Origin of the sequence: Nocardioides oleivorans (genome assembly GCF_004137255.1) — a bacterium.
In the GTDB taxonomy this organism is placed as follows: Bacteria; Actinomycetota; Actinomycetes; order Propionibacteriales; family Nocardioidaceae; genus Nocardioides; species Nocardioides oleivorans.
This window is the reverse complement of record NZ_SDWT01000001.1, coordinates 1-56,511: the sequence shown is the minus strand read 5'-3', so window position 1 is coordinate 56,511 and position 56,511 is coordinate 1. Positions and strand designations below refer to the sequence as shown.

Genomic DNA, 56,511 nt, shown 5'->3' with positions numbered 1-56,511 from the left:
GTCCGTGGAGATCCTGCTGTGGCTCGTGCCCGCCGTCGTCGCGACGGTGCTGGCGATGCTGTGGGTCTCGTGGGTCGGTCGCGACGGGCGTGGTGAGGTCGACCGCGACGTCGCCGTCGAGCGGCTCGGCAAGGCCCTCGCGAAGGAGCTTCCTGCCGGCGCACGTCGTACGCCGTCGCGCGGCACGACCCCGGCGCACGACCGCAGCACCGGCATCGCCGTACGCCCCAGTGCCGGCACGCCTCCGGGCGACCGGGCCCGTCGCGCCTCCTGAGACTGCCCCGCCGGACGTGCCGGGGTGCCGTGCAGTTGCGGCCGTTTGAGAGAGTTGCGCCCATGAGTCAGCGGACCAGGGCGGGGCTGCTCGCGCTGTGCCTGCTGGCGGTGCTGTGGGGGACGGCTGCCTTCGTGCCGCTGCCCTACGTCACCTACTACCCCGGGCCCACCGTCGACATCCTCGCGAAGAGCGACGGCGAGGAGACCGTGCAGGTCACCGGGCACCGGGCCTACTACGACGACGGCGAGATGCGGATGACCACCGTCTACGTCAGCCAGCCCGAGCAGGACGTGACGCTCCCGATCCTGCTGAAGGCCTACTTCGACCCGGACGCCGCGGTGTGGCCGCGCTCCTCGATCTACGCGCCCGACGAGACCGACGAGTCCAGCGACCGCGAGTCGGCGGTGGCGATGGTGTCGTCGCAGGACACCGCGGTCGCGGCGGCGCTGACCCAGCTCGGCGAGGAGGTCGACCCCGTCGTCGAGGTCCAGGACGTCACGCCCGGACTGCCCGCCGAGGGCAGGCTCGAGGTCCGCGACGTGCTGCTCGAGATCGACGGCAACGACATCACCGAGGCCCAGGACGTCGTCGACGCGGTCGACCGGGCCAAGGCCGGCCAGCCGATCACCTTCGTCGTGCGCCGCGGTGGCACGGAGAAGACCGTCGAGGTAACGCCGAAGGACGTCGACGGCGACCTCCGCGTCGGCATCACCCCCGGCGTCGGCTACGACTTCCCCTTCCAGGTCAGCGTCAACATCGCCGACAACATCGGCGGACCCAGCGCCGGGCTGATGATGTCGCTCGCCATCTACGACACGCTCACCCCCGGGTCGATGACCGACGGGGCCGACATCGCCGGCACCGGCACGATCACCCCTGCCGGCGAGGTGGGCCCGATCGGGGGCATCCAGCAGAAGATCGCCGCCGCCCGCGACGCCGGCGCCGAGCTCTTCCTCGTCCCGGCCGACAACTGCGACGGCATCGGGGGAGTGGACCCCGGTGACATGCGCCTGGCCAGGGCGACCACGATGGACAGTGCCGTGCAGGCCCTGTCCGACTGGGTCGCCGACCACGACGCCGTACTCCCGAGCTGCGAGGACACCGCCTCATGACCGACCTGCCCGACCAGCCCGTGCACGAGCCCTACCCCGAGCCCTCGCTGCCCGACCAGCCGCTCCCGGAGGACCCGGCGCTGGCCGCGGCCGTCCTGGAGATCGAGGCCCACGTCGCGCAGGACGGCTGGGACCAGCCGGCACGGCTATACGCCCTCGTCGACACCGCGACCCTCGTGGCGCAGGAGCCGTCGCTGGCCGCCGCGATGTCGATCGACGGGCCCGGCGACGACGGATCCTTCACCCCCATCGAGCAGGACGGCCTGCCCCACGGCCAGGCGCTCGAGGAGGCGCTGCAGACCATCGCCTGGCCCGAGAGCGTCTCCGGCTGCGCGGCGGTGATCGAGCGCCTCGTCCTCCCGCCCGGCACCGACGACGACATCCCCGACGACCCCACGGCGGCCGAGCTGTTCGCGCGCGAGCACCCCGACCGGCAGGAGGTACGCATGGTGGCGGGCGTGACCCGCGCCGGGGCGTCGTACTGCGCCCTCCGGCTGCGCGCCCACGACGACGAGCAGTCGGTCGTCAACGGCACCGAGCTGGTGCCCGGTCTCCTCGACCTCCTCCACGCGACGTTGCACGACACCCCCCACGACCCCCAGACAAGCGAGCAAGGGCCGGCATGAGCACTCCATTCGACCGACCGACCGGACCGAACGGGCCCGACGGCCCCCAGCGACCGGGTGGCACCGGCGGGCAACGCCCCGCAGCCCCCTCGCGCCGACCCGGCGCGCTGGTCATCACCGCGATCATCCTGATCGTCCTCTTCATGCTGCTGAGCGGCTTCGCGTCCTTCTGGACCGACCGCCTGTGGTTCAAGTCGGTCGGCTACAGCGAGGTCTTCACGACCTTGCTGCTGACACGCATCGGCCTCTTCCTCGTCTTCGCGGGCCTGATGGCGGCGACGGTGGCGGTGACCATGTCGATGGCCTACCGGTTCCGGCCGGTCATCTTCCCGGGGATGCCGGGCATGCCCGACGACGGGATGGACCGCTACCGCGAGCTGCTCTCGCCGCGCATGGGCTGGGTCATCGCCGGCGCCGCCGGCGTGATGGGACTCTTCGCCGGCGCCTCGGCCACCGGCCAGTGGCGCAGCTACTCGCTGTGGCAACACAGCGAGAGCTTCGGCACCGACGACCCGTACTTCGGCAAGGACATCGGGTTCTACGTCTTCCAGCTGCCGTTCTGGCACTACCTCGTCGACTACGTGATGGCCCTGGCCGTCATCGGCCTGCTCGCCTCGATCCTGATGAACTACCTCTTCGGCGGGATCCGGCTCTCGGCCCGTCCGGGGGAGCGGCTCACCAGCGCCGCCCAGATCCAGGTGTCGGCGCTGCTCGCGATGTTCGTGATCGCGAAGGCGGTCGACTACTGGCTCGACCGCTTCGACCTGGTCACCAGCTCCGGCTCGATCTTCACCGGCATGGGCTACACCGACGACAAGGCCGTGCTGCCCGCCAAGGAGATCCTCGCCGGCATCGCGATCGTCTGCGCCGCCCTCTTCCTGGCCAACATCTGGCGACGCACCTGGCTGCTCCCGTCGGTCGGCGTCGCGCTCTTCGCGCTGTCCGCGATCATCCTCGGACTCGTCGTGCCCACCCTGGTGCAGGCACTGCAGGTCAACCCGAACGTGCCCGACCGCGAGGGCCCCTACCTCGAGAAGAACATCGAGGCGACCCGTCAGGCGTTCATGCTCGACCAGATCGAGGAGGAGCAGTTCGCCGGCTCCCCGATCCCCGCCGACGGCCGGCTCCAGGCGCTCGACGGCATCACCTCGTCCGTCCCGCTGGTCGACCCGAAGGTCGCCAGCGAGACCTTCCAGCGCCAGCAGCAGGTGCGGCCCTACTACGCGGTCAACAACGTCCTCGACGTCGACCGCTACGAGCTCGACGGCAACGACCGGGCCATCGTGCTCGGCGTGCGCGAGCTCGACCAGAGCAACATCGCCGAGGACAACCAGACGTGGGCCAACCTCCACACCGTCTACACGCACGGCAACGGCGTGATCGCGGCCTACGCCAACCAGCGCCCCGAGGACGACGAGCGCCAGTCGAGCACCATCCAGTGGGCCGAGGGCCAGGCCGCCAACCAGAACGCGCTCGCGACGATGGACCCCGAGGGCTACGAGTCGCGCGTCTACTACGGCGAGATGAGCCCGACCTACAGCGTCGTGGGCACCCGGCCCAACGGCAACTCGATCGAGCTCGACCTGACGACCGACTCCAGCACCGACGCGGCGGAGGAGCAGGACCGCCTCACCACCTACACCGGCAACGGCGGCGTGCCGATCGGCAACGTCTTCACCAAGCTGCTCTACGCCATCAAGTACTCCGAGCCCAACCTGGTCCTCTCCGGCCGCGTCGACTCGGACTCCAAGATCCTCTACGACCGCAACCCGCGCGAGATGGTCGAGAAGGTCGCCCCGTGGCTCACGGTGGACTCCGACCCCTACCCGGCCGTGATCGACGGGAAGATCCAGTGGATCCTCGACGGCTACACGACCACGGACAAGTACCCCGGGTCGCAGAAGGCGTCGTTCGACTCGATGACCCAGGACGCGCTCCAGGACGACAACGCGTACGCCACGCTGCCGACCGACGAGGTCAACTACCTGCGCAACTCGGTCAAGGCGACGGTCGACGCCTACGACGGCACGGTCACCCTCTACCAGTGGGACCAGGACGACCCGATCCTCAAGGCGTGGTCGGCGGTCTTCCCCGGCACGGTCAAGGGCTACGACGAGATCCCCGACGCGCTCATGGACCACCTGCGCTACCCCGAGGACCTCTTCAAGGCCCAGCGCTACCAGTACCAGCGCTACCACGTCACCGACCCGCAGTCGTGGCTCGAGGGCTCCGAGCGCTGGGAGGCGCCGAAGGACCCGCAGGCGACCGACAAGGTGCAGCCGCCGTACCGCCTCTTCACCGACCAGGACGGCAGCCAGGTCTGGTCGCTGACCTCGACCTACGTCTGGCCCAAGCGCGACAAGCTGGCCGCCTTCATGGAGGTCGACAGCGACGCCACCTCGGACAGCTACGGGAAGATCTCGGTCAAGGAGCTGCCCGACGAGGGCACCGACGGACCACGCCTGATCGCCAACCAGCTCAGCACCAACGACGCGGTGCGCGACCAGCTGCTGCCCTACACCCAGGGCGACGCCGACATCATCTACGGCAACCTGCTGACGCTGCCGGTCGGCGAGGACTTCATGTACGTCCAGCCGCTCTACACCCGGCGCAACAACGAGTCGGCGTTCCCCGTGCTCACGTTCGTGCTCGTGTCCTACAAGGGCAACGTGGGGATCGGTACGACGCTCACCTCGGCGATCGAGGACGCCCTCGACGGTGACTCCGGCTCGACCGGCGGCACCGATGGCGGGTCCACCCCGACCGAGACGCCCAGCGAGACGCCGACCACCTCGCCGTCCGAGTCGCCCACCGAGGAGCCGACGACGCCCCCGTCCGGTGGCGGCACGCAGGCCCAGGTCCGCGACCTGCTCCAGCAGGCCGAGACCAAGTTCGCCCAGGCCGACGAGGCCCAGCGCAACGGCAACACGGTCAAGTGGGCCCGGCTGATGGAAGAGGCTCGCGCGCTCATCGAGCAGGCGGTGAACCTCGCCGGCTGACCCCGATTTGGGAGTGCCGGACCACCCCTGTAATGTTCTGTTCACCGACGCGGGGTGGAGCAGCTCGGTAGCTCGCTGGGCTCATAACCCAGAGGTCGCAGGTTCAAATCCTGCCCCCGCTACACAGTGACGAAGGCCCGGACCACCAGGTCCGGGCCTTCGTCGTTCCTGCTCCTTGTGGCGTGTGCGCCCTACCGAGATTGAGCGATGTCGGTGGGCTGGGGCACCCGACGGCGGGCGACCTGTCGCGATACTCCTGCGCGTGATCTCCCGAGCCTCGTTGTCCCGCGCCGTGTGCGCCGCCATGCTCCTCGCGCTGGTCGCTCCTGCCTCCGCGGAAGCCGATCAGCTGACCGTGCGCGGGGCGCAGGTGTTCACCTACGTCGCGCCCGACAGCCCCACCCAGTTCGGCAACGAGCTAGCGGTGTTCCAGGGCTTCCTCTACTTCGTCGCCGACGACGGGGTCCACGGCCGCGAGCTCTGGCGCACGGACGGGACCGACGCCGGCACCGCGCTGGTCGGCGACCTGTACCCGGGCCTGCCGGGCACGAACGCCGACCCCCACCGCCTGACGGTGGTCGGCGACCGGCTGTTCTTCAACGCGCGCAGCTCCGGGGCCGCCAGCAGCGAGACGGTGTTCTACATCGAGGCGTCGACGCCGACGACGATCAGGCAGATCAACGCCCTCCGCGCGACCGACAACGCACCCGTCCCAGCGGTGGGGTCCATCTTCGGTGCGCCCAACGGCCGGGTCGTCATCAGCCGCCTGCTCGGTGAGTCGAGCAACTGCTGCTACGCGGTCTACGCGCTGCCTCCGGGCGGCACCGCATTCGCGAAGATCTCCGTCGGAGCCGAGGACATCAACGCGAACAACGTGTTCTCACCCTCGGCGACCGCGGGCGGGTGGACCTACTACAGCCGCTCCAACACGAACGTCTCCCCGGGCCAGGGCTCGGAGCTGTGGCGCACCAACGGCGCCACGACCGAGGCGGTGGCCGACATCCGCCCCGGCACCGCGGGCAGCGCGCCGAGCGCGTTCGTCGCGACCGGCAACCGGGTCTACTTCACCGCCGACGACGGCACCCGTGGTCGCGAGCTGTGGGTCACCAACCCGGCCGACAAGTCCGACACGCACCTTGTCCACGAGCACGTCCCCGGTGCGGCGTCGACGAGCATCAACGACCCGGGACAGGTCGCCAACGGCAACGTCCTCTACTACGTCCCGGCCAACGACCCGGTCACCGGACCCGAGCTGTGGCGCACGGACGGGACCGAGGCCGGCACGCGCGTCGTGAAGGACCTGACGCCGGGCACCGGCGGGTACTCGGTCTCCACCCCGTTCGCGTTCAGGGGTGGCGTCGGCCTCCTGCGCGGGTCGGACGTCTTCGTCTCCTCGGACGGCACCGACGCCGGCACGGCCCTGCTGGGCTCCGTCGACCTCGACGGCGTCGGACCGAACACCCCCGTCGTGCTCGGCGACCGGGCCTACTTCGTCGCGGGCGCGACGCCGTTCGGCCAGGCGGTCTGGCGCACGGACGGGACCGAGGCAGGGACGTTCCCCCTGACCGCCGGTGGCTTCGACGGGACCGGTGCCGCCAGCGGGAGCCCCTCGGCCCAGACCCTCGCCGTGCTCGGGTCCAGGCTGATCTTCTTCGGTCGCGACCCCGGCACGAACGCCAGCGGGGCGGTGAAGATGTACGTGCTCGACACGACGCTGCCGGACGAGCAGCGGGTGGCCACCGTGGCTCCCGCCGTGACCGGGACCCCCGCCGTCGGCAGCAGGCTGGACGTGTCCCGTGGGACGTGGTCGGGGCGCCCGACGACGTTCACCTACCAGTGGCTGCGCAACGGGCAGCCGATCGCCAACGCCACCAGTCCCTCCTACGGCGTCGTCGCCGCGGACGCCGGTCAGCGGATCAGTGCCCGGGTCACGACCACGGGGATCGGCGCGCCCCGTACGGCGTCTGCCGACAGCGGTGCGGTGACGATCGGGGGGAGTGCGGGCCCGACGCCGACGCCGACGCCGACGCCGACGTCGCTGACCGTGACCCGGAAGCCCTCCCTCAAGGGCAGGGCCGAGGTCGGGTCCAGGCTCAAGGTCACCCTGCCCAGGGTCGCGCAGTCGGGCGTGAAGATGACCGTCAGGTGGTTCGCCAACGGCAAGGCGATCAAGAAGCAGACGAAGACGAAGCTGAAGCTCACGCGCAAGCAGGTGGGCAAGCGCGTCACCGCGACGATCACCCTCGAGAAGTCCGGCTTCAGGACCTTGCGGCTGAAGGTGGGACCGAGCAGGAAGGTCACCGACTGACGCTGCCGGAGATCTCCTGCCTCTCCGGCCCCGTGCGGTCGGTGCGGGTCAGGCGACGTCGCGGATCGTGCCGAGCCAGGGCTCGAGCCCGTCCTCGAGGACGTGCCAGGCGCGCGGTTCGCGTGCGGCCTCGGCAGGGGTGAGGAGGATGTCCTCGAACGCCGCGACGAGCTCGGCGGGTGGTGCCCCCAGCCCGGTGAACAACAGCCGCGTCGACGGCGTACGACGTCCCCACGGGCTGTGTGCGCCGATGCTCAGCTGGCCGCCGGCACCCGACCACTCCAGCTGGTCGCCCGGACGGGTCGGCAGCCAGAAGGTGCCGCGTGCGCGGAAGGCGCCGCTGCCGAGGCGCTCGATCTGGTCGAGCAGCCGCTCGGGGTGGAACGGACGCGGGGAGGCGAGCCGCAGCCGCCAGGCCCGGCTGTCCCCGAGGGGCGGCAGCTCGGTGTCGAGCTCCGGCGAGCACCAGCCGTGCGCGAGCTGGTGGTGGTGCCGCCCGGTCGCCACCTCGGCGGCGTCCACCTGGTCGACCCCGACGACGAGCGGCACGCCGGGGCGCGCGAGCGCGCGCAGCAGGTCGGTCGCCTCCACGCCGGGATCGGCGTCGAGCACGACGTGGTCGGCCAGCTCGAGCTGCGCGCACGCCACCTCGCCGACGCCGCGGTCGTCACCGGGGTTGCAGTGGGCGTCGCGCTCGCGCAGCAGGTCGTTGCTGAGCAGGTCGCGCACCAGCTCGCCGGACGCGAGCGTGGCCACGACGCTGCTGAGCCTGATGTGGCGCGCGAGCCGGGTGTCGCGGGCGAGCACGGTGGCGAGCCGACCGGCCTCGGTGCCGACGGGCAGGCCGGCCACGATCGTCCCCCAGCGCGGGTCGCGGGCCAGTCGCTCCAGCGTCGGCAGGATGTCCTCGCGCAGCGCGCAGTGCACGCATGCGTGCTCGAGCTGGGTGTGCACCTGCTCCAGGACGCCGCTGACGTCGCTCACGACCCGGGTGAGCACCTGCGAGTGGGGGTCGATGCGGTGGCGCACCGACACGGTGCGCGGCAGGTCCCACGCGAGCGTCATCAGCGTCGAGTCCATCGCCACCGGGTCGACGCCGGCGACCACGACGAGCGGCGTCCTCATGCGCCCGCCCCGTAGCGCCGCCTGAACTTCTCGACGCGGCCCTCGCTGTCGAGCGTGCGGGCGGTCCCGGTCCAGAACGGGTGGCTGTCGCTGGTCACGTCGACGTCGATGACGGGGTACGACGTCCCGTCGACGTCGACCCGTGCGTCAGCCCCGTCGCCCCGGGGACGCCCGGCGAGCGTCGACCGGGTGACGAAGAGACGGCCGGTGGCACGGTCGCGGAAGGCCACGGGTCCGTAGGTGGGGTGGATGTCCTGCTTCACGAAGTCCTCCTGAGAACGAGAATCGTTCTCAAGTATGGCACACTCGTGGAGCCGGGCAAGGGGTCCGGCACGACACGACGCAAGGAGCACCACATGAACCGCAAGGACCTCGTCGAGGCCGTGGCCGCCGCCACCGGCCGGACCCAGGCCGAGGCCGACGCCTCGCTCGCCGCCGTGCTGGACGCGATCACCGGTGCGGTCGCCGGCGGCGACCGCGTGACGCTGCCGGGCTTCGGGACGTTCGAGCGTCGCGACCGCGCGGCCCGCACCGGGCGCAACCCGCAGACCGGCGAGGCGATGGAGATCGCGGCCGGCGTCTCTCCGGCGTTCAAGCCGGCGGCGGGCTTCAAGCAGGCCGTCTCGGCGGGCTGATCGCGGCGCCGAGGGCCTACGGCTGGACTTCCACCCGAGTGCGTGGAAGTCCATCCGCGGGATCCTCGGCGCGCGCCCCGCTGCGCTCGGCGCCGATGCCGGCCGTGACGACCAGCGCGATCCCGGCGACCGCGAGCCCGTTGGGGACCTGGCTGAGGGCGAGGAACCCGATGACGAGGGCGAAGGCCGGCTCGAGCGCCATCAGGGTGCCGAAGGCACCGGTCGTGAGTCGGCGCAGGGCCAGCAGCTCGAGCGTGAACGGCACCACCGGCAGCAGGATCGCCAGCCCGAGGCCGTAGGCGAGCAGCTCCGGCGTGAGGTGGTCGACCACCCCGGGGCCGGCGACCAGAGTCGCCACGAGCCCGGCGACCGGCATCGAGATCGCCAGGCCGCCGAGGCCGCTGACCGCGTCGCCGACGCGCTGGGTCAGCAGGATGTACGCCGCCCAGCACACGGCCGCGCCGAGCGCGCAGGCCACGCCGGCAGGGTCCGCGTGCCCGGACCACGGCTGGGTCAGGCACACGACCCCGGCTGCGGCGAGTCCCGCCCACGCCCGGCCGGAGCCCCGGCTGCGCACGACCGCGACGGTCAGCGGGCCGAGGAACTCCAGGGCGCTGGCGGTGCCGAGCGGCAGCCGGGCGACGGCCTCCATGAAGAGGAGGGTGACGCCGGCGGTGACCACGCCCAGCGCCGTACCGGCCAGCAGGGCCTCGCGGGTGTAGAGCGCGAGCCGCGGCCGCACGATGACGAGCAGCAGGATCCCGGCCCAGAACAGGCGCAGCCACGCGGCGCCGGACGAGCCGATGTCGTCGATGAGGCCGACCGAGACGGCGAGCCCGAGCTGGACGCAGAGCATCGAGGCGACGGCCATCGCGGCGCCGGTGCGGGCCGGGGAGAGGGAGGTGGGGCCGGTCATGGCTCCAGTGAAGGGCAGCGCCATCGTTCGCGTCCACGTGACTTTGCTGTACAGATCGTTCGGCGGATCGACACAATGACGGAATGGACGTCCGCCGGCTGACGATGCTCCTCGAGCTGTCGCGCCTCGGCTCGATGCACGAGGTCGCCGACGCGCTGGGAACCACCACGTCGAGCGTCTCCCAGGGGATCGCGGCCCTGGCTCGTGACGTGGGCACGCCGCTCCTCGAGCCCGACGGGCGCCGGGTCCGGCTCACCCCGGCCGGTCGCCGGCTCGCCGACCATGCCGTCACGATCCTCGCCGCCGTCGAGTCGGCGCGGCTCGACCTGGACCCCGCGGCCGAGCCCGCGGGCGTGCTGCGGGTGGCCGGTTTCGCCTCGGCGATCCGTCGGTCGCTGTCGCCGGCGATCGACGACCTGCGGCGCACGCACCCACGCATCGACGTGCGGATCCTGGAGCACGAGCCGCTGGAGTCCTTCGACCTGCTGGCGCGCGACGAGGTCGACCTGGCGCTGGTCTACGACTACGACCTCGCCCCGGCAGAGTGGCGCGACGACCACGACGTGACGCCGCTGTGGCAGATGGAGTGGGGCGTCGGCGTGCCGACGAGGGACCGTCGCCTGTCGCTGGCCGACCTGGCGGACCGCGACTGGATCGTGAACTCGCGCAACACCGCCGACGAGGACGCCCTGCGCACCCTGGCCTCGCGCGCCGGGTTCGTGCCGCGGATCGTGCACCGCATCGACTCCCTCGAGCTGGTCGACGACCTGATCCTCGACGGCAGGGGAGTGGCGCTGCTGCCGCGCGGTCGTACGACGCGGCGCGGGGTGAGCGTCGTACGCCTGCGCGACCCGGTCACGATGCTGCGCGCGTACGCCGTGGTGCGGCGCGGTCGCGACACGTGGCCGCCGCTGCGGGCGGTGATGGAGCGGCTGGTGAAGGGTTGAGGGCGGCGACCCTCAGCGGACCATGCTGTTGCCGTGCACGGCGGCGAGGCGCGCCTTGACGCTCAGCAGCGTCTCGATGATGAGGTCCTCGCGGCCGTTGTCGAGGCGGCTGATCGGCACCGCGACGCTCAGCGCGTCGACGGCCGAGTGGCTGAAGGGCAGCGCCACGCCGAAGCAGCGCACGCCCATGCACGACTCCTCGCTCTCGGTGGCGTAGCCCTGGACGACGGCGCGGTCGATGATCTCGAGGACCGCTTCCTTGCGCGTCGTCGTGTTGGGCGTGATCGCGCTGATGTGCTCGGGCACCATGCCCACGCGCTGCTCCACGGGGAGCTCGGCGAGGAGGGCGCGCCCCAGCGAGGTGGCGTAGGCCGGGAGCCGGCGGCCGACAGCGGAGTGCATGCGCAGGGGGTGCATCGACTCACGCTTGGCCGTGTAGATGACGTCGTCGCCGTCGAGGCGACCGAGGTGCACGGTCTCCTCCGTGGCGGCGGCCACCTCGTCGAGCACCGACTGGGCCCGGGCGAGGACGGGGTCGCCGTCGAGGTAGGCCGACGAGACGACGAGGGAGTGGATGCCGAGCTGGTAGACGCTGCCGGTCTGGTCGGTCTGGAGCCAGCCGCGGTCGGTCATCGTGCGCAGCAGCGCGTGCAGGCTGCTCTTGGGGATGCTCAGCCGCGTCGACAGCTGGAGCTGGGTGCCGGGGCCGTTGGCGGCGATCTCGTCGAGGAGGTCCAGGGCTCGCGCCGCTGACTTGACCGGTCCCGCGGCCGCGCCGCTGGTCTCCCTCTGAAGCTGCTGGGTGGACATCGAACTCCTCGTGGTGTCAGGGGCCCCCTGCCCCACTTCTCCTGACTGTAGCGCGAGTTCGCATACATGGACAGTATTCAGGTGCTTGACCAGTGGCGGCCGTCACATGTAGCGTCCTCCGCAGTTCACATAGACGAACGCAGTTCATAAACCAAGGAGCTTCCGCGTGATCCAGGTCCGATACTCGACTTCTCCCACCAGTGCGGAGACGTCCACCACCGCGGAGCTCCGTGACAACTTCCTGGTCCAGGACCTGTTCGTCAATGGCGAGGTGAACGCGACCTACACCCACGAGGACCGCATGGTGATCGGCGGCGCCGTCCCCGGCTCCGGCCAGCTCGAGCTCCCGGCCTACGCCGAGGTGCTCGGGACCGAGACGCACCTCGAGGGTCGCGAGCTCGGCATCATCAACGTCGGCGGCGCGGGCCACGTCCTCGTCGACGGCGAGAAGTTCGAGCTCGAGCACCTCGACGGCCTCTACGTCGGCCGGGGGAGCGAGGTCACCTTCGCCGGTGCCGAGGCCGCCTACTACTTCGTGTCCGCCTCCGCCCACGCGACGTACCCCGCCTCCCACCTGAGCCACTCCGAGGTCGAGCCCGTCGCGCTCGGGTCGTCCGACTCGGCCAACGAGCGCAGCCTGTTCCGCTACGTCTGGGGCCAGGACGTCGCGACGTCCGTCCTCCAGTTCGGCGTCACCGTCATCTCCAACGGCTCGGTGTGGAACACCTTCCCGCCGCACCTGCACGCGCGTCGCACCGAGGTCTACTGCTACGTCGACCTGGCCGAGGAGGACCGCGTCTTCCACTTCATGGGCCAGCCCGGCGCCACCCGCCACATCGTCATGAAGAACCGTGAGGCCGTCATCGCGCCGCCGTGGTCGATCCACGCGGGCGCCGGCACCGGCTCGTACGCCTTCATCTGGGCGATGGCCGGCGAGAACAACTGCTACACCGACCTCGCCCCCGTGGCCGTGGAGGACCTGTGACCCACCCGTCCCAGGCGGTCTCCCCCTTCGACCTGACCGGCCGCTGCGCCGTCGTCACCGGCGCGAGCCGGGGCATCGGCCGGGCGATCGCGCTCGGGATGACCCGCGCGGGCGCCGAGGTCGTGCTCGTCGGTCGTCCGGGCAGCAACGACGCGACCCGCGAGGCCGTGGTCGAGCTCGGTGGCAAGGTCGACGTGGTCGACCTCGACATGGGTGACCTCGACGCCGTCGAGCGCACCGGTGCCGAGCTCGCCGCGTCGCGGCAGGTCGACATCGTGGTCAACAATGCCGGCATCATCGACCGCCAGGACACCGTCGACGTCTCCCGCGAGGACTGGGAGCGCGTGCTCGACATCAACCTCAACGGCGTGTTCCTGCTCGCGCAGGCGCTCGGCCGCCCGATGGTCGAGCGTGGCCACGGCAAGATCGTGAGCATCGCGAGCCTGCTGACCTTCCAGGGCGGCATCCGCGTGGCGTCGTACGCCGCCAGCAAGCACGCCGTCGCGGGCGTGACCAAGGCACTGGCCAACGAGTGGGGCCCGCACGGCGTGCAGGTCAACGCCATCGCGCCCGGCTACATCTCCACCGACAACACCACCGCCCTGCGCGAGGACCCGGACCGCTCCCGCTCCATCCTCGAGCGGATCCCGGCCGGACGCTGGGGCTCCGCCGACGACATCGCGGGCGCCGCGGTGTTCCTCAGCTCCTCCGCCGCCGACTACGTCAACGGCCACGTGCTGGTCGTCGACGGCGGCTGGATGGCCCGCTAGACCTGCACGACCTGCTTCATCCGGCACCACCCAGCACCACCCGGCACCACCCAGCAAGGAATCCACCACCTCGGGGCAGTACCTGACCCAGTCAGTCCCACCGCCGGGGCAACCGGCACCGAAAGAGAATGAGGATCGACCATGAAGTTCACCTCTCGACCGACCGCAGTCGTGCTCGGCCTGACCCTGGCTGCTGCCGCCCTCGCCGGCTGCAGTGAAGAGGCCAGCGGCGGCGGCGGCACCGACGGCGGCTCCGAGGCCTCCGCCTGCGCGCCCGAGGACGTCACCCTGGTGGGTCAGGTGCGCAACGAGTCCAACCCCTACGAGGCCTCGTGGCTCGACGGCGGCGACGCGTTCGCCGAGCAGATGGGCCTCGAGCAGCAGCGCCTGACCTACGACGGCGACTCGACCAAGCAGCAGGAGCAGATCACCCAGCTCCTCGCCGGCAACACCGACTGCCTCGTCATGAACATCCTGCCCAACGGCGACTCGGACACCCTTCCGATCGTCGAGGGTGCGCAGGAGGCCGGCGCCTTCCTCGTGACCCAGTGGAACAAGCCCTCCGACGTCAACGTCGAGGACTACTCGCAGTGGCTGAGCCACATCACCTACGACGGTGTCGACTCCGGCCAGCAGATCGGCGACGCGCTCGCCGAGGCCATCGGCGGCTCGGGCGGCATCATCGCCCTCCAGGGCATCCTCGACACCGGTGCCGCCAAGGACCGCTTCGCCGGTCTCGAGGCGTCGCTTGAGGCCAACCCCGAGGTCGAGCTCCTCGACCAGCAGACCGCCAACTTCTCGCGCGACGAGGCGCTGGCCGTCACCAAGACCCTGCTCACCAAGCACGGTGACAAGGTCAAGGGCATCTGGGCCGCCAACGACGACATGGCCCTCGGTGCGCTCGCCGCGCTCGAGCAGGCCGGTCGCACGGACGTGGCCGTGGTCGGCATCGACGCCGTCCCGGACGCGCTGACCGCCATCGAGGACGGCACCATGACCGCGACCGTCTCCTCCGACGGCCCGTGGCAGGGTGGCATCGGCCTGGCGATCGGCTACTGCGTGGCCACCGGTGAGCTCTCGGTCGACGACATCGCCGCCGAGGACCGCGCCTGGTTCGCCGAGCAGTTCCTCATCACCGCCGACAACGTCGCCGACTTCTCCGCGCCCGCCGTGGACGAGGCCGACTTCGCCTGCGACAACGTCTTCAGCCGCTCGCAGGGCGCGATTTCGTGACCATGACATCCCCCGCCAAGGCTGACGACGAGGTCGCAGTCGGGCCGCGCCCCCAGCCTCGGCGGGGGGTGTCGCTCCGGGACGCAGGTCCCCCGATCGCACTGGTGGTCATCTTCGGCATCTTCGCGGTGCTGAGCCCTGACTTCCGCACGGTCGGCAACGTGCAGAACATCATGGACGCGGCGGCGGTCCTCGCCGTCGTGACCTGCGGCATCACCTTCGTGCTGATGATGGGGTCGATCGACCTCTCCGCCCCGGGCGTCATGGGGGCCTCCGCGATCGCGGTGGCCCTCCTGGTCGCCAACAACCGCAACGGCAACGACCTGGGACTCCTCGGGGTCCTGGTCGCGATCGGCCTCGGTGCGGCCCTCGGCTGCCTGAGCGGGGTCGCGCTGGTCGGCCTGAAGGTGCCGTCGTTCATGACCACGCTCGGCGTCTCCGCCGTCGGGCTCGGCATCGCGACGCTGATGTTCTCGGGCGTGCAGCCCAACATCTCCGACGAGATGCTGCACGGCTGGGCCGTCAACCGCTTCCTGGGCCTGGCCTACCTGACCTGGATCGCGATGGGCTGCGTGCTCGTCGGCTGGCTGATCCAGCGCTACTCGCGCTTGGGCCGCTACGCGTACGCCATCGGCGGCGCCGAGGAGGTGCTCGCGCTCTCGGGCGTGCGGGTCGCCCCGTTCAAGGTCGCCGTCTTCACCCTCGCCGGCTCGTTCTACGGGCTGGCGGGCGTGATGGTGACCAGCCAGCTCAGCGCCGGCCTCGTCCAGGCCGGCAAGGGCTACGACTTCGCGGCGATCACCGCGGCCGTCGTCGGCGGCACCCTGCTCACCGGCGGGCGCGGGGGAGTGCTCCACTCCGCCGTGGGCGTGCTGCTCGTCATCGTCCTCACCAACGGCCTCGTCCAGATCGGCGTCAGCCCCTACTGGCAGGGCGGTGTCCAGGGACTCATCGTCGTCGCGGCCGTCTCGGCCGCGGTCATCCCCCAGCGTCGTAGGAACCAGGTGACGAAGTGACCACCCACGTGCAGGCCCACCCCGAGACGGAGGCGCCGGCCCCGGTCCACGCCCTCGAGGTGCGCGGCCTGGTCAAGCACTACCCGGGCGTCAAGGCGCTCGACGGCGTCGACCTGGTCGTGCGCCAGAACGAGGTGCTCGGCCTCGCCGGCGAGAACGGAGCCGGCAAGTCCACCCTGCTCAAGGCGCTGGTCGGCCTGGTCCGGCCCGACGCCGGCGAGATCTGGGTGCGCGGCGAGAAGGTGAGGCTGCGCAGCGTCGTCGAGGCGGCAGACCACGGCATCGGCATGGTGTTCCAGGAGCAGTCGCTGGTCCCCAACCTCACCGCCGCCGAGAACATCGTCCTCGGCAGCGAGGGCGCGGGCGTCCGGCGCGGCATCTACCGCTGGGACACGCTGCGCAAGATGGCGCAGGAGCAGCTCGACAAGATCGGCTCCCACATCGACCCCCTTGCGCGCACCGACACCCTCACCTTCGCCGAGCGCCAGATGGTGGAGATCGCCAAGGTGCTCCGCATCGAGGAGCGCACCTCCAACCCGCCCGTGATCATCCTCGACGAGCCCACCTCGGTGCTGGAGTCGAAGGAGATCGAGACCCTCTTCACGCAGGTGCGCCGGCTCCGCGAGTTCGCGTCGGTCGTCTTCGTCTCGCACCGCCTCGACGAGGTCCTCGACGTGTGCGACCGCGTCGCCGTGCTGCGCGGTGGTCAGTCCGTGGGCGAGATGCCCACCGCTGACGCCGCGCCGACCGACCTGCACCGCCTGATGATCGGCTCCACCGGGTCCGACGACCACTACCACGAGGGCATGTCCGAGCGGTCCGCCGCGGAGGCCGAGCCCCGGCTGGTCGTCAAGGGCATGTCCGGCAAGACCTTCCGCGACGTCGACCTCGAGGTGAAGGCCGGCGAGATCGTCGGCATCGTCGGCGTGCACGGCTCCGGTCGCGAGGACGTGTGCCGCGCGCTCTTCGGCGCCGAGCCCACCCTGGCCGGCGAGGTCACCCTCGACGGCGCGAAGCTCGACCTGTCCGGCACCCGTGCCGCGGTCGCGTCCGGTGTCGGGTACGTCCCGGCCGAGCGCAAGATCGAGGGCATGGTCGGGCCGATGTCGGTCGCCGACAACATGACCCTCACCAAGCAGAAGTCCCGCTGCGCCGGCCCGATGGTCATACCGCAGAAGCAGGCGACCCTGGTGGACAAGTGGATCGAGCGCCTCTCGATCCGCACCCCGCACCGCGGCACCCAGATCGGTCGGCTCTCCGGGGGCAACCAGCAGAAGGTCGTCCTGGCCCGCTGGCTCGTCGCCGGTGACATCCGGCTGCTGCTGCTCGACCACCCGACGCGGGGGCTCGACATCGGCGCGCGCTCGGAGGTCTACCGCCTGATGCGCGAGCTCGCCAACAGCGGCGTGGCCACCGTCCTGCTCGCCGACAGCCTCGAGGAGGCCATCGGCATGTCCGACCGGATCATCGTGATGAACGACGGCCGGGCGACCAAGGAGGTCGCGTGCCCCTCCGGTGGCAAGCCGACCCCGCTCGACCTCGTCAAGGAGATGGTCTGATGGCCACCCCAGTCCTGGCTCCCGAGTCCGGCCAGACCCCGTCGGCCGAGGCCGCCGTCGTCAAGGGCGGTCCGACCCTCGCCCAGCGCGTCACGTCGTTCATGCCGGTCATCGCCCTCGTCGCGCTGCTCGCGGCACTGACGATCGCCGACCCGGACTTCCTGACCCAGCGCAGCCTCACCGCGGCCGTCCGCACCTCGGCACCGCTCGTGGTGCTCGCGGCCGGCGCCACGCTCGTGGTGCTGTGCGGCGGCATCGACCTGTCGATCGCGGCACTCTGCTCGCTCTCGACGGTCTTCTTCGCGATGTGGCTGCCCGACCTGGGCGGCCTCACCATCCTCGTCGTGATCGCCGCCGCCGGTGCGATCGGCGCGATCCAGGGCCTGGCCCACGTGCTGCTCCGGATCCCGTCCTTCGTGGTGACGCTCGGAGGCATGAGCATCTTCTCCGCCGTCGCGCTCGTCATCTCCGACGCCGGCCCGATCCGCGTCATCGACCGCGACGCGACGAAGTGGCTCAACCTCTACGTCGCGGGCTACGTCCCGATGTCGTTCTTCGTCGCGGTGCTGGTCGTCGCGGTCGTCTCGCTCGTCCTCAAGCTCACCCCGCTCGAGAGCTTCGTCAAGGCCATCGGCTACTCCGAGTCCGCCGCCCGCCTGGCCGGGACGCCCGTCGACATCGTCAAGGTCGCGGCGTTCACGATCTCCGGCGCCTGCGCCGGTCTCGCCGCCGTCATGCTCGCCTCCCGCAACTTCAGCGGCAGCCCGACCATGGCCGACAACCTGCTCCTGCCCGCCGTCGCGGCCATCGTCGTCGGTGGTACGGCGATCACGGGCGGCCACGGCTCGCTCTGGCGCAGCCTCGCGGGAGCGCTCGTGGTGACCCTCCTGCGGGTCGGCCTGCCCATCGTCGGCGTGCCGTCGGCCTGGGAGCAGATCCTCTACGGCGCGATCATCGTCGCCGCCGTCGCGCTGACCCTCGACCGTTCGAAGGTGGCGATCATCAAGTAGTCGCAGCACCCGCCCGAGCACCCGCTCCTCCAGACCGCCCCATCCAGCACCCCCGCACGTTGATCCCGCACCCGGAAGGCTTCTCATGTCCGAGAACTCCCAGCTGAACTCCCAGCTCCTGCCCGCCGTCTCCTCGTTCCTCTCCTCGCCGCGCCAGCTCCTCATCGACGGCGAGTGGGTCGACGCGAAGGACGGCAAGACCTTCGACACCATCAACCCCGCGACCGAGCAGGTCCTCGCGACGGTCGCCCAGGCGTCCGCGGTCGACGCCGACCGCGCCGTGGTGGCTGCCCGCAACGCCTTCGAGTCCGGCTCGTCGTGGTCGAAGATGACTCCCCGCGACCGCTCGCACCTGCTGTGGCGCATCGGCGACATGATCGACGACCGGATCGAGGAGTTCGCCCAGCTCGAGTCGCTCGACAACGGCAAGAGCCTCGCCTCCGCCCGCGGCGACGCCGGCGTGGCCGCCGAGCTCTTCCGCTACTTCGCCGGCTGGGCCACCAAGATGGAGGGCACCACCATCCCGATGTCGGTGCCGGGTCGTGAGTTCCACGCCTACACCCGCCGCGAGGCCCTCGGCGTCGTGGCCGGCATCGTGCCGTGGAACTTCCCGCTCACGATGGCTGCCTTCAAGGTGATCCCGTCGATCACCGCCGGCAACACGGTTGTCCTCAAGCCGGCCGAGCAGACCCCGCTCACCGCGCTCTACCTCGGCCAGCTGCTCCTCGAGGCCGGCGTCCCCGCCGGCGTCGTCAACGTGCTGCCCGGCTTCGGCGACGCCGGTGCCGCGCTCGTCGACCACTTCGACGTCGACAAGGTCGCCTTCACCGGCTCGACCGAGGTCGGCAAGAAGATCGCGGCCGGCGCCTCGAAGAACCTCAAGAAGGTCTCCCTCGAGCTCGGTGGCAAGGCCCCCAACATCATCTTCAACGACGCCGACCTCGAGGCGGCCATCGCGGGCGCCGCGCTCGCCGGCTACTTCAACGAGGGCCAGTGCTGCGTCAACGGCTCGCGCCTCTACGTCCAGCGCGACGTGTTCGACCAGGTCATCGAGGGCGTCGCGGCCGCGGCCAAGGCGATCAAGGTGGGCGACGGCTTCGACCCGAGCACCACGATGGGACCGCTGGTCTCGCAGGAGCAGCACGAGAAGGTCATGGGCTACGTCGCGGGCGCGGTCAAGGACGGCGCCAACATCGTCGCCGGCAGCCCGGACCGGGCCGCCGAGACCGGCTACTTCTTCTCGCCGACCCTCATCACCGGGGTCACCGAGGACATGGCCGTCCAGACCGACGAGATCTTCGGCCCCGTCATCACCGCCATCCCGTTCGACACCGAGGACGAGGTCGTCGCGGCCGCCAACAACACCGTCTACGGCCTCGCCGCCGGTGTCTGGTCGAAGGACCTCGGCACCGCGCACCGGGTCGGCAGCAAGCTCCGCGCCGGCACGGTGTGGCTGAACACGTGGCACGCCGACGACGTGACGCTGCCCCGCGGCGGCTTCAAGCAGTCCGGCTGGGGTCGCGAGCTCGGCTCCTTCGGCCTCGACGACTACACCGAGCTCAAGACCGTCATCGCCGAGCTCCGTTGATCGAGGGGTCGACTCCTACCGTGAACGCCACTGACGTCCTGGGCGGCCACCGCATCGTGCCGGTGGTCGTCCTGGACGACCCAGCCAAGGCCGACGCCCTCGGCGCGGCCCTCGTGCAGGGCGGGCTGCCGGTCGCCGAGGCGACGTTCCGCACGCCGGAGGCGGCCGCGGTCCTGCGCCGCCTCGCCGCCAACGACGACCTCGTCGTCGGCGCCGGCACCGTCCTCACCGACCGCCAGGTCGACCAGGCGATCGAGGCGGGGGCGAAGTTCGTCGTGTCCCCGGGCCTCAGTGCGTCCGTCGTACGACGCTGCCAGGACGCCGGCGTGCCGGTGATCCCGGGCGTGGCGACCCCGAGCGAGATCATGCTCGCCCTCGACCTGGGCCTCGACACCGTGAAGTTCTTCCCGGCCGAGGCCAACGGGGGGCTGGCCACGATCAAGGCGCTCGCCGCCGCGTTCCCGCAGGTGCGCTTCATGCCCACCGGCGGGATCACCGTCGACACCGCCCCGGACTACCTCGCCCACCCGTCCGTCGCCGCAGTCGGCGGCAGCTGGATGGTGGCCGGCGACCTGCTCAAGGCCGGTCGCTGGGACGACGTGGCCGCCAAGTGCGCCGCCTCGACCGCCCTCTACGCACCTGATCTGCACCCGATCGTCCAAGGAGTGACCGCATGACCATCGAGACCCGACCCGCCGAGGAGTGCGAGCTCGACATCGTCGCGCTCGGCGAGGTGATGCTGCGCCTGGACCCGGGGGAGGGGCGCATCCGCACCGCCCGCCGGTTCGAGGCGTGGGAGGGCGGCGGCGAGTACAACGTCGCGCGAGGCATGCGCAAGGTCTTCGGCAAGCGCGCGGGCGTCGTCACCGCACTGGCCGACAACGAGATCGGCCACCTGGTCGAGAACCTGATCATGCAGGGCGGCGTCGACACCTCGCTGATCCGCTGGGAGGACTACGACGGCATCGGGCGCACCGTGCGCAACGGCCTGAACTTCACCGAGCGGGGGTACGGCGTCCGCGGTGCGGTCGGCGTGTCCGACCGGGCCAACACCGCCATCGCCCACATGCGACCCGGCACCGTCGACTGGGACGACCTCTTCGGTCGTCGCGGGGTGCGCTGGCTCCACACCGGCGGCATCTACGCCGCGCTGTCGGAGAACGCCGCGGCGGTCGCCGAGGAGGCGATGGCGGCTGCGCAGAAGCACGGCACGATCGTCTCCTTCGACCTCAACTACCGCCCCAGCCTGTGGGCCGGGATCGGTGGCCAGGAGTTCGCCCGTGACGTCAACACCCGGCTCGCCGGGCACGTCGACGTGATGATCGGCAACGAGGAGGACTTCACCGCCGCTCTCGGCTTCGAGGTCGCCCACGTCGACGAGAACCTGAGCTCGCTGCCGATGGACAGCTTCGAGGCGATGGTCGGCACGGTCGCGGAGAAGATGCCGTGGTTCAAGGTGATCGCCACGACGCTGCGCACGGTCCACTCGGCCAGCGACAACGACTGGCAGGCCATCGCGTGGTCCCCGGAGACGGGCGTGCTCGCCTCCACCCCGCGTGACCACCTGGGCATCTTCGACCGGGTCGGCGGCGGCGACGGCTTCGCCTCCGGCCTCGTCTACGGCCTGCTCGAGGGCGAGCCCCTCCAGCAGTGCCTCGAGCTCGGCGCCGCCCACGGCGCGCTGGCGATGACCACGCCCGGCGACACGTCCATGGCGACGGCGGCGGAGGTCCGTGCGCTCGCCGGCGGCGGCAGCGCGCGCGTACGCCGGTGAGCACACCCTGACGCTGCCCCGAGCAGCACACCCCCCGGACCAGGTCTGGGTGGTCGACCCCGTGCGGGGGATCGGCCGCCCAGGCCTGTTTTCATGTATCTGAACGCAATTAGCAAAGAGTTCACAATTCTGGACAGAGTTCTTGACTCTGTGTGACGGCCGTCATACGTTCAGCCTGTCTCCACCCTCGTGACTCCGTGAGCGCTGCCCGCACCCGCCGCCCATCGAGCTCCGCCCCGCCGAGCCCTAGGGAATCGTTGATGAACCTGTTCTCCAGATCAGCCAGCCGGCGCCCGTCAGGACGCCAGACCAGAGGATCCGGTCGCGCGCTGAAGCACCTCGTGGCCATCGCGGCCGCCACCGCGGTGGCCCTGCCGCTGTCCGCGGTCACCGCCGCGCCCGTCGCCGCAGCCGCTCCCGGCGACGACGACGTGCTGCGCGTCCTGCTGTTCAGCAGCGGTGACGGCGTGCACGGCTCCGTGGCCAACACGCGCGCCGCCGTGCGCGAGATGGCCAACGCGCTGGCCTCGCAGTACGGCCTCGACAACAACGGCCAGAGCGCTGCCGTCGCCGACATCCAGGAGACGACCAGCGCCTCCGCCTTCACGCCCGAGAACCTGGCGAGCAAGGACCTCCTGGTCTTCGCCCACACCGCCGGCGTGCTGTTCAACACCGACCAGCGCACCGCGCTCGAGTCCTACATCCGCGGCGGCGGCGGCTTCGTCGGCATCCACTACACCGCGTGGTCGCCCGACCAGACCGAGCACGACGTGAACCCCTTCTACCGCCGCCTCGTCGGCGCGGCCGCCACCGGCCACCCCGAGCCGGCGGGCGGCTACCGGGGCACCATCTCGGTCTCCGACGCGGCCAGCCCGCTCACGCAGGGCCTCGAGTCACCGCTGTCCTACACCGACGAGTGGTACGAGTGGGACGTCAACCCGACCCAGAACGTCAAGACGCTGGTCACCGTCGACGAGTCGACGTACAGCGGCGGGCGCATCGGCGAGGAGGGCACCTCGCACCCCGTCACGTGGTGCCAGAAGATCGACTCCGGCCGGTCGTGGTACTCCTCGCTCGGGCACCACGCGACGACGTGGACCTCCGGTGACGACGGCAACGCCGACGACAACCGCGCCGACGACTTCGTGCGCAGCCAGCTGCGCTACGGCATGGCCTACTCGGCCGGCCTGCTCGCGGCCGACTGCTCGCCGCCGCAGAAGGACCAGCAGGGCGAGATGAGCGCGGTCACCCCGTGGCCCGTCATGCCGATCAACGCCGCCCTCACCTCCGACGGCAAGGTCCAGTCCTTCGGCTCCGTCAGCACGGGCTGCACCGACGCCAACCCCTACGACTACAGCGGCAACGACTGCGTGAGCCAGGGTGGCCAGACCCAGATCGACGTGTGGGACCCGAAGATCCCGCGGACGCTGGCCAACCTCGTCTCCGGCGTGGTGCCCAACGCGACCTACACCGACCTCTTCTGCTCGATGCAGGTGCAGATGCCGCACCGCCGCTCGACCTTCACCGTCGGTGGTGACGACAGCCTCGGCGGCAACGCCCCGAACGACGCCGCCATCGGTGTCACCAGCTACTCCTCGGGTGCGGGCCTCAAGAACGAGGCGCCGATGAACTACCCGCGCTGGTACCCCACCGGTACGACGCTGCCCAGCGGTTCCATCGTGGTCCAGGGCGGCTCGCTGCGCGGCGGCCCCGGCGGCCCCGGTGTCCAGACGCCCGAGATCTACGACCCCTCGCAGGGCAACTCGTGGAAGCTGCTCACCGGCGCCACCAGCGCCCAGGCCTACGGTGACGGCGCCAACGCGCCGCAGGACGAGAACCGCTGGTGGTACCCGCGCGCCTTCGTCGCCCCCACCAACGGCAACGTCTTCACCATCACCGGCACCCAGATGTTCGAGCTCGACCCGTCCGGCAACGGTGCGGTCACCATGCGCGGCACCCTGGGCAACGGCAGCGGCAACCAGGGCACCCTGGGCAACCCGGTCGGCGCCACGTCGACCGCGACGATGTACCGCCCGGGCAAGATCCTGCAGGTCGGTGGCGGCTGGTGGGCCAACGGCGGCGGCCCCGCCGGCGCCCGCGCCGGCTTCACCGTCGACATCTCGGGTGGCACCGCCAGCCCGGTGGTCGCCGCGACCGACCCGATGAAGTACGCCCGCCACTGGGCGTCCTCGACGGTCATGCCCGACGGCAAGGTCATCGTCACCGGTGGCTCGCGCGACAACAACGGCCAGTCCGGCTACGTCACCAACGCCGAGATCTGGAACCCGGACGCTCCCAGCGGCTCGCAGTGGACCGAGGTCAAGATCCCCTACGAGCACGCCCGGCTCTACCACTCGACCGCGCTGCTCCTGCCCGACGGCCGGATCATGATCGGTGGTGGCGGTGCTCCCGGCCCGCACAACTACACCGACGTCGAGTACTACTCCCCGGCCTACCTCTTCGACGGCAACACCCCGGCCGTGCGTCCGGTGGTCACCAACGCCCCGAAGCGGATCGCATACAACGGCTCGTTCTCGCTGACGTCCGACAAGACGGTCGACCGGGTCACCCTGGTCCGCAACGGTTCGGTCACCCACGGCTTCAACAACGACCAGAACTTCCAGGACCTGGCCTTCACGACCAGCGGCAACACCGTCAACATCACCTCCCCGACGAACGCCAACTTCGCGCCTCCCGGCGCCTACATGGTCTTCGTGTGGAGCAACGGCACGCCGTCGGTCGCCAACATCGTCCAGATCGACCCGACGGTGAAGATGAACAAGCCGGCCCCCACGGTGGTCGACCAGTTCGAGTACCCGCGGATCCCGGCGTCGTACCTGTCGGGTGGCTACTCGACCGACGACGTCGTGGTGGCTCCCGGCAACGGCCGGATGTCGCCCTGGAAGGTCGACAACGAGGTCCGGCTCACGCGCGCCAGCGGCGGCAGCATGGGCGGCCTCGGTGGCACCGGCTACCACCTCGCGGTGGGCACGGCCGGCAAGCTGACCCGCACCATCAAGGGACTGGACGTGGGCAAGGAGTACCGCGTGTCGGTGCGCTACGCCCGTGACAGCCGCACGGCCGGCACTGCGCCGGGCACGGCGACCCTGGCTGTCGCCAACCTCTCGCAGGCCCTGACGAGCACGACGGCCTCCACCGCCGCGTTCGAGACCTTCGCCGGGACCTTCGTCGCCACCAGGCGGCAGCAGGACCTGACGATCACCGGCAGCGGTGCCGCCGGCCTCGTCCTCGACGACCTCGTCGTCGTGGGCACGGGCCTCGGGGTCGCCGACGCCCAGGTGTCGTACCAGTTCGACGAGGGCACCGGCACCACCGCCGCCAACACGGGCTCCGACACCACCGTCGGTGACGCCGTGCTGACGGGCAGCACCACCTGGAGCACGAGCGGCGTCACCGGCAAGTCGGTCGACCTGCTGGGCGGCACCAACGCCAACGCCGTGGACCTTCCGGACAACCTGCTGCAGAACGAGGCGAACTTCACCACCTCGTTCTGGGCGCGCCCGGACGAGAAGGGCAACTGGATCGGCATGTTCCACATCGGCGACGGGCTCGGCGACGCCGGCAGCTTCTTCCAGATCCAGATGCAGACCCAGGCGAGCGGCAACACCGGCCTGGCTGCGACGTTCAAGAAGAAGGGCAGCAACGTCCAGGAGCGCGTCTACGCGACCCCGACCAAGGACGTCGTGGCCGGTCAGTGGAACCACGTCGTGTTCACGCGCCAGGGTGCCGTCGGATCGCTCTACCTCAACGGCGCGAAGGTCGCCACGAACAACAACCTGACGCTCACCATGACCGACATCGGTCCCACGACGAACAACTGGCTCGGCCGCAACGGCTATCCGGACCCGGCCTACAACGGCCTGATGGACGACGTGCGCCTCTACACCTCGGCCCTGTCCGACGCCGACGTCGCCGGGATGTACGCCGACGGCACGGCGCTCAACACCACCACGACGGTCAGCGTCACGCCGGCCTCCCCGTCGCCGTTCAACACCCCCATCACGGTGTCGGCGACGGTCAAGGACTCGGCCAACGCGAACCCGACCGGTGTCGCCGACCTGTGGGTCGACGGCGAGAGCGTCGGCAGCCAGGCCACGGTCACCAACGGCCAGGTCTCCTTCCCGGCCGTCACGCTGACCCCCCGTGCCCACACCATCGAGGTCCGCTTCACCGCGGCCGCCGGTTGGCGCGACTCGACCGGCACGGTCCAGCACACGGTGGCCCGTCCGCCGGTGGGTGAGGGCATCCCCGTCCACTACAAGTTCGACGAGGGAACCGGCACCACGGCGGCCAACTCGGGATCCGACCCGGCCATCGGCAACGCCACGCTCACGGGCAACGCCGCCTGGAGCACGGAGGGCAAGTACGGCAACGCCGTCAACCTCCCGGGTGGCGGTCACGTCCAGCTGCCGAACGACGTCACGTTCGGCATGGCCACGGACGCGACGATCTCCACCTGGATCCGTCCCACCGCCCTGCCCAACTGGACCACCCACGTCCAGATCGGCAAGGACACGACGGAGTTCCTGCTCCTGCAGTCCAGGACGGAGAACGGGACCCGGGGCTTCGCCGCCACGCTGCGCATGAACAACGGCGAGCAGTACCGCACCCAGCTCACGGGCAACACGGACCTGCCGCTGAACCAGTGGACGCACGTCGCGGTGACCCTGGGCAAGTCGCCCACGGGAACCGGGACGACGGTGAAGATCTACTTCAACGGTGTCCTGCAGGCCGGCGGCACCCGGGACAACATCCCGGTCACCATCGGTGACATCGCCGACGGCGGCACCACCGCCAACTTCATCGGCAACGGCAGCTGGAACGACCCGCGTCCCACCGAGCGGGTCGACGACTTCCGCATCTACGGCTACGAGCTGAGCGAGCAGGAGGTCCAGGCGATCTTCTCGGCCACGTCGAACGCCTCGCCGGTCGGTGCGCCCGACGCCTACGCCGCCACGGCGGGGGAGACCCTCACGGTTCCCGCGCCCGGCGTCCTGGCCAACGACACCGACGCCGAGGGCGCGACCCTCACGGCCGGTGACGTGGTGCAGCCCGCCAGCGGTGTGGTCGTGATGTCCGCCAACGGCTCGTTCACCTACAAGCCCGACGCGGGCTTCACGGGGACGGACACCTTCACCTACCGGGCCAACGACGGGACGTCGAAGTCGGCGGCCACGACGGTGACCATCACGGTGACGGGCCAGCCCCAGACGCCCAACCGGGCCCCGGTGGCGGTGGACGACGCGTTCAGCACCATCTCCGGTGAGCCGCTGACCCTGGCGGCGCCAGGCGTCCTCGGCAACGACACCGACGCCGACGGTGACGTGCTCACCGCCGGTGGTGCGACCCAGCCGATCAACGGCACGGTCGAGGTGCGGGCGAACGGCTCCTTCACCTACACCCCCGACGCGGGCTTCGTGGGCAAGGACACGTTCACCTACGTCGCCAACGACGGCAAGGTCGCCTCGACACCGGCGACGGTCACGATCACCGTCAAGCCCACGGGCAACGGCGGCGGCAACGGTGGCGGCAACGGTGGCGAGACCGGTCCGGTCAACTCCGCGGTGGCAGGCGCCTCGGCGTCGTACACCTACGGCCAGGCCGGCAACCTCGTGGTCAGCGTCGCCCCGGCGACGGCCACGGGCAAGGTCGAGCTGGTCAGCGGCACCGACGTGGTGGGCACCGGCACGCTCGCCTCGGGCCAGGCCAGGCTCGAGCTCGCGGCCAAGGGCCTGCTGCCCGGGACCTACGCCCTCACGCTGCGCTACCTCGGCGACGCCGGCCACAAGCCGTCGTCCTCGACGGTGTCGGTCGTGGTCGCGAAGGTCGTGCCCGAGATGACGGTCAAGGCGCCGTCGAAGGTGAAGAAGGGCAACCGCGCCACGATCAGGGTCTCCCTCGAGGCACCTGACGGCGTGGCGGTCACCGGTGACGTGGACTTCACGATCGCGGGGGGCAAGACGCTCTCCGGGACGCTGAAGGACGGTCGCGTCTTCATCCAGCTGCCGAAGGCGAAGGGCAAGCGGATCAGGCTGACCGTGACCTACGCGGGCAGCGCGGCCGCGGAGTCCACCAGCGAGCAGCTGAGGATCAAGGTCCGCAAGCGCTAGGCAACGAGAACGGGACGGGCCCCGGAGGAGAGATCCTCCGGGGCCCGTCCCGTTGCGGTGCTGCGGCGCCCGGGTCGTGCGTGGGCGCGGTGGTGCGGTCGGACTCAGTCGTCGGCGAGGGCAGCGACGACGCCGGCGCGGCTGTCGTCCTCGCTGGCCAGGACGCCACCGTTGGCCACGATGTCCGGGGTGATCTCGCTGAACACCATGCGGACGTCCTGGCGGCGGGCGCCGAGGATCTCCACGGCGCTGTCCGCGACGGCCTTGGCGAACTCGCGGCGCTGGTCGACCGAGCGCCCCTTGAGCAGCTCGACGGTGATGTTGGGCATGGGTGTTCCCTTCGGGGATTCGACGTGCTCGTTCACACGTGGGACTTCACTTCAGTGACGTGAATCACGGTAGTGGCAGTTCACATCCTTGACAACAGTTCTACGGGCTGGTTGTGTGAGCACGGTCACCCCAGCCCTCCAGGAGAACTCCATGAACCGCACCCGCGCGACGCTGCGTGCGGCCGTGTCGGGTGCCCTGGTGAGCGCGATCCTCCTGCTGGCAGGTGGGCCAGCGGCCGCGCACGTCACGATCTCCGCGTCCACCACCGCCGCCGGAGCGACCGCGCTGGTGCGCCTCGAGGTCCCGCACGGCTGCGCGGGGTCGGCGACGACGGAGCTCGCCGTGCGGATGCCGGCCGGGGTCAGCGAGCTGACCGCGTCGAGCACCGACCGCTGGGTCGCCGAGGCCGCGGGGGAGTCGATCACCTTCCGCACCGACGACCCGCTGCCCGACGCCCTGCGCGACGAGGTGGCCTTCTCGGTGCGGCTGCCCGACGAGCCGGGCGCCGAGCTGGTCTTCCCGATCGTCCAGCGGTGCGAGGAGGGCGAGTCCGCCTGGACCGAGGTCGCCGAGGACGCCGCCAGCCGCGAGCAGCTCGACATGCCGGCACCGGTGATCGTGGTGACGGGTGCCGACGGGTCCGAGGGTTCCGACGGGTCCGCCCCGACCGCCGCCGCCGGACCCGGCGACGGGCGCCTGATGGCCTACGGCGCCGTCGGTGTCCTCGCCGCCGGGTGCCTGGCCAGCGGCGCCGTCCTCGTGATGCGTCGACGCCGAGCATGACCGACGCCCACCCGCGACCGGGGCCGGGACGCCGACCGGGTCGCCGCTCGAGGAGCCGGCGCGTCGTGCCCCTGCTGCTCGTGGCGCTCCTGCTCCCGCTCACCTCGCTCCTCGTGCTCGGGTCGGCAGCGCCCGCGTCCGCCCACGCGACACTGGTGAGCACCGACCCGGCCGAGGGCGCCGTCCTCGACGCCGCCCCCGACCAGGTCACCTTCACCTTCAACGAGTCGGTGATCGGGGTGCCCGCCGGCATCCAGGTCTTCGACGCCACGGGCGCCGTGGTCGCGTCGACCGCGACCGTGCGCGAGGCCGAGCTCGTCGTGGAGCTCGAGGACGACGTCGGCGAGGGCACCCTCGTCGTCGTCTGGCGACTCGTCTCCGCCGACGGCCACCCGATCGGCGGCTCGCTGTCGTTCTCGGTCGGCGAGCCGAGCGCCGTGGTCGACGTACCCGAGACGAGCGCCGACGCCGGGACGGACGCCCCCTTCCTGCTCAGCGTGGTCCGGTGGCTGGGCTACCTCGGCCTGCTCGCCGCGGCGGGCCTCGCGGCCTTCTCCGTCCTCTTCCTGCCGCGCGAGCCGGCCGACGACGGCAGCCGCCGTCGGCTGCGCACCGCAGCCCGCATCGCCGCCGTGGTGGCAGCGGTCGCGTTCTGGCTCGCCGTGCCGATGGTGGCGCTCTACCAGCTCGGCCTGCCGGCCTCGGCGCTCGGCGAGGGGTCGACCTGGTCGGCGCTCTCGGCCTGGGAGTACGTCGTGCCCGCCGCCGTCACGGCCGGCCTCGGTCTCGCCGTGGTGGGTCTGCCGACGTCGGCTCCCGACCGGACGCGTTCCGGGCTGGTGCTCGCCGGGTGCGCCGTGGCGCTCGCCGCGCCGTCGCTCACCGGGCACACGCGCGCGACGACGCCCGAGGCGCTGGTGATCGCCGTCGACGTGCTCCACCTCGTGGCCGGCGCGCTCTGGCTGGGTGGGCTGCTGGCGATCGGGCTCGTGCTGCGCGACCTCGCGGACCGCGACGACGCGGGCGCGCGCGTGCTCGCCCGCTTCTCGACCTGGGCGTCGGCGGTCCTGGCGCTGCTGGTCGTCACGGGGACGTTCACGGCGTGGCGGGTGGCCGGGTCGTGGAGCGCGCTGCTCGAGACGGGCTACGGCAGCTTCCTCCTCGTGAAGGTGCTCATCGTGCTCGTCGCCATCGTGGTCGCCGCGTGGAACCGGTTCGCGCTCCTGCCGGGCCTGGCGTCGGCGACGGCGCGTGACGAGCGCCGGGGGGCTGCGTCGATCCTGGTGCGTACGACGCTCGCGGAGGCCGGCGTGCTGGTCGCGGTGCTCCTGGTCACCGGCTTCCTCGTCGACCGCAGCCCCGAGCCCGACGTCGCGGTCACCTCGCCCTCCGGGGAGGGGCAGAGCGCGGACCAGGTGGTCGAGCTCGACGCCATCTCCGCCGACGTCACCCTCGATCCGCTCGCGGTGGGCCCCACGACGATCACGATCACGCTGACCGACGACGACGGACGGCCCACCGAGGGCTACGAGTCGCCACGCCTGAGCCTGTCCGCGACCGACGTGGACCTCGGGGAGGTGGCCCTGACCAACCTCGGGCCGGGGATCTACGCCGGTGACCTGGTGCTGCCGACCAACGGCACCTGGGAGGTCCAGGTCTCGCTGCGCACGAGCGAGTTCGACAACCCCGTGAAGACGGTCCGCTTCGAGGTGCCCTGACCCCCTCGGGGTCGTTGCGCAATTCCGGTCGGGTGGCCGAGCCCGCCGGTGTCGCAGACTGGGCTCCATGAGCGAGCCCGGACGCGACCGCCTCCGCGAGCTGCTCGACGCCGTCCTCGACGAGGAGCACGCCACCCTGGCCGACATGGCCGGGGGCGCGTTCTCCTCGCCCCACCACTTCAACCGCCGGGTCCGGAGCGGGACCGGCGAGCCGCCGGTCGCCCTGCGCCGGCGGGTCCAGCTGGAGCGGGCCGCGTGGCGTCTCTCCGAGGGCGCGAGCGTCACCGACGCGGCGTTCGAGTCCGGCTACGAGTCGGTCGAGGGCTTCGCGCGGGCCTACGCCCGGGCGTTCGGGCACCCGCCGAGCACCCCCGCGGCCGGGCACTGGCTGCCCGCGCCCAACGGCATCCACTTCCACCCACCCATGTCGTTGTGGGTCACCTCCACGGAGCAGGCCATGAACCCGATCACCGAGCACCTCGTCCGCCACGACCTGGACGACACCCGGCACCTGATCGACCTCGCGAAGGGCGTGCCGGGGTCGGCGTACGACGCCCCGGTGGTCGAGGGCCTCGCGGTGCTCGGCTTCGACGGGCCCGACGAGTCGCTCGGCCAGCTGCTCGAGCACCTGGTGGCGTCCAAGGAGATCTGGCTCGCCGCGATCGCGGGGGAGGAGCTCCCCACCGGGGGCGGGCGCGGCGCGATCGAGCTGCTCGAGCGTCACGACGCCGTCGCACCGCGCTGGCTCGCCACCGTGCGCGACCTCGACGCCCGCGGGGCGTGGGACGACCGGCTGGTCGACGCGTTGTGCGACCCGCCCGAGAGCTTCGTGATGGGCAGCGTCTTCGCCCACGTGGTGACGTACGCCGCCGCCCGCCGGCAGGTCGCACGGCACGTCCTCCGCCGCCACGGCGTCACGGTCGACGAGGGCGACCCGATCACCTGGCTGCGCGGGCAGCGTGGCGAGGAGTGAGCGCTCAGCCGCGCAGCACCTTGACCATCGGCCGGCCCTTGGCGAGCTCGTCGACCAGCTTGTCGAGGTAGCGGATCTGCCGCATGAGCGGGTCCTCGACCTCCTGCACCTTCACCCCGCACACCGAGCCGGTGATCTGGTCGACGTGGGGATTGAGGGTCGCGTCGGCGAAGAAGTCCTGGAAGGTCGTCTCCTGCTCGAGGTGCGCCCGGAGCGTCGCGTCGTCGTAGCCGGTGAGCCACGCGATGACCTCGTCGAGCTCCGCGCGGGTGCGGCCCTTCTTCTCCACCTTGGTCACGTAGTGCGGGTAGACCGAGGCGACGCTGGTGGTGAAGATCCTGTGCACGGTCCGAGGATAGGCCGAGACCTCAGGCAGCGTCCTCGCGCAGCAGCCACCACGCGGCCAGGAACGCGGCCGCCCCGGCGACCAGCTCCGTGTGCAGCTCGACGATCGCGAGCGTCACCAGCGTGGTGAAGGCGACCGAGCTGAACGCCGACCCGAACACCGATCCGACCACCGATCCGGACGACGTGCCGGTCACGACCGGGTGAGGGTCCCGGCGACGGCGGCCCGACGGCGGGCGTCGAGCGCCGAGGACCGGCGGCTGAGGCGCTCGTCGAGGAGTGCCGCGGCCTCGGCGTTGCGCCCGGCCATGGCGAGGGCGTGGACGAGCGTGTCCTCGACGACCTCGCGCTGGGCCTTGCTGCCGCCGAGGGGAGCCATCGTGCGGACGACGTCGGTGAGGGTGGCGGAGGCGGCGTTCCAGCGCTCCTCGACGACCTGCTCGAGCCCGCGGCACAGCGGTGCCACGATGTCGCGGAAGACGGCGTCCTGGCTCTGCGCCGACTGCGCGGCGAGCGCGGTGAGCCCGGCGCCGTCGCCGTCGGCGGCGAGCAGGACGGCGCTGTGCATCGCCGCGAACGGCGTGGTCGGGGCGCTCAGCCACTCGGCGGGCGCCTGCTCGCGGACCTCGCTGACGGGAAGGTCCTCGGTCCAGGCGCCGGTGACGCGCCCGCGCCACAGGAGGGCGCCGCTGTCGACCACGACCCGGCTGCCGCTGACGACCGACGGCGCGAGCTCGCGGCGCCAGCGACGGCGTACGGCCTCCACGTCGTCCTGCATGAGCTCGTGCAGGGCGGCGTGCCACGAGAAGTGCGAGCGGTGGTTGGCCTCGGGGCCGCGGGTGCGGATCCACTCGTCCAACCAGGCCAGTCCGGCGGTGTGGTCGCCGGTCTCGTAGAAGACGTGGGCGCGGGCGTGCACGGCGTGGCCGGAGGCGGGCTCGACGGAGAGGGCGTACGACGACAGCTCCTCGGCCTCGGACCAGCGCTCCTGGTCCTGGCGGACGAACGCCAGCTGGCCGGCGTACCACCAGTCGTCGCCGTAGGAGCGGCCCAGCGACTCGACGAGCTCGCCCGTCTGCGAGCCGCTCGTGAGGCCGCCGAAGGCGACCGTGGGCACGGCGACGCTGACGGCGAGCGCGTCGCGCGGGAACAGCCGGACGTGGCGCAGCAGAGCGGCCGCACCGGTGGCCTCGTCGGAGCGCAGGCGGGTGGTCACCGCGTCGAGGAACGAGCTCTCGCGGTCGTCGAGGTGGCGCTCGGCCGCGGCCCGGTGCGCGGCTCGCAGCGAGGCCGCCCAGTGCGTGTTGGTGCCCCACTCGTGGCCCAGCAGCGCGAGTGCGGCGTGGGCCTGGACGAAGCCCTCGTCGGCGGCGACGGCCTCGGCGAGGCCCTCCTCGACCCCGCCCTGGAGGCGCAGGAGCCGGCCGAGGGCGGCGTTGTAGCGGTCGGCGGCGTCGGTGCCGGTGGAGAGCGTGAGGCCGTAGGGGTCGACCGGGCGGCGCCGGGACTCGCCATGCATCGAGCGGCTCACCACCCGCGCGACGTCGTAGGCCTGCTCGCGGATCTCGGGCATCGCCGTGGACTCCCACAGGTTGCCCTTGCGCAGCGACCCGACGGCCAGGAACGGCACGGTGTCGGGGAGCGTGCCGAGGATCCGGCCGTCGTCGGTGGTGTCGATGCCGAGCCCGGCCGGGCCGGGCCGGACCAGCCCGGTCTGCGCCAGGCGGGAGAGCAGCGGGTCGGTGGCGATCGAGCCGGACGGCCCGGTGCAGTTGACGACGGCGGCGACGCGCAGGGTGGTGCCGTCGTCGAGCGTCACCTGCAGGGCGCTGGCGTCGGCGCGCACGCCGGCGATGGTGCCGCGGTGGCGCCGCATCCGGCCGGCGTCCCCGATCGCGTCGAAGCGGCGTGCGGTGGCCGGGGCCATCCGGTGGCGGTGGACGTCCCAGCGGCGGGCGTCCTCGCCGATGAAGCGGCGCTTGTCGGCGTCGGAGAGCCCGCGCCAGACCTGCGCCGTGACCGGGCGCAGGCCGTCGATGGCCGCGCGCCAGTCGCCGGTCGTGTCGACGGTCTCCTCGACGTGGGCGTCGAGCGTGGCGCGCAGGGCGTCGAGTCCCTGCGTGCGGGTGATGCCCGGCGGCGGCGGCACCGGGGGAGTGGTGGGGAGCACGTGCGGCTGCGGCACGGCGTCGGTGCGCGAGACCACGTGGACCGTGCGGTCGGGCCGGTCGGCGCTGATCGCCAGGTCGACCATCGTCAGGCCGGAGCCGAGCATCAGCACGTCGCCCACCTCGGGGATCGGCTGGGTCCAGGGGTCGGCGATGAGCCGCGCGTCCGCGGCGAGCTCGGCGGGCGCCCACGCGGTCCCGGGACGGCTGCTGGTGGCGAGCACGACGGCGCGGGCCTCGAGCCGCTCGCCGTCGGAGAGGTCGACGACGAAGCCGCTGCCGGACCCGGCGATGTCGACCACCTCGGCGCGACGGCGTACGAGCCGGGCATTGCCGGGGAACTCCGTCGCGGTGGTCAGCAGGCTCTCGATGTAGCGACCGAAGACGGCACGCGGCGCGAAGTCGTGGGGCTGGAACTTCGGGTCGTGGTGGTTGCGCAGCCACCGCAGGAAGTGCTCCGGGTCGCGCGGGAAGGCGCTCATGCCGGAGGCCGGGACGTTGAGGAGGTGGCGCTCGTCGGTGGTGGAGTAGGCCTGGCCGCGCCCGGTGGTGGGAGCCGGGTCGACCAGCTCGACGCGGAACCGGGAGGAGAGCGCGGTCACCAGGTGCGTCGCGACCAGCGTGCCGCCGGCGCCCGCACCGACCACCACGACCCGACAGTCGCCCTCGTTCGTCCCCATCGGCGCCATGACCACTCCGTCCCATTAATGCAGTGAATTACGCGACTAAAGGTAGCAAGCGGTGCGGCGGTCGGGCGAGTCGGCGCGCTGTCCGCCGTCAGGTCTGGCCGGCTCGGGTCGGCTCGGGTCAGGCGTTGCGACGCATGATCACGCGGGGGAAGCCGGCCGAGGTCGCCTCGGTGCGCATGGCCAGCTCGAAGCCGGCGGCCTCGAAGACCTTGCGGGTGCCGACGTAGGCCATGGTCAGGTCGACCTTCTCTCCGCGGTTGTCGACCGGGTAGCCCTCGATCACCGGGGCGCCCTGCTGGACGGCGTAGGCCACGGCGCCCTCGAGCAGCACGTGCGAGATCCCGCGGCCCCGGTGCCCGGGCCGCACGCGGATGCACCAGACAGACCACGCGGCCTGGTCGTCGACGTGCGGGATCTTCGTGGAGCGGGCGAAGGGCAGGTCGGCGCGGGGAGCGACGGCCGCCCAGCCGACGACCTCGTCGCCGTCGTAGGCCAGCACGCCGGGCTTGGTGCGCCTGCGGGTGAGGGCCTCGACGAAGTCGGCGCGCTCGGTGCCGGCCAGCTCGCGGTTGAGCTTCGCCGGGATCCGGTGGCTCAGGCACCAGCACACGCTGGACGTCGGCTTCTTCGGGCCGACCATGGTGCGGACGTCGTCGAACCGGGCATGGGTGGCCGCGAACACCCGGAGCCCGTCGGTGCTCGCGAGGGCCTGGGTCGCCATGCTCGTCAGGCTAGCGCTGTTCAATGGGCGCATGCCCCACGCGATGCGCACGATCGGCCTGCTCGGCGGGATGAGCTGGGAGAGCTCGGCGCTCTACTACCAGGTCGTCAACGAGGCGGTGCGGGAGCGGCTCGGCGGCTACCACTCCGCGCGCGTGCTGATGGCGTCGGTCGACTTCGCCGAGGTCGAGGCGATGCAGGCAGCGGGGGAGTGGGACGCCGCCGGCGAGCTGCTGGCGGCCGAGGCCCGGGCGCTGGAGGCGGCCGGGGCCGAGTGCCTGGTCCTCTGCACCAACACGATGCACAAGGTCGCCGGCGCGATCGAGGCCGCGACCTCGGTGCCCCTGATCCACATCGTCGACGTGACGGCTGCGGCCGTCCGTGCGGCCGGCCTGTCCCGGGTGGCGCTGCTCGGGACCCGGTTCACGATGGAGCAGCCGTTCGTCCGCGAGCGGCTCGAGTCCCACGGCCTGTCCGTGGTGGTCCCCGCGGGCGAGGACCTCGAGCTGGTTCACCGGGTGATCTACGACGAGCTCGTCCACGGAGTCGTGCGCTCCGAATCCCGGGAGCAGTACGTCGACGTGGTGCGGCGGCTGGCCGGGCGCGGCGCCGAGGGGGTCGTCCTCGGCTGCACCGAGATCGAGCTGCTGATCGGCGCCGACGACGTCGACGTGCCGGTCTTCGCGACGACCCGGCTGCACGCGCTCGCGGCGGTGGACTTCGCCCTGGCGTGATCAGCCGACCAGCCGGTGGAGCCAGTCGTCGAGCCGCGCGAGCTGTCCGGGGCTGCCGAACAACGGCGCCCGACCGGGCGGCGGGAGGAAGCCGACGGCGTCCATCACCAGCCAGTACGGATCGACCGGCTCCGGTGCGTGGTCGGCGTACAGCTCCAGGAAGCGGGTGGCCGGCTCCGGCCCGGACGCGACGGCGAGGGTGGTCGCGGCGTGGCCGGCGTCGAGCCAGGCCGGCCCCGTCGACGTCTCGACCCAGTCGACGACCCCGGTGATCGCCTCGTCGGTCCACAGGAGGTTGCGGTGGCTGAAGTCGCGGTGGAGGAAGGTCGGCTCGTGGGCGGGCGCGGGTCCGGCGAGCAGGTCGAAGGCGCGCTGCCAGGACTTCGGGTGGCGCGTCCACGCCGGCACGACCCACTTGGCCTCCCACGCCCACGTCTCGTAGGTCCGGAACGGCTCGTATGGAGTGATCGCGTGGATGATCGCAAGCATCCTGGCCATCGCGCCGAGCCGTGAGTCTCCGAGGGACTCACGGCCGAGTCCGGGCAGGCGGGACATCAGGTGCCCCGCCACGCCCGTCGTCGTGCCGTCCGCGTCGAGGGCGATGCTGGCCGGCGCCGGCACGGATGTGTCCGCGAGCGCCCGCTGCGCGTCACGCTCGCGCGAGGTGAGCGCGGCGCCGTGGGCGCGCCACGGCTCGTGGGTCATCAGCCGCAGCACCGTCTCGGTGCCGTCCTCGTGGGTCAGCGCGAGCATCGACGAGGTCATCCCGCCCTCGAGCGGCTGCGACGAGACGACCGGGCTGTCGAGGCTCGCCCCCGCCCAGTCGAGGGCGGCCCTCCACTCGTCGGTCACGCGGGTGACGCTAGTGGAGGACTCAGCCCTGGGCGGGCCAGAGGGAGTGGTAGGCGTTGATCGCCGGCTGACCGCCGAGGTGGGCGTAGAGCACGTGCGAGTCGCGGGGGATGTCGCCGCCCGCGACGAGGTCGACGAGGCCGGCGAGCGACTTCCCCTCGTAGACCGGGTCGGTGATCATCGCCTCGAGCTGCGCGCCCAGCGCCATGGCCTCCATCGTCGAGTCGACCGGCACGCCGTAGAGATCGCCCGCCCAGCCCTCGAGCACGGTGATCTCGTCGTCGCGCAGGTCGCGGCCGAGCTCGATCAGCTCGGCGGTGCTGCGGGCGATCCGGGCGACCTGGTCGCGGGTCTTGTCCAGGGTCGCGCTGGCGTCGATGCCGATGACGCGACGGCGGACGCCGGTGAGGTCCTCGAGCGCCGCGAAGCCGGCGATCATGCCGGCGTGCGTCGATCCGGTCACGGTGCAGACCACGATCGTGTCGAAGGTGATGCCGAGCGCCTTCTCCTGCTCGGCGACCTCGAAGGCCCAGTTGGCGAAGCCGAGCCCGCCCAGCCTGTGCTCGCTGGCGCCGGCCGGGATGGCGTACGGCGTCCCGCCGGCCTCCTCGACCTCGCGGAGCGCGTCCTTCCACGAGTCGCGGATGCCGATGTCGAAGCCGGCCGGGTCGAGCCGTGAGTCGGCGCCCATCATCCGGCTGAGCAGGATGTTGCCGACCTGGGTGTTGGTCGGGTCGTCCCACGGCACCCACTTCTCCTGCACCAGGCGGCACTTGAGGCCGAGGTGCGCGGCGACCGCGGCGACCTGGCGGGTGTGGTTGGACTGGTAGCCGCCGATCGAGACGATCGTGTCGGCGCCGCTGGCGAGCACGTCGGGGACGATGTACTCAAGCTTGCGGACCTTGTTGCCGCCGTAGGCCAGTCCGCTGTTGACGTCCTCGCGCTTGGCCCAGACCTGCGCACCCCCGCCCCGGGCGGCCAGGTGTGCGGTCAGCCGCTGGAGGTGCTGGACGGGCGAGGGGCCGAAGGTGAGCGGGTAGCGCTCGAACTGCTCGAGGATCACGGGGTCTCCTGCTGCTGGGTGGTGGGTGCGTCGGTGTCGGGCTCGGTGTCGGGCTCGGTGCCGGACGGGGGCTCGGGGATCAGGGCGGCGAGGTTCTGCCAGGTCCGGAAGGCCACCTCGGCCGCCGCGTCGACGTCGCCGGCCTCGCACGCCGCGACCAGGCGGTCGTGGAGGGTGACCGACTCGGCTCCCGCGAGGGAGGCGAAGCGGCGGCGCTCGAGGCGGCGTACGACCGGGCTGAACTGGTCGAGGACGGTGGCCAGCGCGCGGTTGGCGGAGACGTCGACGGCCACGGCGTGGAAGTCGTCGTCGGCGGCCAGCGCGGCGTCGGTGTCCCGGTCGTCGATGGCCCGCGCGAAGCGGTCGTTGGCCTCGCGCATCCGACCGAGGTCGGCCGGGGTGAGCCGGGTGACGGCCTCGGCCACGGCGAGCCGGTGCATCGAGGCGACGACGGCGTGAGCGGCGCGGACCTCGCCGAGGTCGATCTCTGCGACGACCGTCGAGCGCCCGGGCGCGGCGCGGACCAGCCCGGTCTCGCCGAGCCGCAGCAGCGCCTCGCGCACCGGCGTACGACTGACGCCGAGCCAGGAGGCGAGCTCGGTGTCGCGCACCACCTCGCCCGGCGCCAGCGTGCCGTCGACGATCGCGTCGCGCAGCCGGTCGTGCACGGTGTCGCGCAGGAGGGAGGGGCGGATCGATGCTTCCGACGCGGGTACCGGCATGCAATATATTGCACACCTGACCGGAGTCAGGCGTCAAGTGGGAGGCTGGGCCCGTGCTCACCGTCGTCGTCGCCCTGGCCGCCAACACCATCCTCGCGGTCCTCAAGACGATCGTGGCCGCCGTCACCGGCTCGGCGTCGATGGTCGCGGAGGCCGCGCACTCGTGGGCCGACGCCGGCAACGAGGTCTTCCTCGTCGTCGCCGAGCGACGCTCCGAGCAGGCGGCCGACAAGCTGCACCCCCTCGGCTACGGCCGGGAGGCCTACGTCTGGTCGATGATCGCGGCCTTCGGGCTCTTCTCCGTCGGCGCCGCCGTGTCGGTGATCCACGGCGTGCAGTCCCTCGGCGCCGAGGAGGAGTCGGCCGACTACCTGTGGGCCTACGTCGTGATGGGCGCGGCGTTCCTCCTCGAGGGCACGTCCTTCCTCCAGGCACGCCGGGAGGTGCGCAAGGGCGCCCAGGAGGCCGAGATCAGCGGCGCCGCCTTCCTCGACCGCACCTCCGACCCGACCCTGCGCGCGGTCTTCTTCGAGGACGCTGCCGCACTGATCGGCATCGTCATCGCCGTCAGCGGCCTCGCGCTCCACCAGGTCACCGGCCAGCCGGTGTGGGACGCGATCGGGTCGATCCTCGTCGGCCTGCTGCTGGGAGCGATCGCGATCTACCTGCTGCGGCGCAACATGGCCTTCCTCGTCGGCCAGATCGCCGACCCGCGGGCCTACGAGGCCGTGATCGGGTGGCTCCGCGAGCGGCCCGAGGTGCAGTCGGTCAACAGCCTGCACCTGGAGTACGTCGGTCCCGAGAAGGTCTTCCTCGTCGGCTCCGTGGACCTGGTCGGCGACGACCCCGAGAGCCGGGCTGCCGAGGAGCTGCAGCTCCTCGAGGACCACCTCGAGGAGCGACCCTGGATCGCCCGGGCGGTCCTGTCCCTGGCTGCCCCGGGGCGGCCGCCGGTGGTCGGCGACGGGTTCACCGGCGACCTCGGGAACAACCAGGGTGGTTGAGCGTTGAACCAGTCATGAAGAAGATCGGGTTCCTCAACTTCGGCCACTGGACCGACTCGCCGCAGTCGGCGGTCCGCACCGCGTCCGACACCCTGCTCCAGTCGATCGACCTCGCGGTCGCGGCCGAGGAGCTCGGCGCGGACGGGGCGTACTTCCGGGTCCACCACTTCGCCCGCCAGCTCGCCTCGCCCTTCCCGCTGCTCGCCGCCGTCGGCGCGCGCACCAGCCGGATCGAGATCGGCACCGGAGTGATCGACATGCGCTACGAGAACCCGCTCTACATGGCGGAGGACGCCGGCGCCGCCGACCTCATCTCGGGCGGGCGACTCCAGCTCGGCATCAGCCGGGGATCACCGGAGCAGGTCATCGACGGGTGGCGCTACTTCGGCTACGCGCCCGCCGAGGGCGAGGACCAGGCCGACATGGCGCGTCGCCACACCGAGGTCTTCCTCCAGGTGCTCGAGGGCAAGGGCTTCGCCCAGCCGAACCCGCGCCCGATGTTCCCGAACCCGCCCGGCCTGCTGCGGCCCGAGCCGCACTCGCCCGGCCTGCGCAGCCGGATCTGGTGGGGTGCCGCGTCCGACGCGACCGCGCGCTGGACCGCGGAGCAGGGCATGCACCTGATGAGCTCGACGCTCAAGGCCGACGAGTCCGGTGAGCCGTTCCACGTCCAGCAGCGCAAGCAGATCGAGGTCTTCCGCGAGGCGTGGAAGGAGGCCGGCCACGAGGGCGAGCCCCGCGTGTCGGTCAGTCGCTCGATCATGCCGATCACCACCGACCTCGACCGGGCCTACTTCGGCCACGAGGGATCGAGCTCGGACCAGTTCGGCCAGATCGAGGCCAACCTGCGCGCCGTCTTCGGCAAGACCTACGCCGCCGAGCCGGACATCCTGGTCAAGGAGCTCGCCGACGACGAGGCCGTCGAGGCGGCCGACACCCTGCTGCTCACGGTGCCCAACCAGCTCGGCGTGGACTACAACGCCCACCTCCTCGAGTCGGTGCTCACCGACGTCGCGCCCGACCTCGGCTGGCGCTGAACCACCCACCTCCACGACGGACGACACGAAGGAAGACATCAGATGGCACGCATCACTGTTCTCGGCGGCAGCGGCTACGCAGGCGCGGCGATCGTCGCGGAGGCGATCACCCGCGGGCACGAGGTCACCTCGGTGAGCCGCAACGCCCCGACGGCGCCCGTGGACGGGGCCACTTACGTGGAGGGCTCCGTCCTCGACGCCGCCGTGCTCGACCGGGCCCTCGACGGCGCCGACGTCGTGGTGAGCGCCCTCTCGCCGCGCGGCGACATGGCCGGCGAGGTCGAGGGCGTCCTCGCCGACCTCGTCGACCGCCTCGCAGGTCAGCCGACCCGGCTGGGCTTCGTCGGCGGCGCGTCGTCGCTGCTGGTGGAGGAGGGCGGACCGCGGCTGTGGGACGTGACCGCGGAGCACATGCCCGACGAGGTGAAGCCCGAGGTGCAGACCGGTCTCGACGCCCTCGCCGCGCTGCAGGACAGCCCCGAGTCGCTCGACTGGTTCTACGTCAGCCCGCCGCAGGACTTCGGCTCGTGGCTCGGCACGGCGTCGAAGGGCACCTACACCCGCGGTGGCGACGTCCTGCTCAAGGACGCCGACGGTGCCTCGACGATCTCGGCCGACGACCTCGCCCTCGCGATCCTCGACGAGGTCGAGTCGCCCGCCGCGCGCCGCGGTCGCTTCACCGCGATCGCCTGACGGACCTCAGGGGGCGGCCGCCCGCAGCTTCTCCAGCAGCGGGCCGGCCGCCTCGGCGAGGAACCGGTCCTGGCCCTCGTCGCCGATCTGGACGAGGGCGACATCGGTGAAGCCGGCCTCCCAGTAGTCGGAGACGGCCTCGACGACCTGGTCGAGGTCCGGACCGCAGGGGATCGCGTCCGCGACGTCCTCGGGGCGGACGAACTGGGTGGCGCCCGCGAAGCCTGCCGGGGTGGGGAGGTCGGCGTTGACCGACCAGCCGCCGCCGAACCAGCGGAACTGCTCGTGCGCCCGGGCCACGGCGGCGTCCTCGTCGGGGTCCCAGCAGATCGGGATCTGTCCGACGGCGCGAGCGCCGGAGCCGATGGTGGGGGCGCCGTCGACGGCGTTCCACTGCTCGACGATCTCGGTCTTGGGCTCGACGGCGACGAGGTGGTCGGCCAGCGGTGCGAAGCGCTCGATCCCGCGCTTGCCGGCGACGGCGACACCGATGTCGACGCCCTCGTCCGGGAGGTCCCAGATGCGGGCGGAGTCGACCTGGAAGAACTCACCGCGGTGGTCGACCAGCTCGCCGGTGTGCAGGGCGCGGATGACCTCGATCGCCTCGGCGAGCATGTCCTGGCGCTCGGCGATCGCGGGCCAGCCGCCACCGACGACGTGCTCGTTGAGGTTCTCGCCGCTGCCGAGGCCCAGGGTGAAGCGGCCCTCCGCGAGCAGCTGCAGCGTCGCGGCCTTCTGCGCCACGACGGCCGGGTGGTAGCGCAGCGTCGGGCAGGTCACGTAGGTCATCAGGTCGACGCGCTCGGTCGCCTGGGCCACGGCGCCGAGCACCGTCCAGGCGTACGGCGCGTGGCCCTGCTCGGTGAGCCAGGGCGAGTAGTGGTCGCTCATCACCTCGAAGTCGAAGCCGGTCCTCTCGGCGGCGACGGCGTAGTCCACGAGCTGCCGCGGGCCGCTCTGCTCGGTCATCAGGGTGTATCCGAAGCGGGTCATGCCTCGAACGTAGCCAGCACGCGATCCGGGGGAACCGCCCGATCAGGTGGGCTGTGCGGAGCCCCCGCGTGCTTGTGTGGAGGCATGGCCACACAGGAGCACGACCCCACCGAGCACGAGCACGCCGACCACGACCACGACGACACGGCTGAGCCGGAGGGCCAGGTCTCCGAGATGGCCGTCGCCGGCGAGGAGCCGCAGGAGATCAGCGCCGGCGACTCCGTCGCCGGTCAGCCCGAGCAGGAGTCCGGCGACGTGGAGGAGGGCGCCCAGGGCCCCAACGCGATCCCCGACGACCCCACCGGCAAGCATCCCCACACGACCACGTGAGCATGCGGTAGGAACGACGCATGAACGAGCAGGTCCACGAGGACAGCAAGCCGGTGATCGTCGTCGTCGGCGCCGGTCCGGGCGTGAGCGGGTCGGTGGCCCGCCGCTTCGCGAGCGAGGGGTACGACGTCGCCCTCCTCGGCGCCGACCAGGCCGTCCTGGACGACCTGGTGCCCGGGCTGGAGGCCCTCGGTGCGGCGGTCGGCCACACGGTCGCCGACGTGACCGACGAGCGGGCCGCCCGCGACGCCGTACGACGCTTCGGCGAGCACACCGGGCGGATCGACGTCCTGCACTTCAACCCGAGCGCCTACCGCGAGAAGGACCCGCTCACGCTGACCGTGGACGAGCTGCTCACCGACGTGGCGCTCGGAGTCGGCGCGCTGCTGACGGTCGTCCAGGCGGCTCGTCCGTACCTGGTCGCAGGTTCGCGGATCTCGGTCACCGGGAGCATGGCCGCCGACGAGCCGTGGCAGGGCGCCGCCTCGCTGGGCGTGCAGAAGGCGGGCGTGCGCAACCTCGTCCACTCGCTCGACAAGTCGCTGCAGGACGACGGCATCCGCGCGGTGTCGGTGACCGTGTGCGGCGCCCTCGCGCGCGACGGTGCGTTCACACCCGACCGCGTCGCCGAGGCGATCTGGTCGGCCGTCACGACCGGCGAGGGCGACTGGCTCAGCGAGGTGCCGTACCGCGGCTGACCCGGGCCGGCTCGCGGCTGGCCCGCGGCCGGCTCAGCGCTTGCGACCCCACACCAGGTAGGCGATCGGGCCAACGGGCTGCACGGACATGGCCGGGCCCCACAGGACCTTGGGGCCGCGGACCAGCTCCGACGGCCGTGCCTTGAGGTCGCGCAGGCACCAGGTGGTGAGGGCGATCTCCGCGACGCCGGTGACCACGACGACGGTCCTCTGGGTGTTGGACATGTCCGACCACGACTTCTTCGCCACGTTGTTCACCACGTTCTTCGCCATGGCCGCACGCTAGCGGGCCGACCCTCAGGCCCCGCGGACGCCGTTGAGCAGGAACCAGAAGACGACCACCCCGACCAGGGCCGCGAGCAGTCCCCACCAGACCCCGGTCAGCGCCCGCCGGCCGGTTCCCGCGCCCTCCCGCGCGAGGCCGGGCAGCCCGACCGTGACCGCGGCGCCGAGGAGCGCCATCGCGCCGAGCTGGACCACGATGATCCAGTTCTCCGCGCCCTCGCCGTCGATGGCGTACGCCGACATCGGGAGGCTGAGCATCCCCAGCACGACGAGCACCACGATCCCGACGACGCGCTGCGCTGCCCTGCTCATGGGGCGACGCTAGTGCTCAGGCCTGCTGGTTGTCGTGCTTGGCCACCAGCGTCAGCACGTCGTAGGTCGCGACCGGCTCGTCGTCGCCGTTGACCACGAGTGCGTCCCAGCGCACCTCGCCGTAGTCGGCGGAGGACCGCGGGGTGATCTGCTTGACGGTGAGGGTCACGCGGATCGAGTCGCCGGCCTTGACGGGGGTGAGGAAGCGGAGGTGGTCGACGCCGAAGTTGGCGAGCACCGGACCGGGGGCGGGATCGACGAAGAGGCCGGCGGCCATCGAGACGATGAGGTAGCCGTGGGCGACGATGCCGCCGAAGAGCGGGTTGGCCGCGGCGGCCTCGGGGTCGGTGTGGGCGTAGAACGTGTCCCCGGTGAAGTCCGCGAAGTGGTCGATGTCCTCGAGTGAGATCACCCGCGGCTCGGAGGCGATCGTGTCGCCGATGCGCAGTGTCGCCAGGGAGTGGCGGAACGGGTGCTCGGGCGTGGCGGTGCGCTGCGACCCGCGGGTCCAGCGACCGGTGATCGCGGTGAGCATGTCGGGGGAGGCCTGGATCGCCGAGCGCTGCATGTGGTGGAGCACGCCACGCACCCCGCCGAGCTCCTCGCCGCCGCCGGCGCGACCGGGACCCCCGTGCACCAGCATCGGCAGGGGCGACCCGTGGCCGGTGGACTCGGGGGCGTCGTCGCGGTCGAGCACCAGGATCCGGCCGTGCCACGGCGCCAGGCCGAGCACGAGCCGGCGCGCGACGGCCGGGTCGTGGGTGACGACGGAGCCGACGAGGGACCCCTTGCCGCGGGCGGCCAGGGTGACGGCCTCGTCGAGGGTGTCGTACGACATCACCGTCGAGACGGGGCCGAAGGGCTCCACGTCGTGCGGCTCGACGGCGCCGGTGCGGGCGCGCAGCAGCACGGGAGACATGAAGGCACCACGCCCGGAGCCGTCGACGTCGTGCTCCTCGACCACGACGTCGCAGGACGAGCGCAGTGCCTCGACGGCCTTGCGGACCTCGTCGCGCTGGCCGAGCGAGGCGAGCGGACCCATCCGGGTCGACTCGTCGCCGGGGTGGCCGACCACGGTCGAGGCCAGTCGGGCCGCGATCGCCTCGGTGACCTCGTCGGCGAGCGCCGCCGGCACGATCACGCGGCGGATGGCGGTGCACTTCTGGCCGGCCTTGGCGGTCATCTCGGTGACGACGCCCTTGACGAACAGGTCCCACTCCGGGTCGCCGGCCGCCACGTCGGGGCCGAGCACGGAGCAGTTGAGCGAGTCGGCCTCGACCTGGAGCTGCACGCCGCCGTGGAGCACGGAGGGGTGCTGGCGCAGGATCCCGGCGGTGTGCGCGGAGCCGGTGAAGGCGACCGAGTCCTGGACGGTGAGGTGGTCGAGCAGGTCGCCCGCCGATCCGGACAGCAGCTGCAGCGAACCCTCGGGCAGGATCCCCGACTCCACGATCCGCCGCACGACGAGCTCGGTGAGGTACGCCGTCTGGCTGGCCGGCTTGACGATCGAGGGGAGCCCGGCGATGAAGGCCGGCGCGAGCTTCTCGAGCATCCCCCAGACGGGGAAGTTGAAGGCGTTGACCTGGACGGCGACGCCCGGTCGCGACGTGTAGACGTGCTGGCCGAGGAAGACGCCCGTCCGGCCGAGCTGCTCGAGGTCGCCGTCGCACACGACGGTGTCGTTGGGCAGCTCGCGGCGGCCCTTGGAGGAGTAGGAGAAGACGGTGCCGAAGCCGCCGTCGATGTCGATCGCCGAGTCGCGCCTCGTCGCACCCGTGGCCAGGGACAGCTCGTAGAGCTCGTCCTTGAGGCCGGTGAGGTGCGTGGCGAGGTCCTTGAGGAGCAGGGCGCGCTCGTGGAAGGTCAGCTCGCGGATCGCGGGGCCGCCGACGGTGCGGGCGTGGTGGACCATCTCGCCGAGGTCGAGTCCGGCGCTGGAGATGCGGGCGACCTCCTCGCCCGTCGCGGCGTCGAGCAGCGGGTGGCCCTCCGCCGAGGCGGCGTACCAGCGTCCGGCGGCGTAGCTCTCCAGCAGTCGGCTCACGGTGCTCTCCCTCGGGTCCAGGCGGCTGGTTGCGTGCCACGGTGACTGGTGACACACTAATACCAGACCGATCGGTCAGTAAATGCGCTGGAGGCATCGATGACGCTCACGGAGACCGCACCCGACGAGCTGGAGAGCCACTTCGAGGCGACGATCGCCCGCCACGACCGCATCGAGCCACGCGACTGGATGCCCGAGGGCTACCGCAGGACGCTCGTGCGCCAGATCGCGCAGCACGCGCACAGCGAGATCATCGGCATGCAGCCGGAGGGCAGCTGGATCACCCGGGCGCCGAGCCTGCGCCGCAAGGCGATCCTGCTGGCCAAGGTGCAGGACGAGGCCGGGCACGGGCTCTACCTCTACTCCGCGGCCGAGACGCTCGGCGTCTCCCGGCTCGAGCTCACCGAGCTGCTGCTCGCCGGGAAGCAGAAGTACTCCTCCATCTTCAACTACCCGACGCTGTCCTACGCCGACGTCGGCACGATCGGCTGGCTGGTCGACGGCGCCGCGATCTGCAACCAGGTCCCGCTGTGCCGGACGTCCTACGGGCCCTACGGCCGCGCGATGATCCGGGTCTGCAAGGAGGAGTCCTTCCACCAGCGCCAGGGCTACGAGCTGCTGACCACGATGGTGCGCGGCACCGACGAGCAGCGCGCGATGGTGCAGGAGTCGGTCGACCGGTTCTGGTGGCCGGCGCTGATGATGTTCGGCCCGCCCGACGCCGACTCGCCCAACACGGCGCAGTCGATGGCGTGGGGGATCAAGCGCAACACCAACGACGAGCTGCGCCAGAAGTTCGTCGACATGTCCGTGCCCCAGGCCGAGGCGCTCGGCGTCACGCTGCCCGACCCCGAGCTCGTCTGGAACGCCGAGCGCGGCCACCACGACTTCGGCCAGCCGGACTGGGAGGAGTTCATGCAGGGCGTGAAGGGCAACGGACCCTGCAACGCCCAGAGGATGGCGCACCGCCGTCGCGCCCACGAGGACGGCGCCTGGGTCCGCGAGGCCGCCACCGCCTACGCCGCGAGGCAGGCGAGCGCATGAGCGACCAGCCGACCGGCCAGGAGTTCACCGCCGAGGGCGGGCACGGGGCCGTGCCCCTCGAGGGAGTGGCCAGCGGGATCGGGGTCTCGCCGCCCGAGAAGGAGTGGCCCCTCTACGAGGTCTTCGTGCGCGGCAAGCGCGGGCTCAACCACGTGCACGTCGGCTCGCTCCACGCCGCCGACGACCGGATGGCGCTGCTGCACGCGCGCGACGTCTACACCCGCCGCAACGAGGGCGTGAGCATCTGGGTCGTCCGCGCCGACGCCGTCACCGCGTCGAGCCCGGACGAGAAGGACCCGATGTTCGCGCCGAGCGGCGACAAGGTCTACCGCCACCCGACCTTCTACGACATCCCCGACAACGTCCCCCACATGTGATGAACGAGCACATCCACACCCCGCCCGAGGACGAGCACGAGTCCGCCTACTCCGGCCTCCTCGTCAACGACGCCCACTGGGCCTTCGGCACCGACTTCGAGGACCCGCTCGCCGGCGTCGACACGACCATCCCGGAGGGCGTCGACGCGGCGACCCTGGCGGCGTACGCGCTCATGCTCGGCGACGACGCCCTCGTCATGTCGCACCGCGTGTCGGAGTGGACGAGCAACGCTCCCGACCTCGAGGACGACATCGCGTTGTCCAACATCGCGCTCGACCTGCTCGGCCAGGCCCGGCTGCTGCTCGCCCGCGCGGCCAAGGCCGACGCGTCGGTCGTGCCGGTGCTGCCGGAGGGCTCGCCGGCCCCGCCCGAGGACGCGCTGGCGTACTTCCGCGAGGCCCACGACTTCCGCAACGTCCGCCTCGCCGAGCTCGACAACGGCGACTTCGCCGAGGCGACCGTGCGGGTGCTGCTGTTCTCCGTGTGGCGGCTGGCGACCTGGGAGCGGCTGCGCGCCAGCAGCGACCACGTGCTCGCCGCCGTCGCCGTCAAGGGCGTCAAGGAGCTGGCCTACCACCGCGACTACGCCGCGCGCTGGTTCGTCACCCTCGCCCAGGGGACCCAGGAGTCTCGGGCGCGCCTCCTGGTGGCGTACGACGCCCTCTGGCCGCTGTGGCCCGAGCTTTTCGACACCCACGAGGTGGAGGCCGCCGCGGCGGAGCAGGGCTTCGGGGTCGACCCGGGAGGGGTCCGCGAGGCCGCGGAGGCCGTGCTCGACCAGGTCCTGGCCGCCGCCGACGTCCCGCGCTCGGAGGCCGCGCGCCGGGTGGGCGTGCTCGGCCGCACGGGCCGCGACGGCATGCACGGCGAGCCGCTCAGCCGGATGCTCGCCGAGATGCAGTCGGTCGCCCGGGCCCACCCGAGGGGGCAGTGGTGAGACTGATGAGCCGCACCCTCGAGAAGGCCCGGTCCGTGGCCCGGAGGGTCACCGACCCCGAGCTGCCGATGCTCACCCTCGCCGACCTCGGGGTGCTGCGCGACGTCGACGTCGTGGGCGAGGGCCATGTGGTCGTCGACATCACCCCGACCTACTCCGGCTGCCCGGCGATGGCCGCGATGCGCGACGACCTCGTGCGCGAGCTGCAGGGCGCCGGCTTCGGCCGGGTCGACGTACGGGTCAGCCTGCACCCGGCCTGGACGACCGACTGGATCACGCCGGAGGGACGGGCCGCCCTGGCCGCCGCCGGCATCTCGCCGCCCGGTCCGGCCCCGTCGACCGACGGCCCGATCCCGCTGACGCTGCTGCCCACCGCACGCCAGGTGCGGTGCCCGCAGTGCGACTCGCCCGCGACCGAGCTGGTCTCGGAGTTCGGCTCGACGGCGTGCAAGGCGCAGTACCGCTGCAGCTCCTGCCTCGAGCCCTTCGACCACCTCAAGGAGATCTGACGTGGCCACGACCTTCCACCCCCTGAAGGTCCGCGGCGTCGAGGTGCTCACCGACGACTCGGCCGCCGTGACCTTCGACGTCCCCGACGACCTGCGCGAGGTCTTCGACTTCGAGCCGGGGGAGTCGCTCACCCTGCGCCGCGTCGTCGACGGCGTCGAGCACCGCCGGACGTACTCCATCTGCGCACCTGCCGGCGCCGCCCCGCGCATCGGGGTCCGCGAGATCCCGGGCGGCCTGTTCTCCTCGTGGCTGATCCGCGACGTCGCGCCGGGGGAGACCGTCGAGGTCGCCGAGCCCTCGGGCAGCTTCCGCGCCGACCCCGCGATGGCCGGACGCCACCTGTGCATCGCGGCCGGCTCGGGGATCACGCCGATGCTCTCGATCGCCGCGTCCGTGCTGGCCAACCCCCACAGCACCGTCACCCTGCTCTACGGCAACCGCGAGACGACGTCGGTGATGTTCGCCGAGGAGCTCGGCGACCTCAAGAACCTCCACGGCCCGCGCTTCGACCTCGTCCACGTGCTCTCCCGCGAGCCGCGCGAGGTCGAGCTGTTCTCCGGCCGCCTCGACGCCGACCGGCTCCGCCGGCTGCTGCCGATCAAGGTGCCGCTCGCGGCGCTCGACCACGTCTGGCTGTGCGGCCCGCTCGGCCTGATCGAGGACTCCCGCGCCGTGCTCGAGGAGCTCGGGGTGGCGCCGGAGAAGATCCACTTCGAGCTGTTCTTCGTCGACGAGCCGCCGCCCGCCCTGCGCCACGCCGACCGGGTCGTCGAGGGCGTCACCAGCGACGTCACGGTCGTCCTCGACGGGCGCACGACGACCACGCCGGTGCCGCGCGACACGACGCTGCTCGACTCCGCCCAGGCCGTGCGCTCCGACCTCCCGTTCGCCTGCAAGGGCGGGGTCTGCGGCACCTGCCGGGCGAAGGTCACCGACGGCGAGGTGGAGATGGTGCGCAACTACGCCCTCGAGCCCGCCGAGGTCGAGCAGCAGTTCGTGCTGACCTGCCAGACGTTCCCCGTCAGCGACGCGGTCACGGTCGACTTCGATGCCTGACGCCGTCCCCGACCTGCCTGACGCCCTCGCCGACCTCGCGGGCCCCGCCGACTTCCCTGAGGCCCGCGCGATGTGGGCCGCCGACGCCGCCAGTGCGGCGCTCGGGATGCACGTCGACCACCTCGGCGCCGGCACCGCGCGGGTCTCGATGCTCGTCCGCCCCGACATGGTCAACGGCCACGAGCTCTGCCACGGCGGCCTGATCGCCAGCCTCGCCGACTCGGCGTTCGCCCTCGCATGCAACTCCCACGGACCGGTCACCGTCGCCGCCGGCTTCACCGTCGACTTCCTGCGCCCGGGCCGGCTGGGCCAGCGGCTCCACGCCGACGCGCGCGAGGTGTCGTCGCGGGGCCGGTCGGGGGTCTACGACGTCACCGTCCGCGCCGACCACCCGGTCGACGGGGAGGTCGTGGCCGAGTTCCGCGGCCGGAGCCGGACGCTCGCGGACCGCCGGGCCTAGTCGTGCCTGGTCAGGCCGTCGAAGGCGAGCGTGGTGACCGCGTCGGCGAGCCCTGCGGTCTCGCCGTCAGGGCGCAGCCACTCGGTGAGCGAGTTGACCATGCCGAAGATCAGCCGGCTGATCACGAGCGGGTCGATGTCGTCGCGGATCGCGCCGGCGTCCGCGGCCTCGCGCACCATCTCCGCGAGACGCTGGTCGATGTCGCGGCGCCGGGCGAGCGCGGCCTGCTCGGCGGGGGTGTTGCCGCGCACCCGCAGCAGCAGGGTGACGGCCGGCAGGTGCCCGGCGAGGACCACGACGCTGGCGTGCACCGCGGCGCGCAGCCGCTCCTCGGGGCCGTACGACGCATCGGCGCGGACCGCGTCGAGCGCCGAGCTGAGCTCACCGAGCGCCTCGTCGAGCGCCCGCTCGAGCAGGTGCTCCTTGCTGGGGACGTGGTGGTAGATCGCGGACTTGGTCAGGCCCAGCTCGCGAGCCAGGTCGCCGACGCTGGTGGCGTCGTAGCCCTGCTTGTTGAACAGCCCGATCGCGACCCGGAGCACCGACGCCTGGTCGTGGCCGGGACGGCCACGCCGGGGTGCACTCCCGGGGCGCGCCCCCGTCTCGTCCGACACGCCTTCCGACATGGACCCACCTTCCCACGCCCCGACGCCTGACCTGGAGGACGACACATGCACGACCTCACGCCGCGACCCGGTGACCTCGACCCGATCGAGACCGCGCCCGTCGAGGAGCTGCGGGCCCTGCAGCTCGAGCGCCTGCGGTGGTCGGTGCGCCACGCCCACGAGCACGTCGCGCACTACCGGCAGGCCTTCGACGCCGCCGGGGTCGTGCCGGACGACATCGAGACGCTGGCCGACCTCGCCCGCCTCCCGTTCACGACGAAGGCGACGCTGCGGGACAACTACCCGTTCGGCATGTTCGCCGTCCCCCGCGAGGACGTCGTACGCCTGCACGCGTCGAGCGGAACCACCGGCAAGCCGACCGTCGTGGGCTACACCCGCGACGACCTCGACATGTGGGCCGACGTGGTCGCGCGCTCGATCCGCGCCGCGGGCGGCCGCAAGGGGATGGTCCTGCACAACGCCTACGGCTACGGCCTCTTCACCGGCGGCCTCGGTGCCCATGCCGGTGCCGAGCGCCTCGGCTGCACCGTCGTACCCGTCTCCGGTGGCATGACGCAGCGCCAGGTGCAGCTGATCCTCGACTTCGAGCCCGACGTGATCATGGTGACGCCGTCCTACATGCTCTCGATCATCGACGAGCTCGAGGCGCAGGGCGTCGACCCGCGCTCCACCTCGCTCAAGGTCGGCATCTTCGGCGCCGAGCCGTGGACCAACGACATGCGCCGCGAGATGGAGGAGCGGACGGACATGCACGCGGTCGACATCTACGGCCTCTCCGAGGTGATCGGCCCCGGCGTGGCGAGCGAGTGCGTCGAGACCAAGGACGGGCTGCACGTCTGGGAGGACCACTTCTACCCGGAGGTCATCGACCCGGTGACGGGGGAGGTGCTGCCCGACGGCGAGGAGGGCGAGCTGGTCCTCACCACGCTCACCAAGCAGGCGATGCCCGTGATCCGCTACCGCACCCGCGACCTCACCCGGCTGCTGCCGGGCACCGCCCGCACCATGCGGCGGATGGAGAAGATCACCGGCCGCACCGACGACATGATCATCCTGCGCGGGGTGAACCTCTTCCCGACGCAGATCGAGGAGCTCGTGCTCGCCATCCCGGCGCTCTCGCCGCACTTCCAGTGCCACCTCGACCGCAGCGGCAACCTCGACAGCCTGACCGTCAGGGTCGAGCGCCGCGAGCACGCGAGCGACGAGGAGGCGTACGCCGCGCAGGCCGACCTCGCCGCGCGGATCAAGGCCTCGATCGGGGTGAGCGTGGCCGTGGAGGTCGTCGACGTGGCATCCATCGAGCGGTCGGTCGGCAAGATGCGCCGCATCGTCGACCACCGCCCGGCGCGCTGATCCGCGGGTAATTGCCGCAGCCGCCGCCGACGGGGCTACAGTGGGCACAGCGTCCCGACGCCGTGCCGCAGCTGATCCCCCCGATCCGCCGGCCACGACCCGGACGCCCGCTCCACACCTGACGCCGTGGCGTGCGGGACCGAGCCCGACGGGCTCGCCTGCTCCACTCGCCCGCTCCACGACGCGTAGCCCAGTCCTGGAGGACACCTTGGCCCAGCGCCAGCGTTCACGCGGCAACCGTCGCACCCCTGCCCACGCCCGCCACAAGGACAACGAGGGCATCGTCCCCGTCCTGGCGCGCGCGGTGCGCGAGCTCGAGTCCGCCGTGCAGCGTGGACCGCTCGCCCCCGGCCAGCGGGTGCGCTTCCAGGTCGTCGCGCTGCTGGCGCGCGAGCACCGCCAGGACGTGAAGGCGTCCGTCGAGCTGACCGACGCGCAGAAGGCCGACGAGCTCAAGCGCCTCGACGGCATCGGCACGATCCTCGCCAAGACCGCGACCCGCGACCCCTCCCTCTTCGGCCTGCTGTCCGAGGAGTCGATGATCACCGACAGTGCCCGCGACCTCCGCCTGGAGATGCTCCGCAAGGCCGGCGTCGAGGCCGTCCCCGAGGAGCCCAAGCCGGCCGACGAGTCCGGCCCCGGCGTCGGCGAGCGTCGGGTGATCCCGCAGTCCGTGGCCCAGCACCAGCTGGCGAACCCGTTCCTCGTGCCCGACTTCGGGATCGGTCGCGAGCGCCGCAGCACCCACGGCCGGCTCACCACCTGGGAGCTCCTCGGCCCGCTCTTCCGCTCCTTCGAGCTCGGCGGCTCGTCGTCGTGCATGGCGCTGCCCGAGCCCACCACCCTCGACGCGCCCGGCAAGCTCGAGCTGATGCCGCACCAGGCCGCGTTGATCGCCTCGGCCGCGGAGGGGCACCGCACCTTCCTGCTCGCCGACGAGCCGGGCCTCGGCAAGACCGCGCAGGCGCTGCTCGCCGCGCAGGCCGCCAACGCCTTCCCGCTCCTGGTCGTGTGCCCCAACGTCGTCAAGACCAACTGGGCCCGCGAGACCGAGCGCTGGACCCCGCGCCGCCGCGCCACCGTCATCCACGGTGACGGCGACCAGGTCGACGCGTTCGCCGACGTCATCATCGTCAACTACGAGATCCTCGACCGCCACGCCGGCTGGCTCGGCGAGTTCGGCTTCCGCGGGATGGTCGTCGACGAGGCGCACTTCATCAAGAACAAGACCTCGCAGCGCTCGCGCCACGTGCTCGAGCTCTCGGAGCGGCTGCGCGCGCGCACCGCCCGGCCGCTGCTGATGGCGCTGACCGGCACCCCGCTGATCAACGACATCGAGGACTTCCGCGCGATCTGGCAGTTCCTCGGCTGGATCGACGACCACAAGCCGATGGCCCGGCTGATGGAGGCCCTCGAGGAGACCGACCTGACCCCGGCCGACCCGCCGTTCTACCCGGCCGCACGCAAGGCCGTGATCGACATGGGCATCGTGCGTCGCCGCAAGGTCGACGTCGCCGAGGACATCCCCGCCCGCCGCATCGCCGACATCCCCGTCGAGCTCGACGACGAGGACACCCGCTCGATCCGCGCGGCGGAGGAGGACCTCGCCCGGCGGCTCGTCCAGCGCTACCGCGCCGCCCTCGAGACCCGTCGTACCGGCTCCGTCGTCGACGGCATCGACCACGAGCTCGTACGCCGCGTCGCGACGTGGGAGCGCGAGGAGATGGACCAGGGCACCGGCGGGGAGAACGTCTTCTCGATGTTCCGCCGCATCGGCCGCGCCAAGGCCGGCCTGTCTGCCGACTACGCCGCGCAGCTCGCCCGCAACGTCGGCAAGGTCGTCTTCTTCGCCCGCCACGTCGACGTCATGGACATCGCCGAGGACACCTTCACCCGCCGCGGCCTGAAGCACACCTCGATCCGCGGCGACCAGACGCCGAAGGCGCGCGAGAAGGCCATCGAGGCGTTCGTCAACGACCCCGACGTCGCGGTCATCGTGTGCTCGCTGGCCGCCGCCGGCGTCGGCGTGAACCTCCAGGTCGCCTCCAACGTGGTCCTCTCCGAGCTCTCGTGGACCGACGCCGAGCAGACCCAGGCGATCGACCGGGTGCACCGCATCGGCCAGAGCGACCCGGTCACCGCGTGGCGGATCATCGCCGCGCAGACGATCGACACCCGGATCGCGGAGCTCATCGACTCCAAGGCCGGTCTTGCCGCCCGCGCGCTCGACGGCTCCGACGAGGAGGTCGGCTCCTCGGCCAACATCCAGACCGAGGCCCTGGTCGCGCTCCTCACCGACGCCCTGGAGCGCGAGCTCGGCTGAGGCCCCACCCCGGCGGCCCTTGTCCCGCCCCTCGCGGTCCGGTAGTCCTGAGGGCATGACTGAGGACCGCGAGACCTACCTGGACATGTCCGTCGACGACGAGGACCAGCTCCAGCCCGAGGACACCCTCGACGACGGTGACCTCACCGACGTGCTGGACCGCGGGTACTCCCCGCCGGACCGCGCGCCCAAGGGCTACGACGACTACCCGACGGAGGCCGAGCGCCTGCAGGGCGAGTCCCTCGACGAGAAGCTCGCCGAGGAGGAGCCCGACATCGACCCCTACGCCGAGGACGACGAGGACGTCGACCGCGAGGACGAGAACGCCCTCGACGAGCAGCTCGGCCTCGACGAGGTCGACGAGCGGACCGGTCGGCTCGTGGCGCCCGACGAAGGGCTCGGCGAGGACCTCGACAAGCAGGAGGTGGCCTACGACGTGGGCATCGACGGCGCCGGCGCATCCGCCGAGGAGGCCGCGATGCACGTCACCCGCGAGCCGGAGCCGCCGGAGACCGACGAGATCTGAGGACTCCTGAGCGGCGACGTCGTCCGCTTCCGGCTCTGGCTGCCGGTCGCGATCGGGACGCCCCTCCTGGCCGGGCTGCTGGCCACTGCCCGCTGGGGTGACCCGTTCGCGCTCGGAGGGTGGCGGGTCACCCTCGGCTGGGCGCTGCTGGCCTTCTTCGCGGTGTGGAACGGATGGTCGCTCTGGCTCTTCGCCCGCCACGACACCGGCCTGCTGCCGGGCGGCGCGACGCTGTCGCTGATCGAGGAGGGTCCCTACCGGCTCTCCCGCAACCCGCTGTACGTCGGTCTCCTCGCGCTTCACCTGTCCCTCGCGCTGCTGGCGGGCAGCACCTGGGCCGTCCTCCTGCTCCCGGTCTCCTGGCTGCTCGTCCGGTGGGGCTCCGTCCGCCCCGAGGAGCGCTTCCTCCACGCCCGCTTCGGGGAGCAGTACGCCGCCTACACCCGCCGCGTGCGCCGCTGGCTCTGACCGCCGCGCCGGCGGCGTTAGTTGAGGAGGTCGAAGCCCGGCCCCGCCCTGCGTTGGTTGAGGAGGTCGCGAAGCGACCGTCACGAAACCAGCCCGCCCCGCATCGCTAGTTGAGGAGGTCGATGATCGGGCCCGCCCCTCGTTGGTTGAGGAGGTCGCGCAGCGACCCGCCCCTCGTTGGTTGAGGAGGTCGCGCAGCGACCGTCTCGAAACCCAAGCCCCGGCCGCCGTTGGTTGAGGAGGTCGCGCAGCGACCGTCTCGAAACCCGGTGTCGGTGGCCGCGGCTAGGGTTGGAGACAGTTTCGAGCCAGCGTGCTCGGGTCCTCCAGTTGAGCCGATCTCCGGCCGTACACACCTCAGACACAGACCCCGTTCCTTGTCGTCGACCGCGCCCCGAAGGGCGTGGAGAGGTCCGTGTCCTGTGAGTGCCGCCCCCTATGAGCGTTCCGAGAGCCAGGCCGCGTCATGGCGCGCGCCCGGCGTCGACGCCCACTCGTCGCCGCTGGTCACGGTGC

The 56,511-nt window shown here is 71.9% G+C and carries 53 protein-coding genes and 1 tRNA gene; 37 read left to right on the top strand and 17 right to left on the bottom strand.

Going from position 1 to position 56,511, the window contains the following annotated elements; genetic code table 11:
* Window positions 1–4: 4 nt before the first annotated feature.
* From EUA93_RS00265 to EUA93_RS00240, 6 genes are all read left to right on the top strand, one after another.
* Complete coding sequence (locus EUA93_RS00265; protein ID WP_242497178.1) at window positions 5–274, top strand: hypothetical protein; 270 nt, start codon at window positions 5–7, stop codon at window positions 272–274.
* A 62-nt stretch (window positions 275–336) separates the two neighbouring features.
* Window positions 337–1,389 (top strand): YlbL family protein, encoded by a 1,053-nt coding sequence (locus EUA93_RS00260; protein WP_129397832.1) that lies wholly within the window; start codon window positions 337–339, stop codon window positions 1,387–1,389.
* Window positions 1,386–2,015 (top strand): PPA1309 family protein, encoded by a 630-nt coding sequence (locus EUA93_RS00255; RefSeq protein ID WP_242497177.1) that lies wholly within the window; start codon window positions 1,386–1,388, stop codon window positions 2,013–2,015. The genes EUA93_RS00260 and EUA93_RS00255 overlap by 4 nt, the downstream gene beginning before the upstream one ends.
* Complete coding sequence (locus EUA93_RS00250) at window positions 2,012–5,014, top strand: UPF0182 family membrane protein (protein WP_129397831.1); 3,003 nt, start codon at window positions 2,012–2,014, stop codon at window positions 5,012–5,014. Before EUA93_RS00255 ends, EUA93_RS00250 begins: the two co-directional genes overlap by 4 nt.
* 48 nt (window positions 5,015–5,062) lie before the next feature.
* Window positions 5,063–5,136, top strand: a tRNA-Met gene (locus EUA93_RS00245).
* Between the two features lie 140 nt (window positions 5,137–5,276).
* On the top strand, window positions 5,277–7,322 hold the full coding sequence (locus EUA93_RS00240) for an ELWxxDGT repeat protein (RefSeq protein ID WP_129397830.1): 2,046 nt from the start codon (window positions 5,277–5,279) through the stop codon (window positions 7,320–7,322).
* 48 nt (window positions 7,323–7,370) lie between these two features.
* Here EUA93_RS00240 and EUA93_RS00235 read toward each other — a convergent pair whose 3' ends face one another.
* On the bottom strand, window positions 7,371–8,447 hold the full coding sequence (locus tag EUA93_RS00235; protein WP_129397829.1) for a CobW family GTP-binding protein: 1,077 nt from the start codon (window positions 8,445–8,447) through the stop codon (window positions 7,371–7,373).
* Window positions 8,444–8,710 (bottom strand): type B 50S ribosomal protein L31, encoded by a 267-nt coding sequence (locus tag EUA93_RS00230; protein WP_129397828.1) that lies wholly within the window; start codon window positions 8,708–8,710, stop codon window positions 8,444–8,446. The genes EUA93_RS00235 and EUA93_RS00230 overlap by 4 nt, the downstream gene beginning before the upstream one ends.
* A gap of 93 nt (window positions 8,711–8,803) precedes the next feature.
* On the opposite strand from EUA93_RS00230, the gene EUA93_RS00225 reads away from it, so the two are divergent.
* Window positions 8,804–9,082: an HU family DNA-binding protein gene (locus EUA93_RS00225; protein WP_129397827.1), complete on the top strand. Its 279-nt coding sequence runs from the start codon at window positions 8,804–8,806 to the stop codon at window positions 9,080–9,082.
* A gap of 16 nt (window positions 9,083–9,098) precedes the next feature.
* Here EUA93_RS00225 and EUA93_RS00220 read toward each other — a convergent pair whose 3' ends face one another.
* The gene (locus tag EUA93_RS00220; protein WP_129397826.1) at window positions 9,099–9,998 is read right to left on the bottom strand and encodes an EamA family transporter; all 900 of its coding nucleotides are present in this window, start codon (window positions 9,996–9,998) and stop codon (window positions 9,099–9,101) included.
* 83 nt (window positions 9,999–10,081) lie between these two features.
* On the opposite strand from EUA93_RS00220, the gene EUA93_RS00215 reads away from it, so the two are divergent.
* Window positions 10,082–10,945: a LysR substrate-binding domain-containing protein gene (locus EUA93_RS00215; RefSeq protein ID WP_129397825.1), complete on the top strand. Its 864-nt coding sequence runs from the start codon at window positions 10,082–10,084 to the stop codon at window positions 10,943–10,945.
* 12 nt (window positions 10,946–10,957) lie between these two features.
* Here EUA93_RS00215 and EUA93_RS00210 read toward each other — a convergent pair whose 3' ends face one another.
* Window positions 10,958–11,755 (bottom strand): IclR family transcriptional regulator, encoded by a 798-nt coding sequence (locus EUA93_RS00210; protein WP_129397824.1) that lies wholly within the window; start codon window positions 11,753–11,755, stop codon window positions 10,958–10,960.
* A 166-nt stretch (window positions 11,756–11,921) separates the two neighbouring features.
* Here EUA93_RS00210 and kduI point away from each other — a divergent pair, with 166 nt between their 5' ends.
* The 10 genes from kduI (at window position 11,922) to EUA93_RS00160 (ending at window position 27,821) form a co-directional block, all read left to right on the top strand.
* On the top strand, window positions 11,922–12,740 hold the full coding sequence (gene kduI, locus EUA93_RS00205; protein WP_129397823.1) for a 5-dehydro-4-deoxy-D-glucuronate isomerase: 819 nt from the start codon (window positions 11,922–11,924) through the stop codon (window positions 12,738–12,740).
* Entirely contained in the window at window positions 12,737–13,510 is a 774-nt protein-coding gene (gene kduD, locus EUA93_RS00200) for a 2-dehydro-3-deoxy-D-gluconate 5-dehydrogenase KduD (RefSeq protein WP_129397822.1), read from the top strand. The genes kduI and kduD overlap by 4 nt, the downstream gene beginning before the upstream one ends.
* Before the next feature lie 141 nt (window positions 13,511–13,651).
* Entirely contained in the window at window positions 13,652–14,743 is a 1,092-nt protein-coding gene (locus EUA93_RS00195) for a substrate-binding domain-containing protein (protein WP_129397821.1), read from the top strand.
* Window positions 14,744–14,811: 68 nt separating this feature from the next.
* Window positions 14,812–15,759, top strand: a complete 948-nt coding sequence (locus EUA93_RS00190; RefSeq protein ID WP_129397820.1) for an ABC transporter permease — start codon at window positions 14,812–14,814, stop codon at window positions 15,757–15,759.
* The gene (locus EUA93_RS00185) at window positions 15,756–17,318 is read left to right on the top strand and encodes a sugar ABC transporter ATP-binding protein (protein WP_129397819.1); all 1,563 of its coding nucleotides are present in this window, start codon (window positions 15,756–15,758) and stop codon (window positions 17,316–17,318) included. Before EUA93_RS00190 ends, EUA93_RS00185 begins: the two co-directional genes overlap by 4 nt.
* Window positions 17,318–18,328: an ABC transporter permease gene (locus EUA93_RS00180; protein WP_129397818.1), complete on the top strand. Its 1,011-nt coding sequence runs from the start codon at window positions 17,318–17,320 to the stop codon at window positions 18,326–18,328. The genes EUA93_RS00185 and EUA93_RS00180 overlap by 1 nt, the downstream gene beginning before the upstream one ends.
* 85 nt (window positions 18,329–18,413) lie before the next feature.
* Complete coding sequence (locus EUA93_RS00175) at window positions 18,414–19,916, top strand: aldehyde dehydrogenase family protein (protein ID WP_129397817.1); 1,503 nt, start codon at window positions 18,414–18,416, stop codon at window positions 19,914–19,916.
* Window positions 19,917–19,936: 20 nt separating this feature from the next.
* Window positions 19,937–20,593, top strand: a complete 657-nt coding sequence (eda, locus tag EUA93_RS00170; RefSeq protein ID WP_129397816.1) for a bifunctional 4-hydroxy-2-oxoglutarate aldolase/2-dehydro-3-deoxy-phosphogluconate aldolase — start codon at window positions 19,937–19,939, stop codon at window positions 20,591–20,593.
* Window positions 20,590–21,690 (top strand): sugar kinase, encoded by a 1,101-nt coding sequence (locus EUA93_RS00165; protein ID WP_129397815.1) that lies wholly within the window; start codon window positions 20,590–20,592, stop codon window positions 21,688–21,690. Before eda ends, EUA93_RS00165 begins: the two co-directional genes overlap by 4 nt.
* Window positions 21,691–21,950: 260 nt before the next feature.
* Complete coding sequence (locus tag EUA93_RS00160; protein ID WP_129397814.1) at window positions 21,951–27,821, top strand: LamG-like jellyroll fold domain-containing protein; 5,871 nt, start codon at window positions 21,951–21,953, stop codon at window positions 27,819–27,821.
* Window positions 27,822–27,925: 104 nt separating this feature from the next.
* On the opposite strand, the gene EUA93_RS00155 is transcribed toward EUA93_RS00160, so the two are convergent.
* Window positions 27,926–28,150 carry a tautomerase family protein gene (locus EUA93_RS00155; RefSeq protein WP_129397813.1) on the bottom strand — a complete coding sequence of 75 codons (225 nt, stop codon included), beginning with the start codon at window positions 28,148–28,150 and terminating at the stop codon, window positions 27,926–27,928.
* 151 nt (window positions 28,151–28,301) lie between these two features.
* On the opposite strand from EUA93_RS00155, the gene EUA93_RS00150 reads away from it, so the two are divergent.
* The 3 genes from EUA93_RS00150 (at window position 28,302) to EUA93_RS00140 (ending at window position 31,625) form a co-directional block, all read left to right on the top strand.
* A complete protein-coding gene (locus EUA93_RS00150) occupies window positions 28,302–28,934 on the top strand; it encodes a DUF1775 domain-containing protein (protein ID WP_129397812.1) in 633 nt (210 codons plus the stop codon).
* Between the two features lie 65 nt (window positions 28,935–28,999).
* Window positions 29,000–30,652: a copper resistance CopC/CopD family protein gene (locus EUA93_RS00145; protein ID WP_242497176.1), complete on the top strand. Its 1,653-nt coding sequence runs from the start codon at window positions 29,000–29,002 to the stop codon at window positions 30,650–30,652.
* 67 nt (window positions 30,653–30,719) lie between these two features.
* Window positions 30,720–31,625, top strand: a complete 906-nt coding sequence (locus EUA93_RS00140; RefSeq protein ID WP_129397810.1) for a helix-turn-helix domain-containing protein — start codon at window positions 30,720–30,722, stop codon at window positions 31,623–31,625.
* 4 nt (window positions 31,626–31,629) lie between these two features.
* Here EUA93_RS00140 and EUA93_RS00135 read toward each other — a convergent pair whose 3' ends face one another.
* The 4 genes from EUA93_RS00135 to EUA93_RS00125 all read right to left on the bottom strand — a co-directional run bounded on the left by EUA93_RS00135 (window position 31,630) and on the right by EUA93_RS00125 (window position 35,548).
* Complete coding sequence (locus EUA93_RS00135) at window positions 31,630–31,971, bottom strand: DUF2200 domain-containing protein (RefSeq protein WP_129397809.1); 342 nt, start codon at window positions 31,969–31,971, stop codon at window positions 31,630–31,632.
* Between the two features lie 22 nt (window positions 31,972–31,993).
* Window positions 31,994–32,167, bottom strand: coding sequence for a hypothetical protein (locus EUA93_RS21425; RefSeq protein WP_165354999.1), 174 nt, complete (start codon window positions 32,165–32,167; stop codon window positions 31,994–31,996).
* Window positions 32,164–34,827 carry an FAD/NAD(P)-binding protein gene (locus EUA93_RS00130; RefSeq protein WP_129397808.1) on the bottom strand — a complete coding sequence of 888 codons (2,664 nt, stop codon included), beginning with the start codon at window positions 34,825–34,827 and terminating at the stop codon, window positions 32,164–32,166. The genes EUA93_RS21425 and EUA93_RS00130 overlap by 4 nt, the downstream gene beginning before the upstream one ends.
* Before the next feature lie 118 nt (window positions 34,828–34,945).
* Complete coding sequence (locus EUA93_RS00125; RefSeq protein WP_129397807.1) at window positions 34,946–35,548, bottom strand: GNAT family N-acetyltransferase; 603 nt, start codon at window positions 35,546–35,548, stop codon at window positions 34,946–34,948.
* A 31-nt stretch (window positions 35,549–35,579) separates the two neighbouring features.
* On the opposite strand from EUA93_RS00125, the gene EUA93_RS00120 reads away from it, so the two are divergent.
* Complete coding sequence (locus EUA93_RS00120) at window positions 35,580–36,281, top strand: aspartate/glutamate racemase family protein (RefSeq protein ID WP_275937854.1); 702 nt, start codon at window positions 35,580–35,582, stop codon at window positions 36,279–36,281.
* Here the strand turns inward: EUA93_RS00120 and EUA93_RS00115 are convergent, their stop codons facing one another.
* The 3 genes from EUA93_RS00115 to EUA93_RS00105 are packed head-to-tail and all read right to left on the bottom strand — an operon-like array spanning window position 36,282 to window position 38,918.
* Window positions 36,282–37,133: an aminoglycoside phosphotransferase family protein gene (locus EUA93_RS00115; RefSeq protein WP_129397806.1), complete on the bottom strand. Its 852-nt coding sequence runs from the start codon at window positions 37,131–37,133 to the stop codon at window positions 36,282–36,284.
* A gap of 22 nt (window positions 37,134–37,155) precedes the next feature.
* On the bottom strand, window positions 37,156–38,196 hold the full coding sequence (locus EUA93_RS00110) for a 1-aminocyclopropane-1-carboxylate deaminase (protein WP_129397805.1): 1,041 nt from the start codon (window positions 38,194–38,196) through the stop codon (window positions 37,156–37,158).
* Window positions 38,193–38,918, bottom strand: a complete 726-nt coding sequence (locus tag EUA93_RS00105; RefSeq protein ID WP_129397804.1) for a GntR family transcriptional regulator — start codon at window positions 38,916–38,918, stop codon at window positions 38,193–38,195. Before EUA93_RS00105 ends, EUA93_RS00110 begins: the two co-directional genes overlap by 4 nt.
* 53 nt (window positions 38,919–38,971) lie before the next feature.
* Here EUA93_RS00105 and EUA93_RS00100 point away from each other — a divergent pair, with 53 nt between their 5' ends.
* The 3 genes from EUA93_RS00100 to EUA93_RS00090 are packed head-to-tail and all read left to right on the top strand — an operon-like array spanning window position 38,972 to window position 41,652.
* The gene (locus EUA93_RS00100) at window positions 38,972–39,922 is read left to right on the top strand and encodes a cation diffusion facilitator family transporter (protein ID WP_129397803.1); all 951 of its coding nucleotides are present in this window, start codon (window positions 38,972–38,974) and stop codon (window positions 39,920–39,922) included.
* A 14-nt stretch (window positions 39,923–39,936) separates the two neighbouring features.
* The gene (locus tag EUA93_RS00095; protein WP_129397802.1) at window positions 39,937–40,959 is read left to right on the top strand and encodes an LLM class flavin-dependent oxidoreductase; all 1,023 of its coding nucleotides are present in this window, start codon (window positions 39,937–39,939) and stop codon (window positions 40,957–40,959) included.
* Window positions 40,960–41,001: 42 nt separating this feature from the next.
* Entirely contained in the window at window positions 41,002–41,652 is a 651-nt protein-coding gene (locus tag EUA93_RS00090; RefSeq protein WP_129397801.1) for an NAD(P)-dependent oxidoreductase, read from the top strand.
* A 6-nt stretch (window positions 41,653–41,658) separates the two neighbouring features.
* Here the strand turns inward: EUA93_RS00090 and EUA93_RS00085 are convergent, their stop codons facing one another.
* Window positions 41,659–42,645: an LLM class F420-dependent oxidoreductase gene (locus EUA93_RS00085; protein WP_129397800.1), complete on the bottom strand. Its 987-nt coding sequence runs from the start codon at window positions 42,643–42,645 to the stop codon at window positions 41,659–41,661.
* A gap of 84 nt (window positions 42,646–42,729) precedes the next feature.
* On the opposite strand from EUA93_RS00085, the gene EUA93_RS00080 reads away from it, so the two are divergent.
* Window positions 42,730–42,975: a hypothetical protein gene (locus EUA93_RS00080; RefSeq protein WP_129397799.1), complete on the top strand. Its 246-nt coding sequence runs from the start codon at window positions 42,730–42,732 to the stop codon at window positions 42,973–42,975.
* 20 nt (window positions 42,976–42,995) lie between these two features.
* Window positions 42,996–43,673, top strand: a complete 678-nt coding sequence (locus EUA93_RS00075; RefSeq protein WP_129397798.1) for an SDR family oxidoreductase — start codon at window positions 42,996–42,998, stop codon at window positions 43,671–43,673.
* A gap of 33 nt (window positions 43,674–43,706) precedes the next feature.
* On the opposite strand, the gene EUA93_RS00070 is transcribed toward EUA93_RS00075, so the two are convergent.
* Genes EUA93_RS00070 through paaZ form a run of 3 tightly spaced genes read right to left on the bottom strand, consistent with a single transcriptional unit; the run spans window position 43,707 to window position 46,314 of the window.
* Complete coding sequence (locus EUA93_RS00070; protein WP_207208566.1) at window positions 43,707–43,946, bottom strand: PLDc N-terminal domain-containing protein; 240 nt, start codon at window positions 43,944–43,946, stop codon at window positions 43,707–43,709.
* Between the two features lie 24 nt (window positions 43,947–43,970).
* Window positions 43,971–44,270, bottom strand: coding sequence for a hypothetical protein (locus tag EUA93_RS21420; protein WP_165354998.1), 300 nt, complete (start codon window positions 44,268–44,270; stop codon window positions 43,971–43,973).
* A 16-nt stretch (window positions 44,271–44,286) separates the two neighbouring features.
* Window positions 44,287–46,314: a phenylacetic acid degradation bifunctional protein PaaZ gene (gene paaZ / locus EUA93_RS00060; RefSeq protein ID WP_129397797.1), complete on the bottom strand. Its 2,028-nt coding sequence runs from the start codon at window positions 46,312–46,314 to the stop codon at window positions 44,287–44,289.
* A 99-nt stretch (window positions 46,315–46,413) separates the two neighbouring features.
* Here paaZ and paaA point away from each other — a divergent pair, with 99 nt between their 5' ends.
* From paaA to paaI, 6 genes are read left to right on the top strand one after another with little or no spacing between them, the layout of a single operon-like run.
* The gene (gene paaA / locus EUA93_RS00055; protein ID WP_129397796.1) at window positions 46,414–47,358 is read left to right on the top strand and encodes a 1,2-phenylacetyl-CoA epoxidase subunit PaaA; all 945 of its coding nucleotides are present in this window, start codon (window positions 46,414–46,416) and stop codon (window positions 47,356–47,358) included.
* On the top strand, window positions 47,355–47,735 hold the full coding sequence (gene paaB / locus EUA93_RS00050) for a 1,2-phenylacetyl-CoA epoxidase subunit PaaB (protein ID WP_129397795.1): 381 nt from the start codon (window positions 47,355–47,357) through the stop codon (window positions 47,733–47,735). Before paaA ends, paaB begins: the two co-directional genes overlap by 4 nt.
* On the top strand, window positions 47,735–48,673 hold the full coding sequence (gene paaC, locus EUA93_RS00045; RefSeq protein ID WP_129397794.1) for a 1,2-phenylacetyl-CoA epoxidase subunit PaaC: 939 nt from the start codon (window positions 47,735–47,737) through the stop codon (window positions 48,671–48,673). The genes paaB and paaC overlap by 1 nt, the downstream gene beginning before the upstream one ends.
* A 5-nt stretch (window positions 48,674–48,678) precedes the next feature.
* Window positions 48,679–49,182, top strand: a complete 504-nt coding sequence (gene paaD, locus EUA93_RS00040) for a 1,2-phenylacetyl-CoA epoxidase subunit PaaD (RefSeq protein WP_129397793.1) — start codon at window positions 48,679–48,681, stop codon at window positions 49,180–49,182.
* Between the two features lies 1 nt (window position 49,183).
* Complete coding sequence (gene paaE, locus EUA93_RS00035; protein WP_129397792.1) at window positions 49,184–50,239, top strand: 1,2-phenylacetyl-CoA epoxidase subunit PaaE; 1,056 nt, start codon at window positions 49,184–49,186, stop codon at window positions 50,237–50,239.
* Complete coding sequence (gene paaI, locus EUA93_RS00030) at window positions 50,232–50,699, top strand: hydroxyphenylacetyl-CoA thioesterase PaaI (protein ID WP_129397791.1); 468 nt, start codon at window positions 50,232–50,234, stop codon at window positions 50,697–50,699. The genes paaE and paaI overlap by 8 nt, the downstream gene beginning before the upstream one ends.
* Here paaI and EUA93_RS00025 read toward each other — a convergent pair.
* Window positions 50,696–51,325 carry a TetR-type transcription factor C-terminal domain-containing protein gene (locus tag EUA93_RS00025; RefSeq protein WP_129397790.1) on the bottom strand — a complete coding sequence of 210 codons (630 nt, stop codon included), beginning with the start codon at window positions 51,323–51,325 and terminating at the stop codon, window positions 50,696–50,698. The genes paaI and EUA93_RS00025 overlap by 4 nt on opposite strands.
* 45 nt (window positions 51,326–51,370) lie before the next feature.
* Here EUA93_RS00025 and paaK point away from each other — a divergent pair, with 45 nt between their 5' ends.
* The 4 genes from paaK to EUA93_RS00005 all read left to right on the top strand — a co-directional run bounded on the left by paaK (window position 51,371) and on the right by EUA93_RS00005 (window position 55,995).
* Window positions 51,371–52,678, top strand: a complete 1,308-nt coding sequence (paaK, locus tag EUA93_RS00020; RefSeq protein WP_129397789.1) for a phenylacetate--CoA ligase PaaK — start codon at window positions 51,371–51,373, stop codon at window positions 52,676–52,678.
* Between the two features lie 208 nt (window positions 52,679–52,886).
* A complete protein-coding gene (locus EUA93_RS00015) occupies window positions 52,887–55,001 on the top strand; it encodes a DEAD/DEAH box helicase (protein WP_129397788.1) in 2,115 nt (704 codons plus the stop codon).
* 55 nt (window positions 55,002–55,056) lie between these two features.
* Window positions 55,057–55,527 (top strand): DUF5709 domain-containing protein, encoded by a 471-nt coding sequence (locus tag EUA93_RS00010; protein WP_129397787.1) that lies wholly within the window; start codon window positions 55,057–55,059, stop codon window positions 55,525–55,527.
* Between the two features lie 6 nt (window positions 55,528–55,533).
* Window positions 55,534–55,995, top strand: coding sequence for a methyltransferase family protein (locus tag EUA93_RS00005; RefSeq protein ID WP_129397786.1), 462 nt, complete (start codon window positions 55,534–55,536; stop codon window positions 55,993–55,995).
* Window positions 55,996–56,511: the final 516 nt, after the last annotated feature.

Excerpts from the sequence above, each read along its gene's own strand:
- EUA93_RS00085 (WP_129397800.1), bottom strand. The coding sequence starts at position 42,645 with ATGACCCGCTTCGGATACACCCTGATGACCGAGCAGAGCGGCCCGCGG.
- EUA93_RS00120 (WP_275937854.1), top strand. The coding sequence starts at position 35,580 with ATGCCCCACGCGATGCGCACGATCGGCCTGCTCGGCGGGATGAGCTGG.
- paaD (WP_129397793.1), top strand. The coding sequence starts at position 48,679 with ATGAGCCGCACCCTCGAGAAGGCCCGGTCCGTGGCCCGGAGGGTCACC.
- EUA93_RS00080 (WP_129397799.1), top strand. The coding sequence starts at position 42,730 with ATGGCCACACAGGAGCACGACCCCACCGAGCACGAGCACGCCGACCAC.
- EUA93_RS00090 (WP_129397801.1), top strand. The coding sequence starts at position 41,002 with ATGGCACGCATCACTGTTCTCGGCGGCAGCGGCTACGCAGGCGCGGCG.
- EUA93_RS00025 (WP_129397790.1), bottom strand. The coding sequence starts at position 51,325 with ATGTCGGAAGGCGTGTCGGACGAGACGGGGGCGCGCCCCGGGAGTGCA.
- EUA93_RS00160 (WP_129397814.1), top strand. The coding sequence starts at position 21,951 with ATGAACCTGTTCTCCAGATCAGCCAGCCGGCGCCCGTCAGGACGCCAG.
- paaK (WP_129397789.1), top strand. The coding sequence starts at position 51,371 with ATGCACGACCTCACGCCGCGACCCGGTGACCTCGACCCGATCGAGACC.
- EUA93_RS00215 (WP_129397825.1), top strand. The coding sequence starts at position 10,082 with ATGGACGTCCGCCGGCTGACGATGCTCCTCGAGCTGTCGCGCCTCGGC.
- paaA (WP_129397796.1), top strand. The coding sequence starts at position 46,414 with ATGACGCTCACGGAGACCGCACCCGACGAGCTGGAGAGCCACTTCGAG.
- EUA93_RS00235 (WP_129397829.1), bottom strand. The coding sequence starts at position 8,447 with ATGAGGACGCCGCTCGTCGTGGTCGCCGGCGTCGACCCGGTGGCGATG.
- EUA93_RS00250 (WP_129397831.1), top strand. The coding sequence starts at position 2,012 with ATGAGCACTCCATTCGACCGACCGACCGGACCGAACGGGCCCGACGGC.
- EUA93_RS00225 (WP_129397827.1), top strand. The coding sequence starts at position 8,804 with ATGAACCGCAAGGACCTCGTCGAGGCCGTGGCCGCCGCCACCGGCCGG.
- EUA93_RS00260 (WP_129397832.1), top strand. The coding sequence starts at position 337 with ATGAGTCAGCGGACCAGGGCGGGGCTGCTCGCGCTGTGCCTGCTGGCG.
- EUA93_RS00220 (WP_129397826.1), bottom strand. The coding sequence starts at position 9,998 with ATGACCGGCCCCACCTCCCTCTCCCCGGCCCGCACCGGCGCCGCGATG.
- EUA93_RS00095 (WP_129397802.1), top strand. The coding sequence starts at position 39,937 with ATGAAGAAGATCGGGTTCCTCAACTTCGGCCACTGGACCGACTCGCCG.
- EUA93_RS00150 (WP_129397812.1), top strand. The coding sequence starts at position 28,302 with ATGAACCGCACCCGCGCGACGCTGCGTGCGGCCGTGTCGGGTGCCCTG.
- EUA93_RS00155 (WP_129397813.1), bottom strand. The coding sequence starts at position 28,150 with ATGCCCAACATCACCGTCGAGCTGCTCAAGGGGCGCTCGGTCGACCAG.
- EUA93_RS00180 (WP_129397818.1), top strand. The coding sequence starts at position 17,318 with ATGGCCACCCCAGTCCTGGCTCCCGAGTCCGGCCAGACCCCGTCGGCC.
- EUA93_RS00070 (WP_207208566.1), bottom strand. The coding sequence starts at position 43,946 with ATGGCGAAGAACGTGGTGAACAACGTGGCGAAGAAGTCGTGGTCGGAC.
- EUA93_RS00010 (WP_129397787.1), top strand. The coding sequence starts at position 55,057 with ATGACTGAGGACCGCGAGACCTACCTGGACATGTCCGTCGACGACGAG.
- paaC (WP_129397794.1), top strand. The coding sequence starts at position 47,735 with ATGAACGAGCACATCCACACCCCGCCCGAGGACGAGCACGAGTCCGCC.
- EUA93_RS00255 (WP_242497177.1), top strand. The coding sequence starts at position 1,386 with ATGACCGACCTGCCCGACCAGCCCGTGCACGAGCCCTACCCCGAGCCC.
- EUA93_RS00140 (WP_129397810.1), top strand. The coding sequence starts at position 30,720 with ATGAGCGAGCCCGGACGCGACCGCCTCCGCGAGCTGCTCGACGCCGTC.
- EUA93_RS00165 (WP_129397815.1), top strand. The coding sequence starts at position 20,590 with ATGACCATCGAGACCCGACCCGCCGAGGAGTGCGAGCTCGACATCGTC.
- EUA93_RS00195 (WP_129397821.1), top strand. The coding sequence starts at position 13,652 with ATGAAGTTCACCTCTCGACCGACCGCAGTCGTGCTCGGCCTGACCCTG.
- EUA93_RS00105 (WP_129397804.1), bottom strand. The coding sequence starts at position 38,918 with ATGCCGGTACCCGCGTCGGAAGCATCGATCCGCCCCTCCCTCCTGCGC.
- EUA93_RS00175 (WP_129397817.1), top strand. The coding sequence starts at position 18,414 with ATGTCCGAGAACTCCCAGCTGAACTCCCAGCTCCTGCCCGCCGTCTCC.
- EUA93_RS00125 (WP_129397807.1), bottom strand. The coding sequence starts at position 35,548 with ATGGCGACCCAGGCCCTCGCGAGCACCGACGGGCTCCGGGTGTTCGCG.
- paaB (WP_129397795.1), top strand. The coding sequence starts at position 47,355 with ATGAGCGACCAGCCGACCGGCCAGGAGTTCACCGCCGAGGGCGGGCAC.
- EUA93_RS00130 (WP_129397808.1), bottom strand. The coding sequence starts at position 34,827 with ATGGCGCCGATGGGGACGAACGAGGGCGACTGTCGGGTCGTGGTGGTC.
- EUA93_RS21420 (WP_165354998.1), bottom strand. The coding sequence starts at position 44,270 with ATGAGCAGGGCAGCGCAGCGCGTCGTCGGGATCGTGGTGCTCGTCGTG.
- paaI (WP_129397791.1), top strand. The coding sequence starts at position 50,232 with ATGCCTGACGCCGTCCCCGACCTGCCTGACGCCCTCGCCGACCTCGCG.
- EUA93_RS00075 (WP_129397798.1), top strand. The coding sequence starts at position 42,996 with ATGAACGAGCAGGTCCACGAGGACAGCAAGCCGGTGATCGTCGTCGTC.
- EUA93_RS00210 (WP_129397824.1), bottom strand. The coding sequence starts at position 11,755 with ATGTCCACCCAGCAGCTTCAGAGGGAGACCAGCGGCGCGGCCGCGGGA.